Annotated in this window: 54 protein-coding genes (2 of these 54 only partly in view); 18 read left to right on the forward strand and 36 right to left on the reverse strand. The window is 64.6% G+C overall.

Going from position 1 to position 57,441, the window contains the following annotated elements; translation table 11 throughout:
• Positions 1–78, reverse strand: partial view of a CaiB/BaiF CoA transferase family protein gene (locus tag M622_RS33660; RefSeq protein WP_021250089.1) — the beginning only. Its footprint begins 1,146 nt before the window's first position; 78 of the gene's 1,224 nt are visible here — the first part of the coding sequence; the start codon lies at positions 76–78; its stop codon lies off the left edge, out of view.
• Between the two features lie 16 nt (positions 79–94).
• Entirely contained in the window at positions 95–1,282 is a 1,188-nt protein-coding gene (locus M622_RS33665; protein WP_021250090.1) for an acyl-CoA dehydrogenase, read from the reverse strand.
• 134 nt (positions 1,283–1,416) lie between these two features.
• Here M622_RS33665 and M622_RS33670 point away from each other — a divergent pair, with 134 nt between their 5' ends.
• A complete protein-coding gene (locus tag M622_RS33670) occupies positions 1,417–2,316 on the forward strand; it encodes a LysR family transcriptional regulator (protein ID WP_021250091.1) in 900 nt (299 codons plus the stop codon).
• Positions 2,317–2,322: 6 nt separating this feature from the next.
• On the opposite strand, the gene M622_RS33675 is transcribed toward M622_RS33670, so the two are convergent.
• The 21 genes from M622_RS33675 to ftsH all read right to left on the reverse strand — a co-directional run bounded on the left by M622_RS33675 (position 2,323) and on the right by ftsH (position 23,826).
• Positions 2,323–2,997, reverse strand: coding sequence for an EthD domain-containing protein (locus M622_RS33675; protein ID WP_031347185.1), 675 nt, complete (start codon positions 2,995–2,997; stop codon positions 2,323–2,325).
• Positions 2,994–3,992: an NAD(P)H-dependent flavin oxidoreductase gene (locus tag M622_RS33680; RefSeq protein ID WP_021250093.1), complete on the reverse strand. Its 999-nt coding sequence runs from the start codon at positions 3,990–3,992 to the stop codon at positions 2,994–2,996. Before M622_RS33680 ends, M622_RS33675 begins: the two co-directional genes overlap by 4 nt.
• A 96-nt stretch (positions 3,993–4,088) precedes the next feature.
• Positions 4,089–5,246, reverse strand: a complete 1,158-nt coding sequence (locus M622_RS33685; protein WP_021250094.1) for an acyl-CoA dehydrogenase family protein — start codon at positions 5,244–5,246, stop codon at positions 4,089–4,091.
• A 25-nt stretch (positions 5,247–5,271) separates the two neighbouring features.
• Complete coding sequence (locus M622_RS33690; RefSeq protein WP_021250095.1) at positions 5,272–6,408, reverse strand: acyl-CoA dehydrogenase family protein; 1,137 nt, start codon at positions 6,406–6,408, stop codon at positions 5,272–5,274.
• Positions 6,405–7,610 carry an acetyl-CoA C-acyltransferase gene (locus M622_RS33695; RefSeq protein ID WP_021250096.1) on the reverse strand — a complete coding sequence of 402 codons (1,206 nt, stop codon included), beginning with the start codon at positions 7,608–7,610 and terminating at the stop codon, positions 6,405–6,407. The genes M622_RS33690 and M622_RS33695 overlap by 4 nt, the downstream gene beginning before the upstream one ends.
• A 20-nt stretch (positions 7,611–7,630) precedes the next feature.
• Positions 7,631–8,092 (reverse strand): MaoC family dehydratase, encoded by a 462-nt coding sequence (locus tag M622_RS33700; RefSeq protein ID WP_021250097.1) that lies wholly within the window; start codon positions 8,090–8,092, stop codon positions 7,631–7,633.
• Positions 8,093–8,103: 11 nt separating this feature from the next.
• Positions 8,104–8,889, reverse strand: coding sequence for an SDR family oxidoreductase (locus tag M622_RS33705; protein ID WP_031347187.1), 786 nt, complete (start codon positions 8,887–8,889; stop codon positions 8,104–8,106).
• A 108-nt stretch (positions 8,890–8,997) separates the two neighbouring features.
• Entirely contained in the window at positions 8,998–9,447 is a 450-nt protein-coding gene (locus M622_RS33710) for a nuclear transport factor 2 family protein (protein ID WP_021250099.1), read from the reverse strand.
• A gap of 10 nt (positions 9,448–9,457) precedes the next feature.
• On the reverse strand, positions 9,458–10,339 hold the full coding sequence (locus tag M622_RS33715; protein ID WP_031347188.1) for an SDR family NAD(P)-dependent oxidoreductase: 882 nt from the start codon (positions 10,337–10,339) through the stop codon (positions 9,458–9,460).
• A 19-nt stretch (positions 10,340–10,358) separates the two neighbouring features.
• Positions 10,359–11,921: an amidase gene (locus M622_RS33720; protein WP_021250101.1), complete on the reverse strand. Its 1,563-nt coding sequence runs from the start codon at positions 11,919–11,921 to the stop codon at positions 10,359–10,361.
• A 1-nt stretch (position 11,922) separates the two neighbouring features.
• Entirely contained in the window at positions 11,923–12,798 is an 876-nt protein-coding gene (locus tag M622_RS33725) for an SDR family oxidoreductase (RefSeq protein WP_021250102.1), read from the reverse strand.
• Between the two features lie 142 nt (positions 12,799–12,940).
• Positions 12,941–14,092, reverse strand: coding sequence for an acetyl-CoA C-acetyltransferase (locus M622_RS33730; protein WP_021250103.1), 1,152 nt, complete (start codon positions 14,090–14,092; stop codon positions 12,941–12,943).
• A gap of 2 nt (positions 14,093–14,094) precedes the next feature.
• Positions 14,095–15,153 carry an acyl-CoA dehydrogenase family protein gene (locus M622_RS33735; protein WP_021250104.1) on the reverse strand — a complete coding sequence of 353 codons (1,059 nt, stop codon included), beginning with the start codon at positions 15,151–15,153 and terminating at the stop codon, positions 14,095–14,097.
• A 13-nt stretch (positions 15,154–15,166) separates the two neighbouring features.
• Positions 15,167–16,336 (reverse strand): acyl-CoA dehydrogenase family protein, encoded by a 1,170-nt coding sequence (locus M622_RS33740; RefSeq protein ID WP_021250105.1) that lies wholly within the window; start codon positions 16,334–16,336, stop codon positions 15,167–15,169.
• 8 nt (positions 16,337–16,344) lie between these two features.
• The gene (locus M622_RS33745; RefSeq protein WP_021250106.1) at positions 16,345–17,097 is read right to left on the reverse strand and encodes an enoyl-CoA hydratase family protein; all 753 of its coding nucleotides are present in this window, start codon (positions 17,095–17,097) and stop codon (positions 16,345–16,347) included.
• 96 nt (positions 17,098–17,193) lie between these two features.
• Positions 17,194–18,321, reverse strand: a complete 1,128-nt coding sequence (locus M622_RS33750) for an NAD(P)H-dependent flavin oxidoreductase (protein ID WP_021250107.1) — start codon at positions 18,319–18,321, stop codon at positions 17,194–17,196.
• Complete coding sequence (locus tag M622_RS33755; RefSeq protein ID WP_021250108.1) at positions 18,318–19,229, reverse strand: enoyl-CoA hydratase; 912 nt, start codon at positions 19,227–19,229, stop codon at positions 18,318–18,320. The genes M622_RS33750 and M622_RS33755 overlap by 4 nt, the downstream gene beginning before the upstream one ends.
• Before the next feature lie 19 nt (positions 19,230–19,248).
• Positions 19,249–20,049, reverse strand: a complete 801-nt coding sequence (locus tag M622_RS33760; protein WP_021250109.1) for a CoA-transferase subunit beta — start codon at positions 20,047–20,049, stop codon at positions 19,249–19,251.
• Between the two features lie 14 nt (positions 20,050–20,063).
• On the reverse strand, positions 20,064–20,939 hold the full coding sequence (locus tag M622_RS33765; RefSeq protein ID WP_021250110.1) for a CoA transferase subunit A: 876 nt from the start codon (positions 20,937–20,939) through the stop codon (positions 20,064–20,066).
• A 26-nt stretch (positions 20,940–20,965) separates the two neighbouring features.
• Positions 20,966–21,862, reverse strand: coding sequence for a VOC family protein (locus M622_RS33770; protein ID WP_021250111.1), 897 nt, complete (start codon positions 21,860–21,862; stop codon positions 20,966–20,968).
• A gap of 137 nt (positions 21,863–21,999) precedes the next feature.
• Entirely contained in the window at positions 22,000–23,826 is a 1,827-nt protein-coding gene (gene ftsH, locus M622_RS33775) for an ATP-dependent zinc metalloprotease FtsH (RefSeq protein WP_021250112.1), read from the reverse strand.
• A gap of 286 nt (positions 23,827–24,112) precedes the next feature.
• Between ftsH and M622_RS33780 the strand changes: the two genes are divergently transcribed.
• The 4 genes from M622_RS33780 (at position 24,113) to M622_RS33795 (ending at position 26,226) form a co-directional block, all read left to right on the forward strand.
• On the forward strand, positions 24,113–24,715 hold the full coding sequence (locus M622_RS33780; RefSeq protein WP_021250113.1) for a hemerythrin domain-containing protein: 603 nt from the start codon (positions 24,113–24,115) through the stop codon (positions 24,713–24,715).
• 63 nt (positions 24,716–24,778) lie between these two features.
• The gene (gene sdhC / locus M622_RS33785; RefSeq protein ID WP_021250114.1) at positions 24,779–25,165 is read left to right on the forward strand and encodes a succinate dehydrogenase, cytochrome b556 subunit; all 387 of its coding nucleotides are present in this window, start codon (positions 24,779–24,781) and stop codon (positions 25,163–25,165) included.
• Complete coding sequence (gene sdhD, locus M622_RS33790; protein WP_021250115.1) at positions 25,162–25,506, forward strand: succinate dehydrogenase, hydrophobic membrane anchor protein; 345 nt, start codon at positions 25,162–25,164, stop codon at positions 25,504–25,506. Before sdhC ends, sdhD begins: the two co-directional genes overlap by 4 nt.
• A gap of 24 nt (positions 25,507–25,530) precedes the next feature.
• Positions 25,531–26,226, forward strand: a complete 696-nt coding sequence (locus tag M622_RS33795; RefSeq protein WP_021250116.1) for a succinate dehydrogenase iron-sulfur subunit — start codon at positions 25,531–25,533, stop codon at positions 26,224–26,226.
• A gap of 26 nt (positions 26,227–26,252) precedes the next feature.
• Here the strand turns inward: M622_RS33795 and M622_RS33800 are convergent, their stop codons facing one another.
• From M622_RS33800 to M622_RS33815, 4 genes are all read right to left on the reverse strand, one after another.
• Positions 26,253–27,587 (reverse strand): NAD(P)/FAD-dependent oxidoreductase, encoded by a 1,335-nt coding sequence (locus M622_RS33800; RefSeq protein WP_021250117.1) that lies wholly within the window; start codon positions 27,585–27,587, stop codon positions 26,253–26,255.
• Positions 27,584–28,000 carry a hypothetical protein gene (locus tag M622_RS33805; protein WP_021250118.1) on the reverse strand — a complete coding sequence of 139 codons (417 nt, stop codon included), beginning with the start codon at positions 27,998–28,000 and terminating at the stop codon, positions 27,584–27,586. The genes M622_RS33800 and M622_RS33805 overlap by 4 nt, the downstream gene beginning before the upstream one ends.
• A 79-nt stretch (positions 28,001–28,079) precedes the next feature.
• Complete coding sequence (locus M622_RS33810) at positions 28,080–28,829, reverse strand: SDR family NAD(P)-dependent oxidoreductase (protein WP_021250119.1); 750 nt, start codon at positions 28,827–28,829, stop codon at positions 28,080–28,082.
• A 101-nt stretch (positions 28,830–28,930) separates the two neighbouring features.
• Positions 28,931–30,112 carry a helix-turn-helix transcriptional regulator gene (locus tag M622_RS33815; protein WP_021250120.1) on the reverse strand — a complete coding sequence of 394 codons (1,182 nt, stop codon included), beginning with the start codon at positions 30,110–30,112 and terminating at the stop codon, positions 28,931–28,933.
• A 315-nt stretch (positions 30,113–30,427) separates the two neighbouring features.
• Between M622_RS33815 and M622_RS33820 the strand changes: the two genes are divergently transcribed.
• Together M622_RS33820 and M622_RS33825 are read left to right on the forward strand one after the other, a co-directional pair.
• Positions 30,428–31,357, forward strand: a complete 930-nt coding sequence (locus M622_RS33820; protein ID WP_021250121.1) for an alpha/beta hydrolase — start codon at positions 30,428–30,430, stop codon at positions 31,355–31,357.
• A gap of 62 nt (positions 31,358–31,419) precedes the next feature.
• Entirely contained in the window at positions 31,420–32,895 is a 1,476-nt protein-coding gene (locus M622_RS33825; protein ID WP_021250122.1) for a flavin-containing monooxygenase, read from the forward strand.
• Between the two features lie 290 nt (positions 32,896–33,185).
• On the opposite strand, the gene M622_RS33830 is transcribed toward M622_RS33825, so the two are convergent.
• Positions 33,186–33,842 (reverse strand): TetR/AcrR family transcriptional regulator, encoded by a 657-nt coding sequence (locus tag M622_RS33830; RefSeq protein ID WP_021250123.1) that lies wholly within the window; start codon positions 33,840–33,842, stop codon positions 33,186–33,188.
• A gap of 105 nt (positions 33,843–33,947) precedes the next feature.
• Here M622_RS33830 and M622_RS33835 point away from each other — a divergent pair, with 105 nt between their 5' ends.
• Genes M622_RS33835 through M622_RS33855 form a run of 5 tightly spaced genes read left to right on the forward strand, consistent with a single transcriptional unit; the run spans position 33,948 to position 40,537 of the window.
• Positions 33,948–34,940, forward strand: coding sequence for an HlyD family secretion protein (locus M622_RS33835; protein ID WP_021250124.1), 993 nt, complete (start codon positions 33,948–33,950; stop codon positions 34,938–34,940).
• Between the two features lie 24 nt (positions 34,941–34,964).
• Positions 34,965–36,734 (forward strand): ATP-binding cassette domain-containing protein, encoded by a 1,770-nt coding sequence (locus tag M622_RS33840; protein WP_031347191.1) that lies wholly within the window; start codon positions 34,965–34,967, stop codon positions 36,732–36,734.
• Complete coding sequence (locus M622_RS33845; RefSeq protein ID WP_021250126.1) at positions 36,734–37,894, forward strand: ABC transporter permease; 1,161 nt, start codon at positions 36,734–36,736, stop codon at positions 37,892–37,894. The genes M622_RS33840 and M622_RS33845 overlap by 1 nt, the downstream gene beginning before the upstream one ends.
• Positions 37,891–39,021 carry an ABC transporter permease gene (locus M622_RS33850; RefSeq protein ID WP_021250127.1) on the forward strand — a complete coding sequence of 377 codons (1,131 nt, stop codon included), beginning with the start codon at positions 37,891–37,893 and terminating at the stop codon, positions 39,019–39,021. Before M622_RS33845 ends, M622_RS33850 begins: the two co-directional genes overlap by 4 nt.
• A gap of 10 nt (positions 39,022–39,031) precedes the next feature.
• Complete coding sequence (locus tag M622_RS33855) at positions 39,032–40,537, forward strand: efflux transporter outer membrane subunit (protein WP_023098897.1); 1,506 nt, start codon at positions 39,032–39,034, stop codon at positions 40,535–40,537.
• 162 nt (positions 40,538–40,699) lie between these two features.
• On the opposite strand, the gene M622_RS33860 is transcribed toward M622_RS33855, so the two are convergent.
• The 6 genes from M622_RS33860 to M622_RS33885 form a co-directional block, all read right to left on the reverse strand.
• Entirely contained in the window at positions 40,700–41,320 is a 621-nt protein-coding gene (locus M622_RS33860; RefSeq protein WP_021250129.1) for a tyrosine-type recombinase/integrase, read from the reverse strand.
• A gap of 446 nt (positions 41,321–41,766) precedes the next feature.
• Positions 41,767–42,972: an IS91 family transposase gene (locus M622_RS33865; RefSeq protein ID WP_021250130.1), complete on the reverse strand. Its 1,206-nt coding sequence runs from the start codon at positions 42,970–42,972 to the stop codon at positions 41,767–41,769.
• Between the two features lie 7 nt (positions 42,973–42,979).
• Complete coding sequence (locus M622_RS33870; protein WP_021250131.1) at positions 42,980–43,855, reverse strand: tyrosine-type recombinase/integrase; 876 nt, start codon at positions 43,853–43,855, stop codon at positions 42,980–42,982.
• A 285-nt stretch (positions 43,856–44,140) separates the two neighbouring features.
• Positions 44,141–46,018 carry a potassium transporter Kup gene (locus M622_RS33875; RefSeq protein ID WP_021250132.1) on the reverse strand — a complete coding sequence of 626 codons (1,878 nt, stop codon included), beginning with the start codon at positions 46,016–46,018 and terminating at the stop codon, positions 44,141–44,143.
• A gap of 36 nt (positions 46,019–46,054) precedes the next feature.
• The gene (locus tag M622_RS33880; protein ID WP_021250133.1) at positions 46,055–46,747 is read right to left on the reverse strand and encodes a response regulator; all 693 of its coding nucleotides are present in this window, start codon (positions 46,745–46,747) and stop codon (positions 46,055–46,057) included.
• Entirely contained in the window at positions 46,744–48,285 is a 1,542-nt protein-coding gene (locus M622_RS33885; RefSeq protein WP_021250134.1) for a DUF4118 domain-containing protein, read from the reverse strand. Before M622_RS33885 ends, M622_RS33880 begins: the two co-directional genes overlap by 4 nt.
• 97 nt (positions 48,286–48,382) lie before the next feature.
• Here M622_RS33885 and M622_RS33890 point away from each other — a divergent pair, with 97 nt between their 5' ends.
• From M622_RS33890 to M622_RS33910, 6 genes are all read left to right on the forward strand, one after another.
• Complete coding sequence (locus tag M622_RS33890) at positions 48,383–49,936, forward strand: transposase (RefSeq protein WP_021250135.1); 1,554 nt, start codon at positions 48,383–48,385, stop codon at positions 49,934–49,936.
• Between the two features lie 572 nt (positions 49,937–50,508).
• Positions 50,509–50,928, forward strand: a complete 420-nt coding sequence (locus M622_RS33895) for a hypothetical protein (RefSeq protein ID WP_021250136.1) — start codon at positions 50,509–50,511, stop codon at positions 50,926–50,928.
• A 127-nt stretch (positions 50,929–51,055) separates the two neighbouring features.
• The gene (locus M622_RS33900) at positions 51,056–52,132 is read left to right on the forward strand and encodes a calcium/sodium antiporter (protein WP_021250137.1); all 1,077 of its coding nucleotides are present in this window, start codon (positions 51,056–51,058) and stop codon (positions 52,130–52,132) included.
• On the forward strand, positions 52,129–52,734 hold the full coding sequence (locus M622_RS33905) for an exopolysaccharide biosynthesis protein (protein WP_021250138.1): 606 nt from the start codon (positions 52,129–52,131) through the stop codon (positions 52,732–52,734). The genes M622_RS33900 and M622_RS33905 overlap by 4 nt, the downstream gene beginning before the upstream one ends.
• Positions 52,735–52,876: 142 nt before the next feature.
• Positions 52,877–53,176, forward strand: coding sequence for a hypothetical protein (locus M622_RS0120425; protein ID WP_021250139.1), 300 nt, complete (start codon positions 52,877–52,879; stop codon positions 53,174–53,176).
• Between the two features lie 324 nt (positions 53,177–53,500).
• Complete coding sequence (locus tag M622_RS33910; RefSeq protein ID WP_021250141.1) at positions 53,501–56,176, forward strand: cation-translocating P-type ATPase; 2,676 nt, start codon at positions 53,501–53,503, stop codon at positions 56,174–56,176.
• Between the two features lie 696 nt (positions 56,177–56,872).
• Here the strand turns inward: M622_RS33910 and M622_RS40930 are convergent.
• Together M622_RS40930 and M622_RS40935 are read right to left on the reverse strand one after the other, a co-directional pair.
• A complete protein-coding gene (locus tag M622_RS40930; protein ID WP_245543086.1) occupies positions 56,873–57,088 on the reverse strand; it encodes a tyrosine-type recombinase/integrase in 216 nt (71 codons plus the stop codon).
• A 71-nt stretch (positions 57,089–57,159) separates the two neighbouring features.
• Positions 57,160–57,441: the 3' portion of a site-specific integrase gene (locus M622_RS40935; protein ID WP_031347198.1), read on the reverse strand. Its footprint extends 51 nt past the window's final position; the window shows 282 of its 333 coding nt (coding positions 52–333); the start codon falls outside the window, past its right edge; it ends in the stop codon at positions 57,160–57,162.

The raw sequence follows: 57,441 nt of genomic DNA on the forward strand, positions 1-57,441 counted from the left end.
GAGCATCTGCCCGGCCCAGGGGCCGGCGAGGATGCGGGAAAGGTCGAGGACACGAAGATGCGACAGGGCGCTGGGCATTACGGATCTCCCTGGATCAGTTACTGAACGCGGCGATGCCGGTGATGGCGCGGCCGAGGATCAGCGCATGGACGTCGTGCGTGCCCTCATAGGTGTTGACCACCTCGAGGTTCACCAGGTGGCGCGCCACCGGGTATTCGTCCGAGATGCCGTTGCCGCCGAGCATGTCGCGCGCCATGCGGGCGATGTCGAGCGCCTTGCCGCAGGAGTTGCGTTTGACGATGGAGGTGATCTCGACCGGGGCGATGCCCTCGTCCTTCATCCGGCCGACGCGCAGCACCGCCTGCAGGCCGAGGGTGATCTCGGTGAGCATGTCGGCGAGCTTCTTCTGCACAAGCTGGTTGGCAGCGAGCGGGCGATTGAATTGATTACGTTCCATCGTGTACTGGCGCGCGGTCTCGTAGCAGGACTCGGCAGCACCGAGCGCACCCCAGGCGATGCCGAAGCGCGCCGAGTTCAGGCAGGTGAACGGGCCCTTGAGTCCGCGCACGCTGGGGAAGGCGTTCTCTTCCGGCACGAACACCTCGTCCATCACGATCTCACCGGTGATCGAGGCGCGCAGGCCGACCTTGCCGTGGATGGTCGGGGCGGTGAGGCCCTTCCAGCCCTTCTCGAGGATGAAGCCACGGATATCGCCTTCATCGTCCTTGGCCCACACCACGAACACGTCGGCGATCGGGCTGTTGGTGATCCACATCTTGCTGCCCGACAGGCTGAAGCCACCTGCGACCTTGCGCGCACGGGTGATCATCGAGCCCGGATCGGAGCCGTGGTTGGGCTCGGTGAGGCCGAAGCAGCCGATCCACTCGCCGGTGGCGAGCTTGGGCAGATATTTCTGCTTCTGTTCTTCGCTCCCGAATTCATTGATCGGCACCATCACCAGCGAGCTCTGCACGCTCATCATCGAGCGGTAACCGGAGTCGACACGCTCGACCTCACGCGCGATCAGGCCGTAGCACACGTAGTTCAGACCGGAGCCACCGTATTGCTCGGGGATGGTGGCGCCCAGCAGGCCGAGCTCGCCCATTTCGCGAAAGATGCTCGCATCGGTCCTTTCATGGCGGAAAGCCTCCTGCACACGCGGCATCAGCTTGTCCTGACAGTAGGCGCGCGCGGCATCGCGCACCATGCGCTCGGTTTCGCTGAGCTGCAGGTCGAGCAGCAGCGGGTCTTCCCAGTTGAAGCTGGCTTTTGTTGAGGCCATGTCGAGTCTCCTGTCGCGTTCGGTCTCACAAGCGGCTGCCTGTGCTTGAAAGGCATCCTAAGAACTCCGAACCGGCAAAACAACCGACATTTATGCAGTAATCTGTGCGCTTCAGGAACTCCGAAGAATCCTCGATGCGCAAAAAGATCCCCAGCACCACCGCCCTGCTCGCCTTCGAGGCCGCCGCACGCCATGAAAGCTTCACGCGCGCGGCAGAGGAGCGCGCGCTCACCCAGAGCGCCATCTGCCGCCAGATCGCCGCGCTGGAAGATTTTCTCGGTGTGGCGCTGTTCCGCCGCACCCGACGCGGGGTACAACTCACCGAGGCGGGGCTGAGCTACAGCCGCCAGATTGCCGCACGGCTCGATGCCCTCGAACACGACACCCTGGCAGTGATGGCACACCACGGCGCGGGCAGCGTGCTCGAACTGGCGGTGGTGCCGACCTTCGCCACACGCTGGCTGCTGCCGCGCCTGGCCGGATTTCAGGCACAGAATCCCGAGGTCGTGGTGAACATGAGCACCCAGACCCGCCCCTTCCTGTTCGGTGAGACCGAGTACGACGCCGCGATCTACTTCGGCGACGCCGGCTGGCCCGGCACCGAGGCGCACTTCCTGATGCGGGAGTACCCGGTGCCGGTGTGCAGCCCCGAGCTGGCGGGCGTGCGCGCGCACATGAGCGCGCACGAGATCGCCGGCCTGCCCTTGCTGCAACAGACCACCCGCCCTTACGCCTGGCGGCAGTGGTTCGCCGCGGCCGACGTGCAGGCTGCGAACGACATGGGTGGAATGCGTCTGGAGTTGTTCTCGATGCTCGCCCAGGCGGCGATCGAGCGCATGGGCGTTGCGCTGATCCCACCCTTCCTGATTCAGCACGAGCTCACCACCGGCCGCCTGATCAGCCCCTGCCTGCGCAGCTTCCCGAGCACGCGGGCGTACTACCTGATCGTGCCCGAGGGCAAGGCCGAGCGCCCCGCGCTGACGCGCTTTCGGGCCTGGCTGGTGGAGGAAGCGCAGGCCACGGCAGCGCCCTGAGCGCGCTCAGGGCCGCCGGTGCGTCACCCGCGTCAGCATGCACACCGAGGTGGCGGCGTCGATGTGCGCGCCCAGTTCCGCCGGCAGCGCGGCCCACACCGATTGCCCGGCGAAGGCGGCCGCGACCGCATCGACGGACACATACCAGGCCTCCACGATCAGCTCGTATTCGTAACCGCTCGGCTGCGCCCCGTCGACGCGGTTGCTGACCAGACGCTGCGCCTGCGCCCAGGGGGAGGACGGCGATGGCGCGAGGACGACCTCATCCAGCGCACCTGGCGCGCGTGGCTTGAGGAACAGGTACACACAGACCTCGGTCTGCGCGCCGTCCTTGATCACGGCCTCGCGCGCGGTGAGGGCGAAGTTGCGCACATAGGTGGAGAACACGCGCGGCTCGTCGGGGCGCATGATGCGCAGCGTCTCCGCGTCGCTCCAGATGTCATCCGCCGACTGACGGTCACGCAGCGCGAGCAGGTTCACGCCGTCGTAATCCGCGCTCGCACCCGGCGGCAAGTCGGGGTGCTCGAGCACGCGCGAGCACTGCGCGACCGACTTCACCCGGTCGGCGACGTTCACACACTGGCGCCCCAGCGCCGAATGCTCGCGCCAGGCCTGTGGAAAGTCCTCGGCCGCCAGCGCCGGATTGCGGCGGGCGAGGTAGATCATCTTCCATTGGCTCATGGCGCTCCCCCACCGGCTTGAGCACGGGCGAAGGTGGCCGGCACCGCTGCGGCGGCCTCGTACTCCCCTTTCATGCGCTCAACCAGTTCGGCGACGCTGGGCACATCGCTGATGCTGCCTATGCCCTGACCGGCAGACCACACGTCCTTCCAGGCCTTGGGCTTGTCCTCGGGGGCAGCGAAGAGGTCGATCTTGCCGCCGTCCTGGCTGCCCGACAGGGCATCGGGGTCGATACCGGCCGCACGCACGCTGTTCTTCAGGTAGTTGGCCCAGATGCCGCTGAACACCGGCGTATACACAATATCTGCGGCAGTGTCGGCAACGATCATCGACTTGTGGCGCGGGTCAGCCACGGCTTCGCGGGTGGCGATGAAGCGCGTACCCATGTAGCCGAGATCGGCGCCCAGCACTTCGGCGGCGCGCAGGCTGCGCCCGTCCGACAAGGCGCCCGCCAGGATCAGCGTGCCGCTCCAGAACTGGCGCACTTCCGCGACCAGGGCGAAGGGTGACAGCGTGCCGCCATGGCCACCGGCGCCGGCACACACCAGGATCAGTCCATCGACTCCGGCGGCGGCGGCCTTGCGCGCATGCTCGACGCTGATGACGTCGTGGAACACCAGCCCGCCATAGGCATGCACGCGCTCGACCACCGCATCCGGACGCCCCACCGAGGTGATGACGAAGGGCACACGGTGCGCGACCACGCAGTCGAGATCGACATCGCGGCGCGGGTTGGATTTGTGCAGGATGAGGTTGGCACCGAAGGGGGCGGCCGGGCGCTCGGGATGCTGCGCGTCCCAGTCGGCGAGCTCACCCTCGATGCGCTCGAGCCAGGCCGCGAGCAGCTCGGGGGTGCGCGCGTTGAGCGTGGGGAAACTGCCGGCCACGCCCGCCTTGCACTGCGCCAGCACCAGCTCCGGGCCGCTGGCGAGAAACATCGGCGAGCCGATCAGAGGCAGGGCGAGCCGCCCTTTGAACAAAGCTGGAATGGGCATACCCTCATCTCCACAATCAGATTTCAAACCGTTTGAAAAACAGCGGCGGACCCACTGGGGTCCGCCGCTGCACCTGGGGCTTCAACTACGACCGGCTCAGCCGCGCGGCATGCCCAGCCCACGCTCGGAAATGATGTTGAGCTGGATTTCGTTGGTGCCAGCATAGATGGTATCGGAACGCGAGAAGAAGAATACTTGCTGCAGGCGCCGCACCGCGTCCTCGTCCGAGCGCACGTCGCCCGCCACGCCGATGACATCCATCGCCAGCTGGCCCAGGTCACGGTGCCAGTTCGACCACGCGTACTTGTAGATCAAGGCCTCGGGGCGCACCTTGGTCGAGCCGGTGTCGTCCTCCAGCATGCGCAGGCCGTTGTAGCGCAAGCCCTGCAGCCCGATCCAGGCGTCGGCGATGCGCTGCCGGATCGCCGGGTCCTGCGCTGCCCCATTGGCACGCGCCACCTCCAGCAGCAGCTGCAGCTCATGGCTGAAATGCATCTGCTGGCCCAGGGTGGACACCCCGCGCTCGAAGCCGAGCAGCGCCATCGCCACCTTCCAGCCCTCACCGGGCTGGCCGACGATGCAGTCGGCTTCCGTCACCGCGCCATCGAAGAACACCGAGTTGAACTCGGCCTCGCCGGTCAGCTGGCGGATGGGGTGGATCTCGATGCCGGGCTGATCGAGCGGCACGAGCAGGAAGCTCAGCCCCTCGCGCCCGACCGAGCCCGGCGTGCTGCGGGCGATGACGAAGATCCAGTCGGACTCGTGCGCGAGCGAGGTCCACACCTTCTGCCCCTGCAAGCGCCAGCGCCCGTCCTCGTCCTGCCAGCAGCGCGTGCTGATCGCGGCCAGGTCGGAGCCGGCGCCGGGCTCGGAGTAACCCTGGGCCCAGTATTCGCGACCTTCGCGGATGCCGGGCAGGAAGCGACGCTGCTGCTCGGGCGTGCCCAGCGCGATCAGCGTCGGCGCGGTCAGGGTCTCGCCGATGTGGCCCATGCGCCCCGGCCCACCGGCGCGCACGTATTCTTCATGGAAGGCGAGCTGCAGCGCCAGCGGCAGGTCGCGCCCGCCGTGTTCCTTGGGCCAGCCCAGGCCGACCCAGCCGCCGCTGGCCATTTCCTGCTCCCACTCCTTGCGCAGCGCGGGATAGGCCTCCTCGTCACCCGGCCCGCCGCGATGCTTCAGGCAGGCAAAGCGGCCGACGAGGTGGGTCGCCATCCAGGCGGCGACTTCCTTGCGAAATTCCTGTTCATTCATGCTCTTCCGTCCTCTCAGGCTGCGCTCAGGCAACATCGAGCAGCTGTGCTGCCAGGGTTTCACGCCAGGCGCTGCTCGCGCCCAGCCACTGGCTGGCCCACTGCGCACGCTTGAAGTGCAGCTGCGGATCGTATTCCCAGGTGAAGCCCACGCCGCCGTGGAGCTGGATGGCCTCCTGCGCGCAATAGCGGTAGGCCTCGGTGGCCAGCACGCGCGCGGCGCTCACTTCTGCGAACAGCGCCGCGTCGTCGAGCGCGGCAGCGTCCGACTCAGCGGCGGCTGCGACCCGCGCCATCACGCCACGCACGGTGGAGCGCGCGGTTTCCATGCGCACCATCATCTCGGCAACGCGATGCTTGACCGCCTGGAAGGTGGCCACCGGACGGCCGAACTGCACCCTCTCCTTGGTGTAATCGACTGCCAGCTGCAGACACTGCGCGGCGCCGCCGACCTGCTCGGCCGCCAGTTGCAAGGCCGCCAGCACGCGAGTGCGGACGAGCCCGGCGCATACTTTGTCAGCGTCGTCGACGCGTGCTTCTGCGTCCACCCGGACCTCATCAAAGCACCAACGCGCCTGCGGCCGGGTCAGGTCCCACACCTCGAGCGGCGTGCGCTCGACGCCGGTGGCGCCGGCCTGGACCTCGAACAGACCGATCGCAGCGTCGCCCTCCAGGCGCGCGGCCACATAGGCGACGTCAATCTGGCCGTCATCGAGCACCTGCGCGGCTTCGCCATGCAGGTGCCAGCCCTCGCCGTCGCGGCGCGCGTGCACCGTCAGCGTCGCCGGGTCGGCATCCAGGCCGGGGCCCAGAATCAGCGTCGCCGCCTGCGCGCCAAAGGCCAGCGCCGGCAGGCAGCGTTGTTGCGCGTGGGCGCTTCCGGCCTGCAGCAAGGCGGTCTGCGCCAGCACCACGGTGGAGAAGAAAGGCGTGCGCACCAGGCGCCGCCCCATCTCCTCCATCAGCAGGCCGAGCTCGACCGCCCCCAGCCCCAGGCCGTCGAGCTCTTCAGGCACCTGCACCGCCGCCCAGCCCAGTTCGACGATGTGGGCCCACAGCCCGGCATCGTCTTGCACATCCTTACGCGCGTTGCCCTGCTCGGCGAGAAAGTCGGCTGCCGTTTCCTGCAGCGCGCGCTGCTCGTCGGAAAGCGTCAGATTCATCCCAGCACCTCGAACAGGCCCGCGGCGCCCATGCCACCGCCGATGCACATCGACACCACCACGTAACGCACGCCGCGGCGACGACCTTCGATGAGCGCATGACCGACCATGCGCGCACCCGACATGCCGAAGGGGTGACCGATGGAGATGGCGCCGCCATTGACGTTGAGACGGTCATTGGGGATGCCCAGCGTGTCGCGGACGTGGAGCACCTGGCAGGCAAAGGCTTCGTTGATTTCCCACAGGCCGATGTCGCTGACCTTGAGGCCGTGCTGCTCGAGCAGCTTGGGGATGGCGTACACCGGGCCGATGCCCATTTCTTCCGGCGCACAACCGGCGACCGCGATGCCGCGATAAATGCCCAGCGGGGCGATGCCACGGCGCTTGGCTTCGTCATGGCTCATCAGCAGCGCGGCCGAGGCCCCGTCCGAGAACTGCGAGGCATTGCCGGCGGTGATGAACTCGCCCTGCTTCACCCACTGCCCGTCCTTCACCACCGGCTGCAGCTTGGTGAGATCTTCAAGCTGGGTCGAAGGGCGGTTGCACTCGTCGCGCTTGGCGATCACGTCCTCATGACCAGCGGGCTTGCCTTCCTTGTCGAACAGCAGCTTCTTTGCCGCCAGCGGCACGATCTCGTCGTCGAACAGGCCGGCGGCCTGGGCGGCGGCGGTGCGCTGCTGGCTCTGCAGCGAGTATGCGTCCTGGTCGGCACGCGAGATGCCGTAGCGGCTGGAGACGATCTCGGCGGTCTCCAGCATCGGGATGTAGGCCGCAGGCACGATCGCCTTCACCGCCTCGGACTGCGAGCGGTAGGCGTTCTTGTACTTGTTCTGCGTCAGCGACAGCGATTCCACGCCACCACCGATGGCGACCTTCATCTCGCCGGCCATGATGCTCTTGGCGGCGACGCCGATGGTCATCAGGCCGGAAGCGCACATGCGGTCCAGCGCCATGCCCGGCACCGTGTCGGGCAGACCGCCGGTGTAGGCGCACAGGCGGCCGATGTTGTAGGCCTGGGTGCCCTGCTGCACGGCGGCGCCCATGATCACATCCTCAACTTCACCCGGCTCGATGCCGGCGCGCTCGACGACCGCGCGCACGACGTGGCCACCCAGCACCGGCGCTTCGGTGTCGTTGAAGGAACCGCGGAAGGACTTGGTGAGCGCGGTACGCGCGGTGGAGACGATGACGGCTTCGATCATGAAGAGGCTCTCTTTAAAATTCAGTCGTTGAAGGTGTAGCGGCTGATGGTGTCGACCACGCAGCCCGGGCGCTCGCTGCCCTCGATCTCGATGGTGACGCGCACGGTGGACTGCACCGCGTCCTTGATGCGTTCGACCTTGAGGATTTCGCCACGGCCACGCACGCGCGCACCGGCCTTGACCGGCGCCGGGAAACGCACGCGGTCGCAGCCGACGTTGACGCCCATCTTCAGGTTGTCGGCGCGAATGAGCTGCGGCAGAAACAGATTGGCCAGCGCCAGGGTCAGATAGCCGTGCGCGATGCAGGCGCCGAAAGGGCCATCCTTGGCGCGCTCGGGGTCGACATGGATCCACTGGTGGTCGTCGGTGGCGTCGGCAAACTGGTCGATGCGCTGCTGGCGGATCTCGACCCAGTCGGTCACGCCCAGCTCACGGCCTTCGGCGGCGATGAGCTCGTCAGCACTGGAAAAAACCATGGTCATCGTGCGTCCTCTCAAGCGTGCTGCGAGCTGACCGACAGCACTTCGCCGGTCATGTAGGAGGAATAGTCGCTGGCGAGGAAGATCATCACGTTAGCGACTTCCCACACTTCGGCGGCGCGGCCAAAGGCCTCGCGGCTGGCGAGCTGCTCGAGCAACTCTGCGCTGGAGGCCTTCTTGAGGAACTCGTGCAGTGCGATCGAGGGCGACACGGCGTTGATGCGCACGCCGTTTTCGGCGGCTTCCAGGGCCGAGCAGCGCGTCAGCGCCATCACTCCGGCCTTGGCCGCGGCGTAGTGGGCCTGGCCCTTTTGCGCACGCCAGCCCAGCACCGAGGCGTTGTTGACGATGGCGCCGCGACCGCGCTTTTCCATGTGCGGCAGCATCGCGCGCGTCATGCGGAAGGTGCCGGTGAGGGTGATGTCCAGCACCCGGCTCCACTCTTCGTCGGTCATTTCGGTGACGCGCTTCTCACCGCCCAGGCCGGCGTTGTTGATCAGCACATCCACACCACCGAGCTTTTCTTCAGCCGCGGCAACCAGGGCCTGCACTTCTTCTTCGTTGGTGACGTTGCACACCTGGCCCCAGATGCTCTCCAGCCCGGTCTCAGCCTTGAGCTTGGCCACCGCCTCTTCCAGACGACGCGGGTGGATGTCGGAGATCATCAAGGCGCGGCAGCCCTCTTCCGCCGATTTGCGCGCCGCGGCAAAGCCGATGCCAGCGCCTGCAGCGGCGGTGATGAGGACGGATTTGCCGGCAAGCAACTGGTGGCCGGGCACATACGAAGGGGCTTCTCTCACGGCGTGAACCTCGAATGGGTGGATACCCAACCTTTATAGGAGGTCGCATCGGCTGCCACATCGTCAAAACGGACGGGACGAAGCACTTCGCGCAAGCGCTGAATCGTTTTAAGAGATCGTTTCGTCGCGCCCGCTGACCACCGCCAGAATGCGCGAGCGCGTGGCCACGATCTTCCATGCGCCGGCGATGCAGCGGTATTCGTCGTCGTAGATCACGCCGAGGCGACGGGTGAGGCCGGTTTCGGCATCGAGGTTGAAGTAGCACAGGGACCAGCGCCCGCGTGCCGTGTCGTCGGCGGTGAGCTCGATCTCGGGGTTGGCGCCGTGGTGGCTGTCGCGCACGCGCGGGTGGCAGGCCAGCGACTGGTAGAGCGCGACGAAGGAGTCGCGCTCGTCGAATTGGCCGACCGCCTCGAAGTCGATGCGGATGGGGCCGGTGGCGAAGCAATCGCGGATGGCCTCGACGTCCTTCAGATCGCAGGCGTTGAGGTAGCGATGCTTGAGCTGGCGAATCGCCTCCAGCGCCTCAAGGCGGGCGACGCGTTGTTCCAGAGTCATGCCGCCTCCTTCAGCTCACACGCGCGGGATGAAACGCACGCGGCTCGCCCAGCATGCGCCGCAAGCTCGGCGGCTCGCGCCCGCCTTCGTCGCGCACCCCATATTGCGCTGCCAACTCGGCCACGATCAGGGTCTGGCCCGAGCGGCTGGCCAGTTCGGGGTCGCGCCACAGGGCATGGATGACGCGGCCGACGAACTGCGGACTTTCGCTGTGCGCCATGAAGTCGCCATAGGCGTCGCTGCGCTGGCGGGCGGCCAGCGCGGTGCGCTCGGTGCGCTGCACGCCCAGCCACAAGGACAGTGCGGCCACGCCCGTGCCTTCGAAGTCGACCCCCATATCCCAGGCCATCTTGTCGCAGCCGGCTTTTTGCGCGCCGTAGGCCGGGCCGTGCATGTAGCAGCCGGCGCCGTAGGACGAGGTGAACACCACCAGCGCGGGAGCGGACTTGAGCAACAGCGGTGCGGCGCAATGCGTGGCGATGTAGTTCGAGCGCAGACCGACGCCAAAGATGTCAGCCTGGCTGTGCGGCTTGGTCCAGAACGGGCCGGGTGCGATCAGGCTATCGTCGATATGGATGGCGTTGTTGACCAGGATGTCGAGCCGCCCCTGCTCGCGCTCGACGCGCTCGAACAAGGCCTGCACCTGACGGTCGTCGGCATGGTCGCAGTGCACCGCGATGCCTTGTCCGCCGGCCGCGGTGACGGCGGCGGCGCTGGCGTGGATGGTGCCGTGCAGCACTTCGTCGCCAACCCGGCAGCTGCCCTCGGTGGTGCTGCGCCCGGTCACGTAGACGGTCATGCCGGCGGCGCCGAGCGCTTCGGCCACACCCTGGCCCACGCCGCGGCTGGCGCCGGTGACGACCGCCACCCCTGGAGATACGGGAGTGCTCATTGAAGCTCCTTCAGTTTTTTCAGGCCAGCGCCGGCGGACGACGATCGGCCCACGGTGCGGCCTGTTCCAGCTGCGCAGCCAGTGCGATCAAGCGCGCCTCGCCCCCGAACGGCGCGGCGAACTGCACGCCCACCGGCAGCCCCTCCGCACTCCAGTGCAGGGGGACGGACATCGCGGGATGGCCGCTCATGTTGAACATGGCGGTAAAAGGCGAGGCCAGCACCGCATTCCGGGCGAAGTCGTCATAAGGCTGGTCGAGCGAGATTTCACCGAGCTTGGGCGGCAGTCCTGCGGTAGTGGGCGACAGGATGAAGTCGTAGCGGCCAAACAGCTGGTCGAAAACACGCCCGCCCTGATCGAAGACGGCGCGCGCGCCGTAGAGCTGGGCGGCGGTGTAGGTCTTGGCCTTTTGCAGGTTGCGCCAGTTGACCGGTTCGATCTCGTCTTCACGTACCGCGCGCCCGAGCTGCTTTTCGCGCGCCTGCACGGAAACCAGCAGACCGGTACCGGTCATGATGCCCAGGCCGCCGAACATCTCCATGAAAGGCAGTTCGCTGAGCGTGATCGGCTCGACGTGGTGGCCCAGCCCGGTGCACAGGGTGGCGGCCTTGCGCACCGCCTCCAGGCATTCCGCATGCAGGCCGGTGCCGAACAGATTGGTTTCGAGCAGCCCGATCCTGAGCCCGCGCGGTGCTTGCGCCAGCGCCGCCAGCAGGTCGGCGGTGGGCGGTGAAACCCGGGAGCCCGCTTCCGGCCCCTGGCTGAGCTGGGTCAGCAGCGCCGTATCGCGCACGCTGCGGCTGATGACGTTGTTGACGGACAGCCCCATCCAGCCCTCGATCGCGCGCGGCCCCATCGGAATCAGGCCGCGGCTGGGCTTGAGCCCGAACAGGCCGCAGTGCGAGGCCGGAATGCGGATCGAGCCGCCGCCATCGCTGGCGTGCGCCACCGGCAGCACGCCGGCTGCAATCGCCGCCGAAGCCCCGCCGGACGAACCGCCCGAGCTGTGCGCCAGGTTCCAGGGGTTGCGCGTGGCGCCGAACAGGCGCGACTCGGTGGTCGCGGTCTGGCCGAATTCAGGGGACGTCAGTTTGGCAAAGATGTTCAGGCCCGCGGCCTGATAGCGCTGCACCAGGGTGGAGTCGTGGTCGGCGACCGCATCCTTGAAGAAGACGCAGCCGTTGGTGGTGATCGTGCCCTCAAGCGCGACCCCCAGATCCTTGAGCGCAAACGGCACACCGCTGAGCGGCGGTCGCGCCGTGCGCTCGGCCTGGCCCGCGCCGTCGAGCGTGCGGGCGTGTTCGCGTGCACGCTCGAAATGCGGCACCGCGACGGCGTTGATCACCGCATAGGCCTCGGCGCGCGCAAGCGCTGCCTCCAGCATCTCGCTCGGCTTCACATCTCCGCGCCGGATCAGGCGCGCAATCTCGGTCGCGTCCCAGCGCTCATATTCAGGCAGGGGCAGCGCAGAGGCTGCCGCTGCCGGCGACGTCAGGCTCACGCCCGCCGCCGCGGCGCCGCCGAGCACGGCACCGGTCTTGAGAAAGTCACGACGTCCCTGCTCCGCGGCTGATGTGCTCATCTCAGCTCCCCCAGACCTTTTGTGCGGGAACCGACTGCTTCATCAGTTCATCGACGGCCGCGCCGGCTTCGGCAGGCGTCAGGCGTGCGCCCTTGTCCTTCTGCGGCCCGGTGCGCCAGCCATCACACACCGAGATGCGACCGCCCTGGGCCTCGAACACCTGGCCACTGACGTGCGAGGACGCCTCACTACCCAGCCACACCACCAGCGGCGCGACGTTTTCGGCCGCCCAGGAGTCGAAGCCCGACTCCGGCGCCTTCACCACATCGGCCATCGCGGACTCGGTCATCGAGGTCCGTGCCGACGGCGCCAGCGCATTGGCGGTGACGCCATAACGCGCCATCTCGGCCGCCTGCACCAGGGTCAGGGTGGCGATGCCGCCCTTGGCGGCGGAATAGTTCGACTGTCCGATCGAGCCCTGCAGGCCGGCGCCGGAGCTGGTGTTGATGATGCGGGCGGCAATCTTGTTGCCGGCCTTGGCCTGGTCGCGCCAGCGCTTGCCGAGGATGTTGGCGAGGCAGAAGTGGCCTTTCAGGTGCACCCGCATGACCTGGTCCCAGTCGTCTTCGGACAGGCTGACGAACATGCGATCGCGCAGGATGCCGGCGTTATTGACCACCACGTGCACTTCGCCGTAAGCCGCGAGCGCGGCATCGACGATCTGCTGGGCGGTGTCGATGCGGGTGATGTCGTCGGCGTTGGCGATGGCCTTGCCACCCGCCGCCACGATCTCGGCCACCACCGCGTCAGCGGCGTCCTTGCGGATGTCATTGACGACGACGTTCGCGCCCTCGGCGGCAAACGCCAGCGCATAGGCACGACCCAGACCACCACCGGCACCGGTGATGATGACCGTGCGTTGTTGGCAAATTCCCATTGTCTTCTCCCTTGCTGTGAGTTCGATTGAAGGCCTGCAGCACGCGCCCCGCCTTCAGCCACGCTGCGACGCGCTGCCGTACTTGCGTACGGTGCGCGTCAGCGACGCGGAATCAGGACAAGGGGTGGCGCGTTGCGTCGCTTCAGAGGCGTTCGATGATGGTGACGTTGGCCTGACCGCCGCCTTCGCACATGGTCTGCAGTCCGTAGCGCCCACCCGTGCGCTCCAGCTCATGCAGCAGCGTGGTCATCAGGCGCGCACCGGTGGCACCGAGCGGATGACCCAGGGCGATGGCGCCGCCGAGCGGGTTCATGCGCGCGGGGTCGTAGTCGAGCTCCTTCTGCCAGGCCATGACGACCGAGGCGAAGGCTTCGTTGATCTCGACCACGTCGATGTCATTGATGCCCATGCCCGCCTTCTTGAGCGCGGCACGGGTGGCGGGAATGGGCGCGGTGAGGTGCCAGATCGGGTCGTCGGCGAGCACCGAGATGTGGTGCACGCGGGCACGCGGGGTCAGCTTGTAGCGCTTGAGCGCGGCCTCCGACACCACCAGCAGGGCGGCGGAAGCGTCGCAGGTCTGGCTCGACACCGCGGCGGTGATCGACGGGTAGGTGGGATCGACCGGCTCCAGGCTGGCCATCTTCTCCAGCGTGCTCACACGTGGGGTCTCGTCCTGTGTGACGCCTTCGAGGGCGACGATCTCACGCTCGAAATGACCTGCGGCGATCGCTGCGAGCGCACGGCGGTGGCTCTCGAGCGCAAACACTTCCATGTCGTGACGGCTCAGCTTCCAGTGGTCGGCGATGCGCTGCGCAGCATAGAACTGATTGACGGGCTGGTCGCCAAAGCGCGCCTTCCAGCCCTTGCTGCCGGAGAACGGATCGGGGAAGCCGAGAGGCTGGCCGGCGAGCATGGCCGACGAGATCGGGATCTGGGTCATGGTCTGCACGCCGCCGACGGCGACCACATCCTGGGTGCCGCTCATCACCGCCTGGGCGGCGAAGTGCAGCGCCTGCTGTGACGAGCCGCACTGACGGTCCACCGTCGTGCCCGGCACATTCATCGCCAGGCCGGCGGCGAGCCACGCGGTGCGGGCGATGTCACCCGCCTGCGAGCCGATGGTGTCGACACAACCAAAGATGACGTCGTCGTATTCTTCGCCCGGGATCACATTGCGCTCGACCAGGGCCTTGAGCACATGGGCGCCGAGATCGATCGCATGGACGTGGGACAGACCGCCCTTGCGCTTGCCGGTGGGGCTGCGCAGGGCATCGACAATATAGGCTTCTGCCATTTTCATTCCTCGAAAGTATGACCAGGGCCGAGGGCGGCACCGTCGGCCAGCATTGCGTCCGCAACTCGGGACTTGTGCAGACCGCGGTCGCCCCAGGACGCATCCAGCGCCCAGGCCCGCTTCATGAACATCTGCAGATCGACTTCCCAGGTGTAGCCCATCGCGCCATGCACCTGAATGCCCTTGCGCGCCGCCAGCCACGCCGCCTCGCCGCAGGCGAGCTTGGCGTGCGAGACGCGGGCGTCGACGCCCGCTTCCTGGTGCGCGAGCGCGTAGGCGGCGCGATACAGCACCGGCTTGGCGAACTCGATCTGGGTCGCAACGTCGGCAAGGTGATGCTTGACCGCTTGAAAGCTGCCGATCGGCTTGCCGAACTGCTTGCGCTGGGCCACGTAGTCGACCGACAGGTCGAGCATGCGCTGCGCCAGGCCGAGCAACTGACCCGCCACCGACAAGGCGCCGCGGTTCAGGGTCTGTGCCCACAGCGCACGACCCGCCTCGCCCTCGGCGAGCAAGGTAGCGGCAGACGGGGTCCAGCTCACGCTGCCAAGGCGGCGCGAAAGGTCAATGCTGGCGTTGCTGTCGACCTTGACCGCGCTGCGCGGTACGGCATGCACCTCGTCACCGTTGGCGAGCAGCAGCAGATCTGCGGGATTGGCGTCGGCCACCAGCGGATTGACCGGATGGTCGACCGCAATGCGGATGCTGCCCTCGGCAATGCGCCCCAGCCAGGCCTCACGCTCGGCCGTACCGGCAGGCAGCGCGTTGAGCAGACCGGTGGCAACATACGCTGCGTCGGCCAGCGAATCGGGAATGGCGTAGTAGCCCAGCTCTTGAGTCATCAGCGCCCAGGCAACGTCGTCCATGCCCAGGCCACCACAGTCTTCGGGCACCGACAGCGCGGTAAGACCCTGTTCGGCAAGACTCTTGCGTAGCTCGGGCGAGCGCCCGCTGTCGGTTTCCCAGATCTCGCGCAACATCTCGGGCACGGCTTCGACCATCAGGAAGCGGCTCACCGCCTCGCGGAAGGTGAGCTGGTCGTCGGTAAAAGTGAAGTCCATGGCCAGCCTCTTCTTACTTGGGCAGGCCGAGCATGCGCTCGGCGATGATGTTGCGCTGGATCTCGTTGGTGCCGGCGTAGATCGGACCGGCCTGCGCGAACAGGAAGCCGTCCAGCCAGCGCGCCGCGTCAACCGCGGCGGGCGCATCAGCGGTCAGCTCACCGCGCGCGCCGAGAATGCGCATGGCGGTTTCGTGCATCTTGAGGTCGAGTTCGGACCAGAAGATCTTGTTGGTGCTGGCCTCGGCGCCAATGCGTGCGCCTTTCGCCAGCCGGCCGACGGTGTGGTAGGCCGACAACGCATAGGCTTCGGTGCCGGTCCACGCTTCGATCACCGCGTCGCGGATGCTGGGGTCGCGATCCGCGATGGCGCGATTGGCCTTGTAGAGTTCGATCAGCTTGCGCGCGGTGTACTGGAAGCGTGCCGGCGAACGCAGCAACAGGCCGCGTTCGAAGCCCGCGGTGGCCATCGCCACATGCCAGCCCTGACCTTCGTCACCGATGCGGTTCTCGACCGGCACCTTGACGTCGTCAAAGAACACTTCGGCGAAGGCCTGCTTGCCGTTGAGGGCTTGAATCGGACGGATGGTCACGCCCGCCGCATCCAGCGGCACCGCCATGTAGGACAGGCCGTGATGGCGGCTGGAGCCGGGGTCGCTGCGGAACAGGCCGAACAGCCAGTCGGCAAAGATGGCGCGCGTCGACCAGGTCTTCTGGCCGTTGATCACATAGTGACTGCCGTCGGCGGAGAGGATGGCCTTGCTGGTGATGGCCGCCATGTCCGAGCCGGCGTTGGGCTCGGACCAGCCTTGCGCCCACATGTCTTCGCTGGCGGCCATGCGCGGCAGAAAGCGTGCCTTCTGCTCTTCGGTGCCGAACTCGATCAGGGTCGGGCCGAGCAGGAGCTGGCCGTTCTGATTGACCCGCATCGGCGCACCGGCGCCGTAGTACTCCTCTTCGAAACTCAGCCACTCGATGAGGTCGCAGCCGCGGCCACCCAGGGCCTCGGGCCAGATCACCATCGACAGGCGGGCGTCGAAGAGCTTGCGCTCCCACGCACGGTGCTGCTCGAAGCCTTCGCGCGTGTCGTAGCTGAGCAGGGGCTCGGCGGGCAGGTTTGCCGCAAGCCAGGCACGGACTTCCTCGCGGAAGGCCTTCTGCCGGGGGGTATAGGCGAGATCCATGGTCGTCCTTAGAACTTGACTTCGCGTTTCTCGACGAAGGCGCGGCGGGTTTCCGCCGAATCCGGGCTGGTGTAGGCCTGCAGGGTGAAGCCCTGCTCCCAGCGGTACTTGTCTTCCAGGTTGCCGTCCTCGATGCCGTTGAGCGCCTCCTTGGCGATACGGATCATGGACGGGCTCTTGGCGGCGATCTTGCGGGCGATCTCGAGCGCGGCTTCGCGCAGCTCGGCCTTGGGCACGATGCGCTCGATGAAACCGTAACGATCGGCCTCCTGCGCAGTGATCTTTTCACCGGTGAAGAACAGGTAGCGCACCTTCTGCACCGGGAACAGGCGCTGCAGGTGGGCACCGCCGCCCATCGCACCGCGATCGACTTCGGGCAGGGCGAAGGTGGCGCATTCGGAGGCGACGACGATGTCGGCCGCGCCAGTGATGCCGATGCCGCCACCGAGCACGAAGCCGTGCACCGCGACGATGACCGGCACCGCATTGCGATGCACGGCCTTGAAGGTGGCGTAGTTGCCACCGTTGACGGCGACGATGCGCTCGGGATGGGCGTCGAGCTCCTTGATGTCCACGCCGGCGCAGAAACCGCGGCCTTCGGCGCGGATCACGATCACACGCACCTCGGGGTCGTGACCCAGCTCCTCGATGCGGTGCGCCAATGCGTACCACTCGCTGCTGTCGAGTGCATTGACCGGCGGCTTGTTGATGACGAGTTCGGCAATGCCGCCCTCGATGCTTGTCTGGAATGCCTGGCTCACGTTGGTGGCCTCCCTATCTTGTCGTATGGTCTTGAGGTCTGCGCTTCAGGTCTGCGCTTCAGGTCTGTGCTTCCCGCGCTGCGCTGCACGGTCCGCTCAGGCGACGGCCTGAACATCCTTGGCTTGCGCCCTGTCTGCCGGCTCACCGAGACGGGCATAGAGGGTGGCAAGACACTGCTCCGCCTCGGCGGCGATGCCCTTGATGAGCTCTTCACAGCTCTCGAGCTTGCCGATCGCCGCCGCGACCTGGCCGCTGGGCAGGATGCCCTCGTCGGGGTAGCCTTCGACCATGGAGCGTTGCAGCAGCACCGGCTGATTGGCCGACATCACCGTCTGCGACACCGCGCCGGGGTCTTCCTTCAGCGCCTGGCGGAACACGCCCAGCATGTGACTGACGCTCATGCCGGTCTGCTGCTTCCACTTCCAGGCGCTCTTGAGCGCAATCAGCAGGCGACCCATGGGGCCGGCGGATTCGAGCTTGTCGATGAAGGGGTTCTCGATCATGCGATGACGCATGCCATCGACCGCCAGGGTGACGCGCACTTTCTGCGGGTCATCGACCTTGACGTATCGATCGAGGGTCGCAGGCGGCGTGGGTGAATCGGTGGTCATGAGAAAGCGCGTACCCATCGCGATCCCCGCCGCGCCAGCAGCGAGCGCCGCTGCCAGGCCGCGGCCGGTGGAATAGCCGCCCGCGGCGATCACCGGCACCTTCACTGCGGCCAGCACCTGCGGCAGCAGGATGGTGGTGGGCACGCCGCCGGTGTGACCGCCGCCCTCGCCACCCTGGATGGTGATCATGTCGGCGCCCAGCTCGATCGCCTTGAGCGCATGCTTGAGCGCACCCACGGTGGGAATGCACAGCACACCGGCTTCCTTGAAGCGGGCGATGGTCTTCTTGTCCGGACCCCGGCCGTAGCTGACGGCGCGCAGTTTGTACTGGATGGCCAGGTCGACGCACTGCGCCGCGTTCTCCTGGAACATGTGAAAGTTGAGACCGAAATTGCTGCCGCCGGTGGCGGCGATGACCTTCTTGATCTCGGCTTCGATCTTGTTCGCGTCAATCGTCGCCCCGGCGAGAAAGCCGAAACCGCCCGCCTTGGTGGTCGCGATCACCAGATTGGCGTCGGACACCCAGCCCATGGCGGTCTGGATGACGGGATAGCGGCAGCCGAGACGCTCGGTGAGCGGAGTGCGCAGGAGCGCGGAAAAATCCTGATTCATGCTTTGTCCCCACCTGCGGCCTGCTTGTTGGCGCTGGCCATTGCCTTGGCGTCATAGCCACCGAGCTTGTCACCCGACAGCAGTTCATTGTGGGCGTGGGCGAAATGATGCCATGCAAATACCGCATCCATCGCCGTGCGCTTGCCCTGCAGATCCTCGACATGGTTGATCGCCTGCTTGGTCAGGGCCAGGCCCATGCGCGGCTGTTTGGCCACGCGCGCGGCGAGGGCGAAGGTCTCGGTCTCGAGTTCGGCACGCGCCACCACCCGGTTGACCATGCCCATCTGGTAGGCACGCTCGGCGCTCATGCGATCGCCGGTCATGAGGAACTCCTTGGCGATGCGCGGGTTGAGCTCATAGGGGTGAGCAAAGTACTCCACCCCCGGGATGCCCATGCGCACCACCGGATCCTGGAAGAAGGCGTCATCGCTGGCGACGATCAGATCGCACACCCAGGCCAGCATCAGCCCGCCGGCGACGCACGCGCCCTGCACCATGGCGATGGTCGGCTTGGGCAGCTCGCGCCAGCGCCGGCACATGTTGAGGTACACCTCCTGCTCGCGCACGTAGAGGTATTCCCCGCCCGGCTTGTTGGTGTGGTCCCACCACAGGTGGGTGCGCTCGAAGGGCTTGTTGATGTCGCGCCCCGGCGTACCGATGTCATGGCCGGCGGAGAAGTGCTTGCCCTCGCCACGCAACACGATGACCTTCACCGCATCATCATCCACCGCACGCCGGAAAGCGGCATCCAGCGCATAGGTCATCTGCGAGTTCTGCGCGTTGTTGAAGCTGGCGCGACTCATGGTCACGGTGGCAATGCCGTCGGCCACGGCGTACTTAACCGGCTCATCGGTTTCGTACGCCGTGGTGTCGGGACGGCTGACGAAGTTCTGGTCGGGAGCGGTCATCGTGGGTTCCTTGCCGTGCTCAGGCTGCTGCGCGCATGCCCGGCGGGTTGCCCTTGAGCTGCGCGGCACGCAGGTCATGGGGATCAAGACGACGGATGAGGGTGAGCTGCGCGGCGGTCGGGTGCGGGGTTTCGCCCAGATTCGGCGCCTTCAGCAAGGGGAAGCCGGTCTTTTCCTGCACTTCATCGAAGCTCACGCCCGGATGCAGCGAACGCACGCGGATCGCGTGCTCGGGGCCTTCGAAGTCCATCACGCACAGGTCGGTGACGATGTGGCGGATGGCCATGAAGTCCTGGCGCATGCCGGGCTCCCAGCGCGCCGGGTTGTAGCCGACGCCGGACACCATATCCACTTCGCCTTCGACGAACACACGCTTGCTGTGGCTGGGCACGATGAAGGAGTTGATGTGGTTGATGCTGTTGCCGGGCAGGCCGCGCACGCCGAGGATGGCCGCCTTGGGCTTCTTGTAGTCGCCGATCACCGACAGGTTGGTCTGACCATAGCGGTCGATCTGGGTCGGGCCGATCATGGCGTGGCGCTGGCCACCCCAGACGCACTCGAACACGCGCTCGAAATTCATCGAACCCGAGTATTTCGGCACGAAGTCACCGCGCGGGCCGAGCGGAATCGGGTCTTCGACCAGGAAGCACTCGCTGTCGGTCATCAGCAGGCCGGGGCCGTGGGTCAGCTTGGCCAGGCTGGCACCCAGACGCGGGATCACGCCGATGCCGGAGGCGAGCACTTCGCCGTCGCCACGCCAGGCCTCGGAGGCCGCCACGATCATCAACTCGGCCAGGGAAAATTCAACTTTGTCGCTCATGCCGCTCACGCTCCTCAAAACACCGGCAGGGGCAGCTTGCCCATGCGCTCGACGCCACCGTTCTTGTCCTGGTAGGCGGCTTCACCTGCAGTGACGAACTCGTCCATATAGGCCTGCCAGCCGCCGTCCTCGGCAGCGCTGGCCACGTAGCGCTTCAGATGCGCCATGTCCCAACCGTATTCGGGGTCACAGGCGGTCGGGTGCGCACCGCAAGGCGCATGCACGACCCCTTTCACCAGGTAGCGCTCGAAGGTGTTGAAGCGCGCCTCGGCGGCGGTGAGCGCGAAGCGCTCTTCCACGCGCTCGGCCGAGACGTAGCAGGCATCGGCAGCACGCGCCACGAGGTGGTCGAAATACGGATCGCCGCCAGTGATCAAGGTGTTGCCGAGCTGATCGGCAGCGTTGACATGGACGAGCGCAACGTCGAGCTTGAGCGCCGGCATCGCCAGCAGCACTTCACCGTCGTCATAAGGCGAGGTGATGGTCTTGAGTTCGGGGTTGAGCTTGGTGACGTCGGTCGCCAGACCGCAGCGCGTGGGCAGGAAGGGCACGCGCATGCCAGCGGCGCGCAGGCCCCACTGCCACATGCCTTCATCGAGCTCGAGCAACTCGAGCGCACCGGATTCACGCACCTTGCGATACCAGGGCTCGAGCGGAATGGCGTCGAGCGTGGCGAAGCCGAAGATGAGTTTCTTCACCTTGCCGGCGGCGCACAGCATGCCCACCTCCGGGCCACCATAGGCGACCACGGTGAGGTCCTTGAGGTCGGAGCGCAGGATCTCGCGCACGATCGCCATCGGCTTGCGCCGCGGGCCCCAGCCACCAAAACCGATGGTCATGCCATCACGAAGTTGGGCGACGACATCGGTCGCCGTCATCAGCTTGTTCATGGATTGTTTCCTGTATTCGACCGCGCTCAGGCGGCCTGTTCCTTGACACCGAAATCGTGACCCCAGATGCTGACACGGGTGAATTCGAAGGCGCTGTGCGTCTCCCAATCACATTGCAGACCGCCAAAGCCGTACTCGAGATCGAAGCCGGAAGGGGTCTTCATGTAGAAGGAGGTCATGCGGTCGTTGAGGTGCTGCCCCAGCGTGGCCGACAAGGGCACCTTGTGTGCGATGCGACGGTCGTGGGCACGCCCGACTTCGGTCATCGAATCGACTTCGACCATCACATGCACGCAGCCGCTGGGCACCGGGTACTCGGCGATTGCCAGGCTGTGGTGGCGGGCGTTGTTGCAGTGGAAGAAGTGGATGCGCACCGGCGGCGCGGAGGGGTCGGGGCGGAAATTGAAGATGTCCGACAGCCCGAAGCCGAGCACGTCGCGGTAGAAGGCGGCGGTGGCGTCGAAGTTCGGCGCCGGCATCACGGTGTGACCGAGACCCATGTCACCGGTGAGGAAGCGCGGCACGCCCTGGGGCGAGACAAAGGGCTGACAATCCGACAGGTGGCCCCAGCACAGCTCGTGGCGATTGCCCGACGGATCGGTGAGCACCGCCACCGCCTGCATGCCACGCTGGGCCACGGTGGCGGCATCGGCCAGCTCATAGGCCACGCCCTTGTCGTCGAGCTCGGCGAGCGCGGCCTTGAAGGCCGGCTCATTGGCCAGCTCCCAGCCCGATGCCACGTAACGGCGCTCGGCGCCCTGAACCACCAGAATGCGGAAGGGGCGCTCGTCCATCTTGACGTAGAGCCCGTTGCCCGGTGCCGGTGCAGTCATCATACCGAGCACGTCTTCGGCATAGCGCTTCCACTCGGTGATGTCGTCGATCTGGGCAACGAAATAGGCCAGTCCGCGGATATCGATCATCGTGCTTGCTCCCCCCCTGAATTAGGTTTTCTGCGATGGGAGCATTGTGCGAAGACTGCGAGGGATGCTCATCGTCCGTTGAGACTACGAATTCCCCCTCGGGCGGCCTCTTGTCAGCGTCATCGACGGCGGCGCGATCACTGCACCAGAACGGGCTGCGGGCGCTGCAGGTCGCGCGCCAGTTCGCGCAACGCTCCCTCGTCCAGGGTCTCGACCTCGAGCAGGCGGGTGGCGGCCACGTCGAGAAGGGCGCGATTGGCGGCAAGGATTTCCAGCGCCTGCGCAAACACTTCATGCAGCACGGTGCGCACCGCGGCGTCCATGGCTTGCGCGGTGGCCTCACTGTAGTTGCGTTCCAGATAGCTCCCCGTGCGCCCGCCCAGGAAGTTGTTTCTCTCGGTCTCGTAGCTGACGCTGCCGAGCTCCGCGTCCATGCCGTAGCGCGCCACCATCGAGCGCGCGATGTCGGTGGCGCGCGCCAGATCGTCGGCCGCACCGGTCGACAGATGATCGAACACCAGCTTCTCGGCAGCACGCCCGCCCATCAGCACCGCAATCTTGGCGCGCAGCTCGTGTTCGGTCATGAGGAAGCGATCCTCGGTCGGACGCTGAATCGTATAACCCAGGGCGCCTACACCGCGCGGGATGATGGACACCTTGTGCACCTCATCCATGCCCGGCAAGGCCATGCTGACCAGCGCGTGGCCCATCTCGTGATAGGCCACGATCCTGCGCTCACGCGGGTTGATGAGGCGGTTGCGCTTTTCCAGGCCGGCGACGATGCGCTCGATCGCATGGGTGAAGTCCTCCATGCTCACCACCTTGGCGCGCCGCCGCGTCGCCAGCAGCGCCGCCTCATTGACCAGGTTGGCGAGGTCGGCGCCGGAAAAGCCAGTGGTCAGCGCGGCGATGTCCTCCACCCCCATGTCGGGAGCGAGGACGATCTTTTTCATGTGCACCTGAAGGATCTGCACCCTGCCGGCACGGTCGGGCCGGTCCACCAGCACCTGGCGATCGAAGCGCCCCGCGCGCAGCAAGGCAGGGTCGAGTATCTCGGGCCGGTTGGTGGCCGACAGCAAGACCACGCCCTGCCCCGGATCAAAGCCGTCGAGCTCGGACAGGAGCTGGTTCAGGGTCTGTTCGCGCTCATCGTTGCCGCCTTGCATCGTGCCCGCACCGCGGGCGCGTCCGAGGGCGTCGAGCTCGTCGATGAAGATGATGGCGGGCGCGGCCTTGCGCGCCTGCTCGAAGAGGTCGCGCACGCGCGCCGCGCCCACGCCGACGAACATCTCGACGAACTCCGAGCCCGAGATGGAAAAGAAGGGCACTCCCGCCTCACCCGCCACCGCACGCGCGAGCAAGGTCTTGCCGGTGCCGGGCGGGCCGACCAGCAAGATGCCCTTGGGCATGCGCGCACCCAGGCTGCTGTATTCCCTGGGGTTCTGCAGGAAGTCGACGACCTCCTGCAACTCCGCCTTGGCCTCGTCCACTCCCGCGACATCGGCAAAGCTGACCTTGGTGTCGCTCTCGACATAGACCCTGGCCTTGCTCTTGCCGATCGCGGTCAGGCCGCCCATGCCCTGCCCCATCCTGCGGATGAGGAACATCCAGATTCCGACAAAGATCAGCGCGGGCAGAATCCATGACAACAAGGTGGTGAACCAGGTGTTTTCGACCGCGCCCGAGTAAGTCACACCGGCCTCGCTCAGGCGCCCGGCCAGATCGGGTGCCACCGGTGTGGTGACGAAACCGGTCTTGCCGTCCTGCGGCGTCTTGAAGCTGCCACTGATCGTCGTGCTGCCGATCTTGACGTTCTCGATCGCGCCCTGCTTGAGATAGGTCTCGAACTGACTATAGGGGATCGCCTCGATCGCCTGCGCCTCCACCCACAGATCACGCAGGAAGACGATGCCCATCAGGGCAAAGAGCACGTACCAGAGATTGATCTGGGTTCCACGATTCATGCTGTTGCTCCGCTGAGGATGGTTGGACACGCGACCTGGGGGGCGCCGCAGAGTGTTTGCCACGAGCGCGTGCGCCCTGATGCAATGTAGCGTCGGCGCAAGCCCTCCGCCAACGACGGCCAGGCCCTGAGCATGACCCGTCGCATGACGAAAGCAAGCAGGGATCCCGCTCCCGGCGCACTCACACCAAAACCCTGACGTCGGCCTGGTTGTCAATACTTTTTTTCAGTCTATACGTTAACGGGACATGGCCAGGCAAATCACAGGACTGAGGGGAGCACAGACGATGGCGAACGCTATCGACAGGCTGAGTGCCGAACATGCCAATCTGGGACGACTGGTGCGCCTGCTCGACGGCCGTTCTGCGGTTGGCGCAGAGCTGACGTCAGTGACGGTCGCGCTGTTCGTGGACGTGATGTACTACCTGACCCATTTTCCAGACGTTTCGCACCACCCGGCCGAGGACGGCATTGTCGAGCGACTGCGCGGCAAGGGTGCGCTGCCGCCCGGTTTCGGTGACGAGATCGAAGCCCAGCATGCCACGCTGGAGCGCCAGGGGGTCGACCTGATGCGCGATCTGGAATCCGCGGCGCGGGAAGAATCCATGTCGTGGGAACTCGTCGAAGCCAACATCCGGCTGTATGCCGAACGTCTGCGCCACAACATGGCGGTCGAAGAGCTGATCCTGTTTCCGGCGGCGCTGCGCCACTTCGAGGCAGACGACTGGCTCGCGATCGATGCCATCACTGCACGCGTCCAGCACGATCCGCTGCTGTCGACTTCAACCGAGGACCGCTTCGCGCAACTGCGCCGTGTGATCGCCGCCGAGGCCGATTGCGGCTGCGAACAGGAGCCTGGACTGGGCGGCCTCGCCCACCCGGGAGCGTGATCGGGGCAGGCGATCATATCCCATCCGCGTACGGCAGACCCTGTGTCATCGATGGAGGCCAGCATGCCAGCACCACCCAGAGCCGCACCGAAATTCCTGAATCTTGCGCAGATCCGCTTCCCGATCGGCGCCATCGCCTCGATCGGGCACCGCATCTCCGGCGTGCTGCTGCTGATCAGCCTGCCCTTCCTGGTCCTCGCGCTCGAGCGCTCGCTGCGCAGCGAGGCAGACTATGCGGCGCTCGGCACATGGCTGAACTCGCCCTGGCGGGCCTTGCTGCTGGTGGTGATGGTGTGGGCGGCGACGCATCATCTGCTCGCAGGGGTGCGCCACATGTTGATGGACATCGGCATAGGCAGTCGCCTCGCACAGGCGCGCATGAGCGCCTGGAGCACGATTGTGGCGGCACTGCTCATCGCTCTGCTTGCTGCAATGAGGTGGCTGTCATGAGGCTTTTCCACGGCCAACGCGCCTGGGTGCTGCAGCGCCTGACGGCACTGGTGGTGCTGCTGTTGCTGGCGCTGACGGCAGCGACCCTGCTGATCGGGCCGGCGCCAAGTTATGAGCGCTGGCACGCACTGGCCACCAGTGCCCCCGGTGCCGTGCTGATCGTGATCTTTTTTGCGGCCCTGTGCGGTCACGCCTGGGTGGGCGTGCGTGACATCGTGCTCGACTACATCCAGCCCACCGCCCTGCGCTTGCCACTGCTGGCACTGATTGCCTTCATCCTGATTGCGATCACGCTCCGCGTGACGCTGACCATGGCCACCCATTTCACCGTCGGCGCCTGAGCATGCAGCGCGAGGAGAAGGAACATGCGACTGAGCATCTACCGCTATAACCCCGAATCCGATGCCGCACCGCGCATGCAGGACTACGATATCGCCCTCGGGGGGCACGACAAGAAGCTCCTCGACGTGCTGATGCGAATCAGGGAGACCGACGACAGTCTGTCCTTCCGGCGCTCGTGTCGCGAAGGCGTGTGCGGCTCGGACGCAATGAACATCAACGGCCGCAACGGCCTGGCCTGCATCACCGCCGTGTCCGACCTCAAGGAGCCGGTGGTGCTGCGTCCGCTGCCCGGCTTTCCGGTGATTCGCGACCTGATCGTGGACATGACCCAGTTCTTCACGCACTACAACTCGATCAAGCCCTACCTGATCAACGACCAGATTCCACCCGAGCGCGAGCGCCTGCAGTCGCCGGAACAGCGTGAGCGCCTGAACGGTCTCTACGAATGCATCCTGTGCGCCTGCTGCAGCGCATTCTGCCCGTCGTACTGGTGGAACCCGAGCAAGTTCGTGGGCCCGGCCGGCTTGCTGCAGGCCTATCGCTTCATCACCGACAGCCGCGACACCGCCACCCGCGAGCGCCTTGCCTACCTCGACGATGTGTATCGTCTGTACCGCTGCCGCACGATCATGAATTGCACCGAGGTATGCCCGAAAGGCCTCAGCCCTTCGCATGCGATCGAGCAAATCCGCGTGGCGCTGCTGCGCGAATCATCCTGAGCGCAGCAGCGCCACCCAGCCCCGGCTCAGAGCCGGATGCGCTCGAAGCGGTCGATGACGCGCGCAATCGGGATCAGCACCCGCCGGATCTTGAATTCGAAGCGCCCTGGCGACTGCAGCGCCACCGGCGCCTCCAGCGGCAGCACGATGTCCTGCGGGCGGTCGTCGGCCAGGGCGTGTGCCAGGTTCATGCCCATCATGGGACCGACCACATTGCCGCCGGCACCGAAGTTCATCAGCGCCATCACGCCATCGGCCACATGGTAGAGCCGCGGGCCGCCAGCCTGGTAGGCCGGCGCTGAATTGGCCGTCATGCCGGTCCAATAGGCATCGAGCTCGATCGGCACATCGCGTGTCGCCGGCCAGGTGCGGTGCAGGTGACGCAGCAGATAGCTGAAATAGCGCTTGCCATCGTCGGCGCCACCAACCCCGGGTATGGTCGCCGTCACCAGCCGATTGCGCCCGTCGAGCACCATCGGATACAAGCCCAGCGGGAACTGGGACATCGCCACCCGCGCCGGGTTGATGATCTCGAGCAAGGCCGGCGGCAGCGGCGTGGTCGCCACGCCACAGGCCAGCAGCGGATACGAAGTACGCGCCAGCTCGGGAAAGAAGGCGTTACCGAAATGGCCGTTGGTGCACACCACCACCTTTTGCGCGGTGACGCTGCCCTGCGCGCTGCGCAGCTTCCAGCGCCGCCCCACACGCTCACAGGCCTCGACCGGCGAATCGCCAAACACCTGGGCGCCATGACGCGCAGCGACCGCGACCATGCCATTGGTGAACATGTGCGGATTGACCCGGCCGCCGTCCTGCCAGTGCACACCAAAGGCATAGCGCTCGGTGCCCAGCAGTTCGCGCAGACGCCCGGCGCCTATGGTCTCGACCTGATAGCCCAGCGCGCGCCAGTGCGCGGCGTTCTGCGTCATTGACGCGTATTCGCGATAGGCCGCGGCCACCAGGCCGCAAGGGGCCGCATCGGCGTCAATGCCGTGGCGCGCACAGAGCTCGAAGATGATGTTGCGATGGCGCAGGTAATAATCGACGAAGCGCTGCCCGCCATCGGGCCAGGCTTTCATCTCTCCGAACTTGCCGAAATAGGGCTGCACCTGACCTGCGTTGCGTCCCGAGGCGCCGTCGGCGGGCTGGCGCGCCTCGACCAGGGCAACCCGCAGGCCGCGTTCGGCCAGATGCAAGGCCAGCGAGGCCCCCACCACCCCTGCGCCGATCACCGCGACCTCAGCCTCGATATCGGCTGTCAGCGCCGGCCAGCGCGGCGACGCGGCAGGCGCCGGCCACGCGCTGCGGGCGATGGAAACGGTACCGCTCTCGTAAGCGGCGTATGCAGCAGACGAGCTCATTGGTCCTTGATCCCCCACGGATACAGGCGCGCATTGCTCACCGCCTGATGCAGCCACAGCGCGGCGATCACCCACACCGCCAGTGGCACCGGCTGGTCGGCCATCAGCGTCAGCACGCCGTGCGTGAGCAGTGCAATCACGGCCACGCTCTTGTAGCACACCAGCAACAGCAGCAGCCCGACATGGCTGCGTGGCGCGCGCGCGCCAGCGATGCTGGCGAGCCCGACACCGAAGATGACGCTGCCGTAAAGAATCGCCGGGTAGGGCGCAGCACCCAGATCCATGCCCAGCAGACGCCAGAATGCGCTCGGCCAGATCATCATCACCGCGCCCAGCAGCAAGGCGCTCGGCACGCTGACGCGGAAGGCCTTGCGCACTTTCGCTTCGTCAAACACAGGTCCCGCATTGTTCATCGCAAATTGCTCCGGTGGTGGTCGCGCGCTGCGGCCGTTGTCAAATGTGATGCCTGTACGCGCACTGATGCGGTGATCATCACTCCACGACGTTGAAACCGGCCGTCATTCCGCCGTCAATGATGAATTCGGAGCCAGTGGTATAGGACGCCTCGTCCGAAGCCAGGAAGGCCACCATGCGCGCAACCTCGTCGACCGTACCAACGCGGGGAATCGGCAGGCTCTTGTGGGTATCGCCCAGTTCGCCATCAGGGCCTCGCACCATCGCGGTGTCGATGCCGCCCGGATGCACGGAGTTCACCCGGATGTTGTAGCGACCGAACTCCAGCGCCGCGCACTTGGTCATGCCACGCACCGCAAACTTGCTCGCGGTGTAAGCGCTCAAGCCCCCCATGCCCACGAAGCCGGACACCGACGAGGTGTTGACGATGGCGCCCCCGCCGACGCTCTTCAGCGCCGCCAGCACCGCCTTCATGCCCAGCCAGCAACCGACCTGATTGACGCTGATCACCGCCATGTACTCCTCGAGGCTCATGTCCTCGATCTGCCCCCAGCGCAGGATGCCGGCATTATTGACGAGCACGTCGAGGCGGCCGAAGTGCTCCAGCGTCTTGCTTACGGCAGCGTCCCACTGCGCGCCCTGGGTGACATCGAGATGGAGATAGAGCGCATCCGGGCCCAGCTCCTGCGCCAGCCGGGCGCCGTCCTCGTCGAGCACGTCGGCGATGACGACCTTCGCGCCTTCGGCGATGAACAGCCGTGCTTCGGCCTCACCCTGACCGCGCGCCGCACCGCTCACAAAAACCACCTTGTCTGCAAAACGCTTCATACACCTTCCCCTGATTATTTTTTGCGATGCTCAAGAAAACGGCGCCCGCTTGATGGCAAGCGGCCCCGTCGGACGAAAAAACACCCGCTGCGCGCCCAGCCTCAGGCCAGCGGCGCGACGCCACTGAGCAGCACGCGCAACAACTCGGTCTGGCGCGTGACGCCGGTCTTGGCAAAAACCGCCCGGATCTGGCAGCGCGCGGTATTGCGGGTCACATTGAGACGCTGTGCCGCCTCCTCCACCGTGCAGCCAGCCATCAGCTGGACGGCAAGGTTGGCCTCGGCGGTGGTGAGCCGGTACAGTTGCTTCAGCTCGTCGTGCGAAGCCAGCACGTGCGCCTCGGAATCTCGGAGGATGACCAGCGCCGCCGGGCGCGACGATGGCTCTGACCATTCGGTCAGGGGCGCAGCACGCACGGCGACACCCAGATTCGAGCGCCCCGAGGACCGGCTCACCGACATGCCGCTGACCACGCCCGGTTGCGACTGTCCGCCCGCGGATACGGCACGCTCGATCAGACTGCGCAGCTCGTGGTTTTCAGCCGGAAACGCCGCCGACAGCCCGCCATTGACGATGGACAAGCCGTCGCGCTGCTCCAGGATCGCGCTCGCCGCACGATTGGCCTTGAGGATGCGCTTCTCCTTGTCCAGAAACACCACTCCAACCGACAGACGGTCGAGCATGCCTGCGTAAAAATGGCTCTCCACCGCGGCGATATCCAGGCCTGCGCGCAACTGCACTGCGATCACCAGATGCGGCAGCAAAAGACTGCAGATCGCCAGCTCGCGCTCGCCGAAACGGGCCGCGCTGGGCGGGCGCGAAACGCGCAGGCGGCAGCTGGGCTCGGGCCCCATGCCGATATCGGCGCCGATGTAATAACGAATGTTCAGCGGCGCATGAAACTCGCGGTAATACGAGCCCTGCAGCCAGTCCTCGTCATCGACCAACTCCTCCAGCATCACCATGCGGTCGCGCGGCAGATTGAAGAAGGGGTCAATCGTGGTCAGGCTGGTCGAGAAAACTGCCGCCCGCTCGGGCTGGGCCTCGCCGGCAAACACCACCTGCAGGGGCTGCTCGGAATTGGGCACGCGCAGGATCAGGGCGACGTAGTTGGCGTCGAGCAGTTCGCGCATGCGCTCGAGCACACGCGTCCACGGAACCGTCTCCTGGGTGCCGGAATAGACCAGACCGATGAGCTTGTCGACCTCGACGAAACCGAGCCCCGAGCGTTCGAACAGGAGATCGCGCCCACAAGGCTCGGTGATCCGGGATCTCGTCCGCATTCCAGCCCCGGTAGCCGGGACCATCGTCGCTCTCTCCATACCCGTCGTCGCTCCCATCCGCACTCCCGTGAAACGCCGGCAAGCGCCTGATCACCTGGCTTTTCGTGGCCTCACGATCACACGGAAGCCTGGCGCCCTCATCACTAAAATGGACTACGTCACCACGATCCCGAGTGTGCCCACTTAAGCAGTTTGAATGATGAACACAAACACGAGCAGCGAATAATGAGCTCTGGGCAGGCGATGGCTCTGCATCGAGCCGCCGCTCCATCGTCCCGCCGCCCCATCGTCAACTCCGCGCCCCCAGGAGCCGCCGTGTACCTCGACCCTCAAGCCCAAGCCATCGCCGACCAGCTCGCGCACCTGCCGCGTCCGGACTTCTCCACGCTGAGCGTGGCCGACTACCGCGCCATGCTTGCCGCATTTCCGATGCCATCGGACGGTGACGACGGCCTGGCCTCGGTCACCGACGACAGCCTGCCCGGCCCCGGCGGCCCATTGGCGGTGCGCATCTTCCGCCCGGTCGGTGCCGCCCCCCTGCCGCTGACCGTGTTCTTCCACGGTGGCGGCTTCATCAGTTGTGGCATCGACACCCACACCAACCTCTGCAGCCGGCTGGCCGCCTTGTCGGGCTCGATCGTGGCCGCGGTGGACTACCGCCTGGCACCCGAGCATCGCTTTCCGGCCGCCGTGGACGACACCATCGCCGCGGTGCGCGCCCTGCATCAACGGGCAGCGGATTTCGGTGCCGACCCCGACCAGATCGCCGTGGCCGGCGACAGCGCGGGCGGCACCCTGGCCGCAGTGGCGGCGCATGCCCTGCGCGGCAGCGGCATCCCGATCCGTCATCAGCTCCTGCTTTACCCGGTTACCGATGCCGCCTGCGACTCCGCGTCGCAGCATGAACTCACCGACGCGCCGGTACTCAACCGCGAGGCCATGCAATGGTTCTGGCGCAACTACCTGCCCGATGCCGCCGCCGGCCTCGACCCCCGCGCCTCGCCGCTGCGCCAGCGCGATCTGGCGGACCTGCCACCGGCCACCATCATCACCGCCAGCGCCGACCCGCTGCGCGACGAAGGCGAGGCCTACGCGCAGGCGCTGATCAGCGCCGGCGTGTGCGTCACCCAGCAACGCTGGAACGGCCAGTTCCATGGTTTTGCCAGCCTGCTCGGCACGCTCGACGCCGCCTCCGAAGTGCTGGCCTTGTCCGCCCTGCAGCTCAGGGGGGCGTTCGACAACTGATTCGCCGGCCTCGCCGCAGGCCCCACACCTGTTCCAATCCGCCCCTGGAGTGACTCATCACCATGACTATCGCAAACACCGCGCCGCAATCGCTTCGCATCGTCGTCATCGGCGCCGGCATGGCCGGCATCCTGGCCGCCATCCGCCTGCGCGAGGCCGGCAAGCACCAGGTCGTCGTCTATGAGAAAGCCGACCGCGTCGGCGGCACCTGGCGCGAGAACACTTATCCAGGCCTGGCGTGTGACGTTCCCGCCCACGCCTACACCTACTCCTTCGCCCCCAATGCGGAATGGAGCAGCTACCTCGCACCCGGGCCGGAAATCCAGCGCTACTTCGAAGCCGTGGCGCAACAGTACGCCCTCGACAAGGTGATCCAGTTCGGCCAGGAGGTGGTGCGCTGCGAACTCAAGGACGGCCGCTGGGAGCTCGAAACCGCCAGCGGACTGATCGACCACGCCGATGTGGTGATCGCCGCCACCGGCGTCCTCCACCACCCCAGCATGCCCGACCTGCCCGGCCTGGACCGCTTTACCGGGCCCTCCTTTCACTCCGCACAGTGGGATCATTCGGTGGCGCTGGACGGCAAGCGCATCGGCATCATCGGCAGCGGCTCGACCGGCGTGCAGATCGTCTCCGCACTCGCCGGGCGCGCGAGCAAGCTCATCCACATCCAGCGCACACCGCAGTGGATCATGCCGGTTCCCAACACCCCCTACAGCGAAGAACAGAAAGCCGCCTTCCGCGCCGACCCTGCGCTCATCGACGACATCCGCTACGCCGAGGCCTACACCTCGGCAGTGAATCGCTTCACCGAGGCCATCATCGATCAGGACTCGCCGCAGATCCGCGAGATCGAGGACATCTGTCGGCAAAACCTCGAAGGCAGCGTGAAAGACCCCGTGCTGCGCGAGAAACTGCGCCCCAACTATCGCGCCGCCTGCAAGCGCCTGATCTACTCGTCGGACTACTACGAGAAGGTGCAGCGCCCCGACGTAGCCGTCGCCATCGGCCCGATCCAGCACATCGAGCCCGAAGGCGTGCGCATGGCGGACGGGACGCTGCAGGAGGTCGATGTGCTGGTGCTGGCAACGGGCTTTCACGCCGACCGCTTCGTGCGCCCGATGCGGGTGATCGGGCGCAATGGCACCGACCTGGATGCGCGCTGGTCGCCCGCACCCTCGGCCTATCTCGGCATCACCGTGCCCGGCCTGCCGAACTTCTTCATGCTCAACGGCCCCACCGGCCCGGTCGGCAATTTCTCTCTGATCGACATCGCCGAGCGTCAATGGAACTACATCGAGCACCTGCTCGCCGACATCGAAGCGGGCAAATGCCGCCAGGTCGATTTGAAGGAAGACGCGATGCAGGCGTATGACCACCGCCGCATCGCCGCCGCGCGCAAGACGATTTTCGGCTCAGGCTGCTCGAGCTGGTATCTGGATGCCACCGGCGTTCCGGTGAGCTGGCCATGGAGCTACGATGCCTTCGCCGAGCAGACGGCGGCACCGAAGAATGAGGACTACGAGTACATCGCTTGAAGAACTGCGGGGGGCAGCTGCCCCCTGCCAGTGGTGGCATCAGAATGCCGCCTTTGCAACTGAAGCTGCCACTCTCGAAAATCCGACGTCGGGCAGCAGCTCGGCCTCAGCTGCCGGTGGCTTTATGGCGCAGTCAGGCAACAATGTGCTGGTCACCTGCCGTTCGTCGAGCGTCAGGCGACGCCGAACGGCGGCTTCTCCATCCTGGCAACTGGAACTACCGACCCTGAGCGGTCAGTCTATGCTTTGGTGACGCAACGACCGGTCTGGAGTAGCGTCGCGGTGTAGCGTTAGCTACCTCGGCGGCTGGCTTGCTCCTTGGTGGCGAGTAATCCTGCCAAAGCAAAATGCTTGAGATGGCTTTTGAGTTCATCTGCGGGCCGCGTCATCAATGCGCGAAATGGAGTAGGCGTATCGCGGTCCACTACCAGCATCATCAGCATCGGTGCGATGACGCTCAGAACGCACCGCAACAACGCCGGGTCCTGTGCGCTGAATCCAGTAACTTCCGAAAGGATGTCGCTCATGAGCTTGAAGCGCGGCATCACCCCTTCTCGAACGAGGGCTGCTAGGTGGGTAGAAGGTGCAACCAACTCCCGGGCGAATACACGTCCATGCCAGCCCCCTTCGTCGTAAAGCCGGTCGACAATCATGTCGATGGCTGCGGATAGTTTGTTCTCCGCAGAATCCTGCCGAGCGTGAATTTCCTTGAGCTTCTGAAGGTTAATCAGCTGCTCATATCCTTCGAAGAGCACTGCTTGATACAACCCGTCGCGGCCGCCAAAGTGGTAATTGATGGCGGCAAGGTCTGTTCCGGCCGCTTCGCAGATCGCTTTGTTTGCGGCCCCTGCATAGCCAAGTCGTGCAAATAGCTGCCCGGCAACTTCCAGGAGGCGGGCTCGAGTTGCATCTCCATCGGCACGCGCTGCTCTCTTACGTCCAGCCATAGTTTTCAACCCAATCTTGATGCCCGAATGCTACCATAGTTGCAATTCAAATTGAATTTGAATATAGTGCGTCTATCGAGAACGTCAAGCGCAGGAGCATCGAATATGAACCGGAAAATTCTCGCCGGAGTTGCGATAGCAGTTGTTGGAGTCGTTGGTGTCAGCGCTTGGCTGTGGAGCGGAAACTCCTCGCAGAAGAACGACATCACGCTGCTTGGCAACGTCGACATCCGTCAGGTTTCACTGGCCTTCCAGGACAGCGAGCGCATTGTTGAAATGCGGGTTGAGGAAGGGGCGAAGGTCACAGCTGGCCAAGTTCTGGCGGTGCTCGACACTCGCACGCTCGAGCTTCAGGCGGCTCAGACCGAGGCTCAAATCGAGGTAAACAAGAAGGCTTTGCTGCGCTTACGCAACGGTTCGCGCCCGGAAGAAATAGGTCAGGCGCAGGCCCGGGTGGATGCTGCTACTACCGATGCAAAGTTGGCCGAGCTGGATTTCCAGCGGATGCAATCCATCGCAGAGGAAACTCATGGTCGAGGCGTTAGCCGCCAGGAATTGGACCGGGCCGCAGCGACATTAAAGGCGGCTCGTGCAAAAGTTGAAGACCAATCAATGGCCCTACGCCTCGCCAAATTAGGTCCGCGCTCTGAAGACATCGAGCAGGCGGCAGCCCAGCTCAAGGCATCGGAAGAGTCGTTGGCTTTACTCCGGCATCGCATTTCACTGGCTGAATTGAAAGCTCCGACCAATGCCGTCGTGCGTTCCAGATTAGCCGAGCCGGGCGACATGGCGTCGCCACAAAAACCGGTCTACGCCTTGGCCATCGTGCAACCCAAATGGATACGCGCTTACGTGAATGAGGCGCAGCTTGCCCGTGTCCGGCCAGGGATGTCGGCTGAGGTCAAAATAGACGGACTTCCTGACGCATCCATCGCCGGGGAGGTTGGATATATCTCCTCGGTAGCGGAATTCACGCCCAAACCCGTCCAAACGGAAGAGCTACGAACGAGCCTTGTCTATGAGGTCCGCGTACTGGTCAAGGACCCTGACGACCAGCTACGGCTGGGCATGCCAGCCACTGTCCGCTTGGTGCCCTAATCACCCCGAGGCACTCGGCAAATCATGACCACAACTGCTCTCACCGTTGATGCAAAGGATGTCGTCAAACGCTTCAAAGGAGCGGTTGGCGGGCCGGCATTGAACGGCATCACCCTCTCGATTCCCAAAGGGCAGCTCACCGCCCTCGTGGGGCCTGATGGCGCGGGCAAGACCACACTCATACGGTTAATCGCTGGTCTGATGAAGCCGGATTCAGGGAGCCTCTACACACTGGGCATTGATGTGGCCGCCAAGCCCCAGGAGGTACAAGACCTCATCAGCTACATGCCTCAACGCTTTGGCCTCTATGAAGACCTGAGCGTCATGGAGAACCTTAATCTCTATGCCGACCTGCACGGCGTACCAATGGATGAGCGTCGAGAACGCTTTGACCGCATGCTGTCCATGACAGACATGGCCGCATTCACCAATCGCCTGGCAGGAAATCTATCGGGCGGCATGAAGCAAAAGCTTGGGTTGGCCTGCACGCTGGTACGTTCCCCCCGGCTACTTCTTCTCGACGAACCGACCGTCGGCGTTGACCCGCTCTCCCGCCGTGAGTTGTGGCGCATCGTGCAGCAGCTAGTCGAGGAAGAAGGTCTTCCGGTGATTGTGAGCACGGCTTACATGGACGAAGCAGAGCGTTGTAAGCACGTCATCGTAATGACTGAAGGGCAAGTGCTAGCTCAGGGTACACCGGATGAACTGTGCCGGCCGGCCAAGGGCCGTTGCTTTGTTGCCTATCCGCGGGAAGGTGAGTTGGCTAGGACGCTACAGGCGAGACTTATCGACGATAAGAGGCATGTTCTCGATGCTGTGCCGGAAAGCGGCGCGGTGCGCTTTATCCAGGCTGGGGGCACGGAGCCTCGTGACCTTGAAGGAATACTTCTGGGAGCTCGATGCGAGGCCACTCCCTCCCGCCTCGAAGATGGAGTGATGACCCTCCTGCGCGAGCGTGCGACCCAGGACGGCCACGAGGATGCGGTTGAGACCAAGAATTCGTCTGTACAGCTCGACACGAAGGACCCAATCGAGTTAATCAAGGTCCGCGACCTGGTTCGCCAATTTGGCAGCTTTACAGCGGTTGCCAGTACCTCGTTCAGCGTTCGCCGAGGCGAAATCTTCGGTCTACTCGGGCCCAATGGCGCGGGGAAGACGACCACATTCCGCATGCTTTGCGGCCTGCTCCCGGCGACCAGTGGCTTCCTCGAGGTGGCGGGTTTCAACCTGAGAACCGCCCGAGCACCTGCTCGCGCTCGCATCGGCTATGTCTCCCAGAAGTTTGCCCTGTATGGAAATCTGTCCGTCACCGAAAACCTCACGTTCTTCGGAGGCGCCTATGGCTTGGGCAGACAGGAGCTGTATGCCCAGGTAGAGCGAGCGCTAGACGAATTTCAGCTGCGGGAAAAGAAAGACGAACGAAGCGGTGAGCTTCCCGGCGGTTTCAAACAGCGGCTGGCCATGGCCACGGCCCTGATACATCGCCCCGAGATTCTCTTTCTCGACGAGCCTACAAGTGGCATCGACCCACTCGCTCGTCGCGCTTTCTGGCGGCGCATCACGACGCTTGCTGCCGAAGGCACCACCATCATCGTGACGACGCACTTCATGGAGGAAGCTGAGTATTGCGACCGCATCGTCATCCAGGATGCCGGGCGCTTGCTGGCGATTGGAACACCTCACGAAGTTCGCAGCCAGGCTTCTGGTGCGGCGAACATGAATGAGGCGTTCCTGGAGATTATCAAGAAGGCGCGCGAAAGCAGGCAGACCGGCTTCAATGCGGTGGAGGCCTGATGATGCAAACCCAATCGACTTGGCTCCCACGAAACTTGAGTCATTTTTGGCGACGGCTCAGGGCGCTCACCATCAAGGAGTTTCGCCAGCTGATACGCGACAAGAGCAACCTGGCGATAGGTATCTTCCTGCCCATCGCACTGATACTGCTCTTCGGGTACGGACTCTCGCTCGATATTCGGAATGCGCCAGTCGCCATCGTCCTAGAAGATGGCGCGCCCATGGCGCGCGATGTTGTGGCGGGATTGCGTGGCTCGGACTACATCGCCCCTCGTTACGTCACGACGATGGCCGAGGCGGAAGCCCTGATGCGTGGCCGCCAGGTCGACGGCATTGTCCGCATCCCCTCCGACTTTTCTCGGCAACTGGCTCAGGGCCGAGGAACGGTACAGCTTGTCGTCCATGGAACGGATGCAGCGACGGCCGCCAGTCTTCGTGGTTATGTGTCCGCAGCCATTGATGGATGGAACAAGCGCCGCGCCGATAGCGCCGGCAGGGTCAGTGCTGCTCCAGGCGTGGAGCTTGTTGACCGTCTCTGGTTCAACTCGGCCAATTCGAGCACCTGGTATCTGGTTCCTGGGCTGATAGTCCTCATCATGACCCTGGTTGGCGGATTCCTAACCTCGATGGTCATCGCCCGGGAATGGGAGCGCGGAACGATGGAGGCCCTTTTCGTCACCCCGGTGCGTTCCCTCGAAATACTGCTCGCCAAAATCATCCCGTACTTCGCGGTGGGTATGGGAGGGCTGACGCTCTGCCTGGTCGCCGCCCGGGGGTTGTTCCATGTGCCGCTTCACGGTTCGCTCTGGGTGCTGATGGTCAGTTCAATGCTTTATCTGATGGTCGCACTGAGTCTGGGGTTGTTGATTTCAGCGGCCGCCCGCAATCAGTTTCTTGCAAGCCAGGTCGCCGTCATCATTACCTTCCTGCCGGCCCTGATGCTCTCCGGCTTCCTGTTTGACCTGCACAACGTACCGACCGGCATCCAGAAGGTCGCGTCCATCCTGCCTGCAACCTACTACGTTGAACTGGCGCGCATGAGCTTCCTGGCCGGCGACAACCTCAACCTAATAGTGCGCGACTGGACAATCCTTATCGTGCAGTTTGCCGTGCTCATCACGGGCGCGCGTCTACGCACCAAGAAGACATTGGACCGATGATGACTCTGCTCGAATCCATTACGGGTTCTCTTCGCCGAATCTCCTTCCTGTTCCGCAAGGAAGTCTTGGCGATTTTGAAGGACCCCGCCATCCGGGTAATTCTCATCGTCCCGATTGTTATCCAGTCGCTGGTCTTCGGTTACGCGGCCACCTACGACCTCAATCATGTGCGATACGCCGTTCTAAATGAGAGTCGTGGCGCAGCCTCGACAAATCTGCTGGCTCGTCTGGAGGGCTCAAAGGTCTTTGTACGGGCGGCGACGCTGCGCAATTCAAGCGATATTGCTCGTGCTATCGACAATGGCGAGGCGCTGCTGGTTCTCCACTTCGCGCCCGACTTCGACGCGAAACTAGCATCAACGGGTAGCGCACCTGTTCAGCTCATTCTCGATGGGCGTAACTCGACCACTGCCAATATGGCGGCTGGCCACCTGAGCACCCTGATTGGCCAATTCAACGCTTCACTACCCAACGCGGTACGTCCACCCGTCAACATTGAAATCCGAGCCTGGTTCAATCCCAACCTGGAATCTCGGTGGAACATCGTTCCCGCCCTGATTGCTTCCCTGAGCATGATTCAAACTTTGCTGTTGGCCGCATTGTCGGTGGCCCGTGAGCGTGAACAGGGCACGTTCGACCAACTGCTCGTGACGCCACTGCGACCCATGGAGATTTTGATTGGCAAGGCGTCGCCGGCCATCACTATCGGACTGGTGCAGGCAAGCCTGGTTTTCTGCGTGGCGCTGTTCTGGTTCCGGATTCCGTTCCAGGGGTCCTTGGTTGTGCTCTATGTGGGGCTTGTCGCCTTTACAACGGCCTGCGTTGGTATTGGTCTCTCCATCTCGGCGCTGTCCCTGAATATGCACCAGGCAATGGTTTACGCCTTCGTACTCATCATGCCGCTCATCCTGTTGTCCGGGCTCGTCACGCCCGTTGGCAACATGCCTACCGCACTACAGATTCTGACTTACGCCGACCCGTTGCGATTCGCCATCGACCTGGTTCGCCGGGTCTATCTGGAGGGTGCTGGTTGGCAGGACGTAGGAATGGATTTTGTCCCGATGCTGGTGATAGCCGCGATAACGCTTCCCGTTGCCGCATGGCTTTTCCGAAATCGGCTGACCTAAGGGGAATGCAATGAAGAACACCTTAACCTTGCGTGTGCATCGGTCGCTGTGGCTCCTGAGCACGAGCATTCTATTGTCGGCATGTGCAGCCGTTGGCCCTGACTATAAGGCACCTGAGCTTTTGTCTCCGGCCACTTGGTCTTTATGGTCGAGCTCGAGCAAAGAATTGCCCAGGAACGAGGGGATGCAGGGAGCCCCCGAGCATAAGTGGTGGGCTGCATTTCAGGATTCCGTGCTGGACCAGTTGGAAACCCGCGTGCTTGAGTCCAGCCCAGACTTGAAGACTGCAATGCTTCACTATGAACAGGCACGCTCTCAGAGGAGTGTCACTGCTAGCCAGCAAGTCCCCGAAGTCAAACTCCAGGGTGGCGCAATTCGCCAGCGGCAGAGCGAATACGCGGCGGGGGACCGGGTGCTGGACGTAATGGCGCCGAATAATCGGGATGCGGTTGCCAAATCACTATCCGAGCCTTACACCTCCTACCAAGGCGGATTCGATGCGTCTTGGGAAATTGACCTGTGGGGACGTGTGCGCCGAGCGGTTGAGGCTGCTGATGCAGACATCGCCAATTCGTTGGCATTACTTGACCAGACCAGACTCGTCATCTCCAGCGACTTGGCGATGGCCTATATCGACCTGCGCACAACGCAACGCCTGTTGAAATTGACGCGGGACGACATCACGGCCCTGCGCGAGCGGACATCTATGATGGAGTCCAGGAGCAAGCATGGACTCGCCAACGATTTGGACCTTGAGCGCCAGCGGCTGCAACTGGCTGACCTTGAGGAACAGATGCCCCCGCTACTTGAACAGGAGGCACAGTCCAAGAACCGTATTTGCCTGCTTCTCGGGCTGCGCCCCGGTGATTTGGCCAAAGAGCTGGCCGCCGAGAGTGCTCCTGCCGCGGCAATGGTGTTGCCTCAATACAAGCTCGGCGTGCCATCTGAGTTGGCCGGTCGACGCCCTGACATTCGTGCGGCCGAAGCGCGCTTACATCAGGCAACTGCGGCGATAGGCGAAGCCCAGGCCCAGCTTTATCCTAGTGTTCGCCTTGGTCTTCGCTTCGGTTTGGATTCCTACGAAGCTGGCAAGTTTGGTGATTGGGGTAGCCGCTTCTGGTCTATCGGTCCGAGTTTGGATTTGCCGATTTTCGATGGTGGCCGCCGTCGTGCCACCGTGACGCTTCGAGAACTGCGCCAGCAGGAAGCTGCTATCGAATTTCAACGGACGGTATTGAGGGCTTGGCAGGAAGTTGACGATGCATTGACGTCCTATGCAGCAGAACAGGAACGGCAACAGCGCCTTCTTGTTAAGGCTCAAAGCAGTGCTGATGTCTATCAGTTGGCACAAGCTCGGGAGCGTGCCGGGTTGGTCGATTACCTCAATGTTATCGACGCTCAGCGTACCGACATTCAAGCAAGGCGTGACGTTGTTGCAAGCCAGGGGCGCACGCAGCTTCGCTTCATTGCAATATACCGAGCACTGGGTGGTGGAGTGGCTGAAACTGCTGACTGATGCTCCGCTTGGGTGGAGGCAGAAACTAAGAAAGCAGCCGTTCAAATGACAGCTTTAGGGCGAAGCCTACTGGCCGCTTGTGGCCGATAGTACCCTCTCGGCATCATCACCGTAAGCAGCCGCCCGCCGGCAAAAGGTGCATGGCGGGCAGCCGCGCCGGGTTCAGATCTCGATCTGCTCGGAGATCTCCAAGGCATCATCGACCTCGATGCCCAAGTACCGCACTGTCGACTCAAGTTTGGAGTGGCCGAGCAGGAGCTGAACGGCTCGCAGGTTCTTCGTGCGCTTGTAGATCAATGTCGCCTTCGTCCTCCGCATCGAGTGCGTACCGTAGGCGGAAGGATCCAAGCCAGCGGCTACCACCCAGCGCTCGACGATCCTCGCGTACTGCCGGGTAGAGACATGCGGAGAGTCGTGCAGGCGGCTCGGAAAGAGGAAATCTTCCGACCTCAAGGCGGCCTTCGCGATCCAGGCAGCCACAGCCGTGCGCGTCGGCTCTGTCAGTTCGAACTGCACAGGCCGCTGCGTTTTCCGCTGCACGACCATGGCGCGCGAGAGCACCTGGCTTCCATGCGTCACGTCGCGCACCCGCAGACTTACGAGGTCACATCCTCGGAGCTTGCTGTCGATCGCGAGGTTGAACATGGCGAGGTCGCGCACTTCGTGCGCGTTCTGCAGATGAATACGGATGGCCCAGATGTCCTTGGGTTTGAGCGGTGCCTTCTGGCCCACCAGCTTCCCCTTGTTCCAGGCTTCCCGATACGGATGTTCTCGGGTTTCCATGACAGACTCCTTGCTGTTGATCGGAGTCTGATTCTTGAGCTCGTGGCGTGCGGCCGCTACCGGGGAAGATGCCCACAGCGTAATATTGTTCAGCGTTGTTCGACGCCTGCCCCTTCCGCGCGACGTTGAACGCCCCAGCTGCGCCGGGCGGGCAGGCGTTGGACAAAGCCCGGGGGAGGAAACCGCGAACCGCGTCGAGGCGTTTCAGGACGGGTGAGGCGCTATGGGCAATTGAGTGCCGCGAGCGCCGGCAGGGACGCAGTAATCATGCCGAACCACCGGCGCTGAGGCGTCGCGCCGGCGCCTCTCCGAGGGCTTGGAGCCGCATCTTGTACGCGTGCTGAGCGGGCTGGCAGGCTGATTCCTGTCGAGGGCGCAGCCGGTACCAGGCCGCGCTGCGTGATCAGACGCAGGCCGGCGCTTTGGCTCGGGCAAGTCGTGCGGATTCATGAGGTTGCCCCACTTAAGGGCGGTGCCCGGATCGTCGCGCCCCGCGCAAAGGTCTCGACGACGCGCATCACCGACCCGCAGCAGCGGCACACGAAACCACTGGCGGGCGTTGTCGGTGGCGTCACCTCAGGATCGACGGCGATCACGGGCGGTTCGGTGGAAGGAGGCGCGGCGAGCAGCTCGCGCACACGCGCGAGGTTTTTCCTTCGCCCGGCGTTGGCGAGCAATCCGTAGTGCCGGATGCGGTGGAAGCCGCACGGCAGCACATGCAGCAGGAAGCGGCGCATGAATTCCTCGGCAGTGAGCGTCATCGTCTTGTGACGGGTGCGCCCGTTGGCGCGGTAGTCCTTCCAGCGGAAGGAGACGGCTCCGGCGTCGAGCGACACCAGGCGACGGTTCGAGATCGCCACCCGATGGGTGTAGCGCGACAGATAGGCGAGCACCGCCTCGGGGCCGGCGAAGGGTCGCTTGGCATACACGACCCACTCGCAGGTGCGCAGCGGTGCGAGCCAGCGCAGGAACGCGGCCGTCTGTGCCAGCGGGGCGAACTCGCCGAAGAAGCGTAGCGCCCCAGCGTGATGCGCCTTGGTCAGCTCTTCCAGGAAACGCCGCCGGAACAGGCGCGAGAGTACGCGAACCGGCAGGAAGAAGCCGCGCCGGCAGGCGATCCAGCGCTGCCCGTCGGCCGACAGGCCACCCCCGGGGACGATGCCGTGCACGTGCGGGTGGTGCGTCATCGCCGAGCCCCACGTGTGCAGCACGAGCGTGGCGCCGATCGTCGCGCCGAGGTGCTTCGGATCGGCGGCGATGGTGAGCAGCGTCTCGGCGGCGACCTCGAACAGCAGCCGATAGACCAACGCTTTGTTGGTGTAGGCCAGTGCGCTGATCGGCGCCGGCAGCGTGAAGACCACGTGGTAATACTCAACCGGCAGCAGGTCCGCCTGCCGGGCCTCGAGCCAACGCTGGGCAGCCCGCGCCTGACACTTCGGGCAGTGCCGGTTGCGGCACGAGTTGTAGCTGATGTCGATCTGCTCGCAGGCCTCACAGCGCAGCACATGCCCGCCCAGCGCCGCAGTGCGGCACTGTTCGATGGCCGACATGACCTTCAACTGCCCGAGGCTCAGGTGACCGTGCTGGGCGAGACGCCACGCCGGCCCGAAGGCGCGGAAGATGTCCGCGACCTCCAGTGCGGAGCGGACCACGATGCGCCTACGCCGGCTGCAGCATCTCCAGCGGACTGACGACCTCGCGCAGCAGGTCGGTGGCGACCTGCGTGTAGATCACCGTGGTGTCGAGTTTCTTGTGGCCGAGCAGCGCCTGGATGATGCGGATGTCGACCTTCTGCTCGAGCAGGTGGGTCGCGAAGCAGTGGCGAAGCGTGTGCATCGACACCCGCTTGTCGATGCCGGCCGCCAGGGCGGCGGCCTGAACAGCGCGATTGAGCTGACGCGGGCTCAGTGACTCGATCGGGTTGAGGCCCGGGAACAACCAGCCGCCATCGAGCATCTTGCCCTGCGCCCGGGCGACCCGCCACCACACGCGCAACCGCTCCAGCAGCAGGGGCGAGAGCATCGCGTAGCGATCCTTGCGGCCTTTGCCTTGCTCGACCCGCAGGGTCATGCGCCCGCTGTCGACGTCGCTGACCTTGAGCGAGACCACTTCGCTCGCTCGCAGTCCGGTCGCGTAGGCGAGCGACAGCGCCGTCTGGTGCTTGAGATTGTTGCAGGCGGCGATCAGGCGCGCGACCTCCTCGCGGCTGAGCACCACCGGCAAGCGCTGCGGCAGCCGGACCGGCTGCATTCGTGCCATCAACTCGCCGCGTTGAAGCGTGATATCGAAGAAGAACTTCAGCCCGCTGATGGCGGCGTTGAGCGACATCGGCGAGGTGCCGGTATCGACCAGGTGCAACTGGTAGTTGCGCAGGTCCTCCACCGTGGCGCTATCGGGCGCGCGCCCCAGATAGCGCGTGAACCGGCACACCGCACGGATGTACGCACTCTGCGTCTTGGGGGTGAGCTTGCGCATCCGCATGTCGTCGAGCATGCGCTGGCGCAAGGGGCTGACGGGACGAGTCGGGGTGTCCATGGCTTGCTCCTGTCGAAAATGAGGCCGATTGCCTCATCTCCCACCATGGCAAGCCCGCTGCCGATGGAAACCACGAACTTCGATGCTCGTCACGAGCGGTTCAGCACACCCCTACCGCGCGAGCGGTTTAGTCCGACGGCCAGTTGCAGCCATATGGAACGCTCGGCAACAGGCAAGATGGCCGTCGGCACAGCCCCAGACAGCTGACGTTTGCAAGACACATGGAGTGCTAGGTTGCTGCCTCACGGAAGCTGCTGGTGACGCGGGCAATGAGTTGCCGCCCGGCTACAGCAAGACCTGCGTTCCCAGTTCGACCACCTGATTCGCCGGCAGGCGGAAATAGGTCGCGGCGCCCTCCGCCTGCCGGGTCATCCACGAAAACAGCGCGCAGCGCCAGCGAGGCAGCGACCCGGGCCCATCGACGATCACCGAGCGCGCCACGAAGTAGGTTGTCAACATCGGATCGAACGTGAGGCGGAACTTGGTTACTCCCTCGAGCGCCTTCGGCAGATCCGGCTCCTCGCGGAAGCCGAAGTGCACGTCGAGTTGGTAGGTGTCGGGCGCGAGCCGCGTCAGATGCAATCGATCGGCTTCAGCGACGTAGGGAATCTCCTCGTTCACAACATGCAGGAACACGGTCTGCTCGTGCATGACCTTGTAATGCTTTAGGTTGTGGAACAGCGCGCTGGGAACGACGCTGGTATCGGAAGTCAGGTAGACGGCAGTCCCTGCCACTCGCGGCACGTCCGGATGGGGGCCGTGGAGGAAGCCGTCCATCGGCACGTCAATCTTCCGCCGCTGTTCGGCAACCAGCTGGCTACCTTCCTTCCAACTAGTGAGGGCGATGAAGATGAGCGCGCCGAGCAGCATCGGGAACCAGCCTCCGGCGGCGATCTTGGTCAGATTCGAGCCGAAGAAGGCGCACTCCAGCAGCGCGAATAGTCCCAGGCCGGCCACAATCGGAAGCCGGAAGCGAGCGGGGGCGGCGAGCGTGACGAAGGTCGTGAGCACGGTGGTGATGATCATCGTGCCGGAGACCGCGATGCCGTATGCGGCCGCCAGCGCGGCCGACGACCGGAACTCCAGCACCAGCAGGACCACCGACAGCAGCATCAGCCAGTTGACGCTGGGGATGTAGATCTGGCCGCGTTCGCGGTCGGAGGTGTGCAGAATGCGCACGCGCGGCAGGTAACCGAGGCGCGAGGCCTGCAGGGTCATCGAGTACGCGCCGGAGATCGTTGCCTGCGAGGCGATCACCGTCGCCGCTGTCGCGAGGCCGACGAGCGGGAAGACGAACCAGTCCGGCGCGAGCAGGTAGAATGGATTTTCGGCCGCGGTCGGGTCACGCAGCACCAGCGCCCCCTGACCGAAGTAGTTGATCAGCAGCGCCGGGCAGACCAGCCCGTACCAGGCAACGCGGACCGCTCTCGCGCCGAAGTGGCCCATGTCGGCATACAGCGCCTCACCCCCGGTGAGAGCCAGGAAGACCGCCGACAGCAGCAGGAAGGCCGCATGGGGACGGTCCATCGCGAAGCTCACCGCATGGCGGGGATCAATCGCCGCGAGCACCTGCGGGGTCTGCAGGATCGATTGCAGGCCCAACACGGCCAGCGTTGCGAACCAGATCAGCGTGACGGGTCCGAAGAGCGTGCCGACGCGGGCCGTGCCGTGTTTCTGGATCAGGAACAGGCTGACCAGAATACCAACCGTGATCGGCACGACCAGTCGTTCGAACTGCGGCGCCGCGACTGCAAGGCCTTCGACTGCCGAGAGGACCGAGATCGCCGGGGTGATGATCGCATCGCCGTAAAACAATGCTGCGGCGAATACGCCGGCACCGATCACCAGCGCCGCGAGCCGCGGCGCATTCGACGCGGTGCGATGCGCGAGCGCGGTCAGCGCGAGCACGCCGCCCTCGCCGTCGTTGTGGTATCTCAGAACGATCCAGACGTACTTGAGCGAAATGATCAGCATCATCGCCCAGAAGAAGGCGGAAAGCGCCGCCAGCACGTTGGCCTCGCTAACGGGAAGCGCGTGCGAGCCGTTAAAAGCCTCCTTGAACGCATACAGCGGGCTGGTACCGATATCGCCATAGACGATGCCGAGCGCCGCGAGCGCGAGCCCGCCCAGGCTGCTGTGCGAACGATCCTGTGCTGCAGACATGCTGATTCCTCGAAAGTGGGCGAGCGGGAGCGGCAGTCAGGCATTAAAGCGATAGCCGACACCGATTTCGGTGCGCAGATGCGCCGGTTGCGTTGGGTCCGCCTCCAGCTTTTGCCGCAGATGACCAACGTAGATGCGCAGATAGTGGGTGCTGTCCACGTAGGCCGGCCCCCATACCTCGCGCAGCAAATGCCGGTGGGTCAGGACTTTGCCGGGGTTGGCGAGCAGGACGACGAGCAGGCGATACTCGCGGGCGGTGAGGTGCACCGGCTCCCCGGCCCGCGTTACCGTGCGGCGGGCGAGATCGACCTCGACATCGCCGAAACGCACGTGCGCCTCGCGCGCGTCGTTGCCGCCGTCGGCTCGTCGCAGCAGTGCCCGCACGCGGGCGAGCAATTCGCCGACCGAGAAGGGTTTGGTGAGATAGTCGTCGGCGCCCGCATCGAGCGCCACGATCTTGTCCGCCTCGTCGGAGCGCGCCGAAAGGATCAGCACCGGCACCCGCGACCAATCGCGCAGGGCGTGCACGAACTCCGCGCCGTCGCCGTCGGGCAGACCTAGATCGAGGATTACCAGGTCGGGCTTGCGCGAGGCGGCGTCGGTGAGCGCCTGCTCGACGGTCCCGGCCTCGAACACCTGATAGGCGGCTCGCTCCCGCGTCTGCCGGATGAAGCGGCGAATTTGCAGCTCGTCCTCGACGACGAGGATGCCGGTGCGATGCTCGGTCACGATCCGACTCCGGCCGGGTCGGCAAGCTCCGGCTCGATGCGCGGGGGCTCGCCGCCCGACGGCAGCGTAAAGCGGACGCAGGCGCCGCCGTCGGCCGGGTTGGAAGCGCCGATCTGCCCGCCGTGCGCTTCGACGATCGCCCGGCAGATCGCCAGCCCCAGCCCGACGCCGGCGATTGGTGACTCCGCGGCGCCCCGCTCGAACAGCTCGAAGAGACGCGGCAGGCTCCCCGGCGGAAAGCCGGGACCGCGGTCGCACACCTCGATGACCAGCCCGTCGGCATTCCCTACGACGTTCACCGCGATCGGCGCGCCGGCCGGTGAATACTTCGCCGCATTCTCGATCAGGTTGCAGAAGACACGCTCCATCAGCACGGCGTCGACGGCGACGAGCGGCAGCTCCGGCGGTAGCGTCACCTTCACCGGATGCTCGCGCAGCGCGTCATCGAGCATCCGGATGCTGGCGCCGACCACCTCGTCGATCGCTTGCCATTCCTTGCGCAGGCGCACTTGCCCGGCCTGCAGCCGCGCCATGTCGAGAAGGTTATCCACCATCTTGTTCAGGCGGCCCGCCTGGTCTCGAATCGCTCGAGCGGCATCGCGCTCTTCGTCAGTGAGATGGGAGCCGGCGAGCGTCAGTGAATCGGCCTGCCCGAACAGCACTGTGAGTGGCGTCCGGATGTCGTGGGAAATCGACGACAGGATCGAGCTTCGCAATCGCTCCGCCTCGGTTTCGAGCCGGCTCGCCTCCGCGATCTCTACAAAGTGCAGGCGTTCGAGGGCGATGGCGGCCAGCGACGCGACGCCATCGAGCATCGGAAGCAGCAGATCGGGCTGGCTGCAGGCACCCGCGCGGACAAACAGGACGCCGTGCCGGTGCGTCGCGCCAGCGAGCGGAAACATCATGTCCCGTCCGTTCGGGCTGGCGATGCAGCAGGAGCCATCCCCCGCGTCGCTCTGGAACACCGCCCGGACTGCGATCGACTCATCCAGTCCGAGCGGCGCTCCGGGGTGTGGAAACTCATGCAGCGCCTGCGCCGTATCGGTCAGGAAGAGCCGGGCGTCGCCGTCGGCCTGTTCGCGCACGAAGGCGCCCACCCGCTCCACGACCTGGTCGATGCTGATTGCCCCGGCCAGGGCCTTGGCGAGCGCATAAAGAGCGTGCGAGCGTCGTTCGCGCGCCAGGGCTTCGCTCGCGCTCGCCTGCAGCCTCGTGGTGAGGTGACTGATGATCAACGACACGGCCAGCATCACGGCGAACGTTACGAGATACTGCACGTCGCTGACGAGGAACGAGACGTGGGGTGGGACGAAAAAGAAGTTGAACGCCGCAACGGTGACGAAACTGGCGAGGATGGCCGGCGACCGTCCAAGCCTCGCCGCGATGAACACGATTGTCACCAACAGCAGCATCGCAATGTTGGTCGGCTCCAGCACGTCGCGCAGCGGCAGACAGATCGACACTGCAAGGCCGCAGGCGGCAAGCGCGAGCAGATGGCTTGTAGTCGGCGGCAGACGCTTGCGCTCGTCGCTTTGCATGTTTGGTCTTTGAACCTAAAAACCTCAGTTGATAGCGTGCAACGGGGCTGAATCGCTGGCAGGCTATGGGTTTGGCGTTGATTGAAGGAGTCACCCGATGGGTGAGTCGAAATTGAAGCGTGTGCGCAGTGAAGAAATGCTTTTGTCGTGCGCCGGCGTACAGACGGCGGGTGGTCGCGTGCAGGTTCGTTGGGAAGCAGACAGTGCGGCCACGCCGATGGGGCAACTGGCGTACTTCATCGAGTTTCTGACGCTGACCGGCCTGTGGTCGGGTTGGCAGGATCGTTGTCCGCTGTCGTATTTGAGCCCGAACGCGCCGAGCAAGGCGGATGTGCTGGACACATGGTTGCTGTCGATCTTGTCGGGGCATCGGCGCTATTCGCACGTCACGACGATCCGCTGTGACGGGGTCAATCCTGGGCTGCTGGGGATGAACAAAGTCATCAGCGAGGATGGGCTGCGCCGGGCACTGTCGGCGATGCCCGAGGACGAAGGTATCAGTTGGCTCGACGGCCATCTGCGCGAGAGCACCGCCCCCTTGCTCGATGTACCATGGATTCTGGACATCGACACGACGATCAAGCCGCTGTACGGCAAGCAAGAAGGCGCGGTGGTGTCCTACAACCCGAAGAAGCCGGGCCGCCCCTCCCACAGTTACCACACCTATCTGATGGCCGGGCTGCGCCTGGTGATGGGGGTCGAGGTCAAGGCGGGCAACGAGCACTCGGGCAGTCACACGCTGCCCGGCTTGCTCAAGATCCTCGATGAGTTGCCCGTGCGCCACAAACCGAAGATGGTGCGTGGCGATTGCGGCTTCGGTTCGGACGGCATCATGCGCGAGCTCGAAGCGCGCGCGCAGCCTTATCTGTTCAAGCTGCGCCTGTCGAAGAACGTCAAGCGCCACATCGAGCGCCTGTTCCGGGTGTCGGGCTGGACTGATGCGGGTCAGGGCTGGGAGGGAATCAACAGCACGCTGGCACTCACCGGCTGGGAGGACAAACGCCGTGTAGTCGTGCTGCGCCGCCCCTTGCACGGTGAGATGGTGCTGGCTCAGGAAGACGACAGCGGTCAGCAACTGCTGGGCTTCATCGAGGCTGACCGCAAGGGCGGCAAGCGCATCACCGGCTACGAGTACGCCGTGCTGGTCACCAACCTCGATCACGAGATCCGCTCGCTCGGCCAGCTCTACCGCGACCGAGCTGACGCGGAGAATGCCTTCGATGAGCTCAAGAATCAGTGGGGATGGGGCGGCTTCACCACCCATGACCTGCATCGCTGCCAACTGTCGGCGCGCGCGGTGGCGTTGATCTACAACTGGTGGAGTCTGTTCGTGCCTCTGGCCAACCCCGAAGCGCGCCTCGAGGCCATCACCAGCCGACCCTGGTTGATGTCCTCGGTCGGCCGGCGCACCGAGCATGCAGGACAGGCCACGATCACGCTCACCGGCCAGCATGCCTACTTCGACAAGGCTCGACAGGTGCTCCTGCGCATCTCCGGCCAACTCCAAGCCTGGGCAACAGAGGCTGCGGAGCAGTTGAACTCCTGCTCGGTCTGGGTGCGATGCTGCGATCATCTCAAGCGCACCCTCGCGACCATCGGGCCACCGCACCCCCTCTGGCTGCCACCAAATCATGCAAACGGGGTGGGGTAATTGAGGTTTTTAGGTTGAATCCTCGTTCGCACGTGACGAGGCAGTCGTCACGACGTCTCGGGGGTCGGAGTTGGTTGCCGAGTTGATTGTGCTGCGGCGCCAATAAAAACGGTGTAAACGAGCAAGATTCGTTTGCGGCGACGATCGCCCCCGGAGAGCGCCGTGATCTCGCGTAGGGCGTCTTGCGTGAATGCGAGGTAAGCCTGGGTTGTTGCCCATCAGGACAGAACCACTGTTGGCATATTCGCCGCCATGAGCAGTCATTCTGCATGCTTTCGTGCGATTGTCTCTTGCGGGTCAGGTCGAGACAGCTGCAGTCGGCTTGGCGCGCTCCAGCGCAGGTGTGGCGGGAGGTCTCAGTCCGGTCAGGAGCTGTCGGGCACCCTCACGGCAGATTGCGATTCCGGTGGCCGCTCTAGCCTAGGCGCCAGTCGTTCCCAGTTCGGGTCGCTGATTTGCGCGCTGAGATCGAATTAACATCGAAAAAATGGAGGCAAATCCTCCTCATAAACGATTAAATCGAGCATTGAACAATGCAAGAATGATCGCTGTTACTGAAATACAGCGAGGAGATGATCGTGTTCTACGCACTTGGTTGGTTTTCGGTGTTCGGCCTGCTCGCACTCTGGTCACTATCAGTCTGGGCTCTGCATTCAGTTGCCGTTTGGTCGGTTTCGAATGCCAGCGCGTTGACTGGTGTCGCATCAGATGTGGAGGGTCTTGGTCTACCGCAATGGCTGCAGCCCTGGGTGCCTCCGGAGATCACACAGGCGATGACCTCGCTGCTGGCAGATTTGGCGCCGGTCGTCGAAAGTCTGTTGCAGACCATGCCGGCGCTGGCTGGCGGCCTGACCATGGTGGCCTGGGTAATCTGGGGGCTTGGCAGTGCACTGCTGCTCCTGCTTGGAGCGGGGCTGCATCTGGGCATTGCAATGTGGCGCCGCCACAGCGGTGATTCCGGGCCGCAACCTGCGAGTTGGTTGGCTTCATGACGGGAAACACCACTTCGCGCGAGGGTGTTCGACACCGTGCTCCAGTGGTACATCGTCAATTTCTTGGCTGTCCGCGCAATGTGGATAATGGGCGTTGGGCAACTTTTGAGCTCTGCAGGCACTGATCATGACCCTTCTCTTGTTCCTCGGTGGCCTGACCCTGCTGGTCATCGGCGCTGAAATCCTGGTACGCGGTGCGTCCAGGCTGGCGATGTCCTTCGGTATCAGCCCGCTTGTCGTCGGTCTCACCATCGTTGCCTTTGGCACTAGCGCGCCCGAGGTTGCGGTGAGCGTTGGCGCCGTACTCGACGGTAAGACCGACATTGCCATCGGCAACGTGGTGGGCAGCAACATCTTCAATGTGCTTTTCATATTGGGCGTCAGTGCCTTGATCACGCCGCTGGTGGTCAACATCCAGTTGATCCGGCAGGAGGTGCCGATCATGCTGGGCGCAAGCCTGTTGCTGCTGGCGCTCACGCTGGATGGAAGGCTTTCGTTTCTCGACGGAGGCTTCCTGGTCGCCCTGCTGTTTGCCTACACCGTCTTCCTGGTCGTGCAATCGCGGCGCGAGACCCAAGCGGCTAAGGACGAGTTTGCCGAAGAGATCAAGCCAGCCCAGACCGGAGCTTGGGACAGCCACTGGGCGGCGCAGATAGGATTGATCGCTGCGGGTCTGGTAGCGCTGGTCTTCGGCTCGGATTACCTGGTCCAGGCCTCGGTGAGCTTTGCCAAGGCCATGGGTGTGAGCGACCTCGTCATCGGCCTGACGATCGTCGCCGCGGGCACCAGCATGCCTGAGGTGGCTACCAGCATCACGGCCGCGATCAAGGGCGAACGCGATATCGCGGTGGGGAACGTCGTCGGCAGCAACACCTTCAACATCCTGGGCTGCCTGGGCTTGTCGGGGCTGGTGTCGGGCGACCTGGGCCTGGCGATGGCGCCATCGCTGCTGGCCTTCGATATCTGGGTGATGCTGGCGGTGGCCCTTGCCTGCCTGCCGGTGTTCATGACCGGCCGCGAGATCGCGCGCTGGGAAGGCGGCGTCTTTCTGGGTTACTACATCGCCTACGTGGCCTACCTGCTTCTGGCGGCGCAGCAGCATGATGTGCTGCCGGTCTTCTCGAGCGTGATGATGAGCTTTGTCGTACCGCTGACCGTGGTGACCCTGGTGGTGGTGGTGATCCGCCGCCCGTCCGCAACATGACGGCGCCCATCGTGCAGCGGTTACGTGAAACAGCCGCAGCCTTATCCGAAGAGCGGGTGTCGATGCAAACCCTGGCGCACGCCCACGGGACCGCAGCACACGGCACTTTGCTGCTGTTGATGGCCGGGCCTTGCCTCCTGCCGGTGCCGGGAGTGGGCACAGTGCTCGGCTTCGGGATGGCGGCTCTCGCGGCAGCGATGTGGAAGGGCCACACCTCGGTATGCCTGCCCCGGCGGGTCGCCGAACTCGAACTCTCCCGCCACTGGGCGCAGCGCGTGCTGGGCATCCTGGCGTCTGCCTATGCCATGGCCGGTCGCTTCGCCAAGGCCCGACTGAGCCATCTCGCATCCACAGGCAGACGGTCATGGACTGCCGCAGCGATCGGGCTGATGGCCTTCATCGTCATACTGCCGATTCCCCTCGGCAACCTGCTGCCGGCGCTGGCGATGATGCTTATCGGGTTGGGGTTGGTGTTTCGCGATGGCGTCGTAGCGGTACTTGGGATGATCACGGCGGTGCTGGCGTTTTTCGTCACGGCCGGCCTGGTGCTGATGGCATGGGTTTATGGCAGCGAGTGGATTCTGCGATGGGCTTCAAGTTGAAAGGGCTTTCTCGATGATTTATGCAATCCTCAAAATGCTGCACGTGCTGTCCATGGATCGAGGAATCAGACCTTGGTAGCTGCAACCACGCTCCATGCACAAGCAGAATTGAGCCGGCGCAGCTTCTGAAAGACAGGCCGAGATGGCACTGAAACGTTCCTTTCCGACCTACTTCAGTGCCCGCTGGAACGGACATCGGCCTGCGCGCAGCCTCTTCTGGTGGGACCTGACGATCGTCGGAACCCTGGTCAATGGCGTCATGGGCCTGATTTCGCTGATCTTGCTCGCAAAAGGCGTCGATGGCTCTGTCTGGTTGGCGCTTCACCTCCTGCTGATTCCCTACAACCTCTTCCTCGTCTTCAGTGTGCACCGGAATACCGGATCCAACCTGATCCACAGGGGCGGATCGATTGCCTGGTTCGGATGCACCTTGCTGGGTTGAAGAATGCTCGAACGGCAATCGCGCGCAGCGCTCCTCAACGAAGCGAATGAAGCTACCGCTAAGGATCCTCGCGGACGATCGGCTCGCCTCCGTTGACTTTGCGATGGCCCCACTTACACTCGTGTTTATCAAGGGGAGTAGCTTCACACGTCCCGGCATCGTCATCACGGAAGCTTGATCGTATGACCGCTTCCCGGTGCCGGGGGTAACGAGCGTATCCGTTACAAGCGAGACCTTGCCCGTGGGCAAGGTCCGTGCAGCGACAGCGTGCAAGGGTCTGTGTCCTTCGGGAACAGACCCTTTCTTGTTTTTGTGGAGTCGAACTTGGACACGAACTCGCGCCCCTCCGTGGTGCCCTGGCACGCGATACCCGACAAGGCCGTCAGTCGCAAGCTTGAGGTCGCCCCCGATACCGGCTTGCTGCAGGCGGAGGTTGCTGTCCGACTGCAGCGCCATGGTCGGAATCGCCTCGCGGAGAAGCCTCCGCGCCCCGCATGGCTCAAGTTTCTCGACCAGTTCAGGAGTGTGCTGATCGGGATCCTGATCGGCGCAGCGCTGCTCGCCGGACTGATTGGCGACATCAAGGATGCGGCGGTCATTGCCGTGGTCGTTCTGCTCAACGCGACGCTGGGATTCTTCCAGGAGCGCCGTGCGGAGAACGCCCTGGCCGCGTTGCGCGGCATGCTGGCACCGAGCGCGCGGGTAAGACGTGATCGCGAAACCCGTGTCGTTCCCGCCGAGGAACTCGTGCCGGGCGATATCCTGCTGCTCGAAGCGGGCGATCGCGTGCCGGCCGATGCCAGGGTGCTACAGGCGCATGGGGCCGAAGTGGCCGAGGCTGCGTTGACCGGCGAGTCCCATGCGGTCGGCAAGACCGCCGAGGCCGTGGATGCCGATGCATCCCTTGCCGAGCGTGTCGGCATGGTGTTCATGAACACCGTGATCACCCGGGGTCGCATCGAAGCCGTGGTGACCGCGACCGGCATGCACACCGAAATGGGGCGCCTGGCCGGGCTGCTCGCACAGACAGCCGAGTCCTCGACACCCTTGCAGATCCAGCTCGACGCGCTCGGCAAGCGTCTCGCGTTCATTGCCGCCGTGGTTGTCGGCCTGATGTTCGTGGCCGGGCTGATGCGTGGTGATGACCTGGTCACGACGGCGATGACCGCCATCGCCCTTGCCGTCGCCGCGATCCCCGAGGGTCTGCCTGCGGTGGTCACGGTGACGCTGGCGCTCGGCATGCACCGCATGGCCAGGCGCCACGTGATCGTCAAGAAGCTTGCTGCGGTCGAGACACTCGGGTGCACCACGGTGATCTGCTCGGACAAGACCGGCACGCTGACGCTGAACCAGATGACCGCTCGCGTGCTGCACGCTGCAGGTCGCCGCTACGCCATCGAAGGCGAAGGCTATGTTGCCGCCGGCCGCATTCTGGACGAAGAAGGCCGCGTTGCCGGCACCGAGCTTCATGACCTCCTGCTCCCGGCCGCCTTGTGCGCCGACGCGCGCCTGCAGGACGGCCAGCTCATCGGCGACCCGACTGAAGGGGCGCTGCTTGCGCTCGCGGTCAAGGCGGGGGTGGATCCTGCATCGAAGAACCAGCACACCCCGCGTATTGCCGAGTTGCCATTCGATTCGGCGCACAAGTTCATGGCGACCTTCCACCATGATGGCGACGCGGTGCAGGTCTGGGTGAAGGGTGCGCCGGACGTGCTCATCAGTCGTGCCGCGCGCATGCAGGGCAGGGATGGTGAGGTCGCGCTGGACACGGACGCCCGAGAAACGCTGCTCCGTGCCAACCGGGAACTCGCCGAGGGCGCGATGCGGGTGCTCGCGCTCGCTGGGCGCCGGATTCCGGCGTCTGCGTTCGATCCCTCCGGCGACCTGATGGGCTGGATGAATGACCTGAGCCTGTGCGGACTGGTCGGCATCATCGACCCGCCCCGCCCCGAGGCGCGGGAATCGATTGCGCAGTGCCATGCTGCAGGGATCCGGGTGAAGATGATCACCGGCGACCATCCGGTGACGGCCGCCGCCATCGCGCGCGAGCTCGGGCTGGTCGGCGAGGTGCATGAGGGACGCGAACTCGATGGCCTGAGCGACGAGGCCACCACCGCGCTGGTCGAACGCAGCGCGGTGTTCGCCCGCGTGGCGCCGGAACACAAGATGCGTATCGTGGAGTCGCTGCAAGGGCGCGGTCATGTCGTGGCGATGACCGGCGATGGTGTTAACGACGCCCCTGCGCTCAAGCGCGCCGACATCGGCGTGGCGATGGGTATCACCGGTACGGAAGTCACCAAGGAGGCTGCCACCCTGGTGCTTACCGACGACAACTTTGCCTCCATCGTTGGTGCGGTGCGCGAGGGACGCACCATCTACGAGAACATCGTCAAGTTCGTCCGCTTCCAGCTATCGACCAACATCGGTGCCATCCTGACCGTGCTGGGAGCGCCCTTCATGGGCCTGGCGACACCCTTCACGGCAGTGCAGATCCTCTGGGTGAACATCATCATGGACGGCCCGCCGGCGATGACCCTCGGCGTGGAGCCGGCCCGCCCAGGGATCATGGACCAGCCGCCACGCGCCGGCGATGCCGCCATCCTGTCGCCGCAACGCATGTGGCGCATCGCGCTATATGGCCTGACCATGGCGGTGGGAACCTTGGGCGTCTATGCCTGGGCCATGGCCTCGGGCGATACCGCCCGCGCGATGACGCTGGCCTTCACCACCTTCGTGCTCTTCCAGTTCTTCAACATCTTCAATGCGCGCACCGAACATGGCAGCGCCTTCAATCGCCAGTTCTTCAGCAACGGGAAGCTGTGGCTCGCCCTGCTGGGCGTTGTTCTGCTGCAGATCGTCGTGGTGCACTGGGCGCCAGCGCAGGCGGTGTTCGACACCGTCGACCTGAGCGCGAACGACTGGCTGATCGCAACTGCCGTCGCATCCTCGACGCTCTTGCTCGAAGAGGCACGGAAGCTGTTGTTCAGGCTTGTGAGGTGACAGCAGACCTACATGGGGCCGGTTCGTTACGCTGGCGGAGACCGGTCCCCATCAACCGAAGTGCCAGTGAACTCGTTTTCTAGATCGACGTTCCGCCCAAGGTGGGCGTCATGACCCGCAATGCCTCGGAAGGCGGCCGCCGCTGCCTTGTCGCATCGGTTGATACCCCAAGCCGCTTGGAAGCCCTCGCCCGAGCCCCGTGCGATAACTCCCACTCTCATCCCATCAACACCGGAGTTCGACGGGCTGGTGGATAGCGGCCTCCGGACAGATTCTGGGCTTGTATTGGGAGTGCTGAGGAAGGCAATGCGCTTCTGGAGTTCAGCTGGGCGCATGACAGCTCGACTCCGATACCTGCCACCGGACGATCGATGTGGCCAATGACAACAACGGGTCGGTAGTTCCAGTTGGCAGAATGGAGAAGCCGCCGTTCGCCGTAGCCTGACGCTCGAACGGCAGGTGACCAGCACATTGCGGCCTGACTGCGCCATCAAGCCTCCGGCAGCTGAGGCCGATGACTTGCCTGAGGTTCGAAGAAGGACAGCCGACCGGTCCAGGATCGGTTGCCTGCCGTTCGCGTTGGCCAGAATTTCTCAGCCTCTATGTCTCTTGATGGCCGATAGTACCCTCTCAGCATCTCCACCGTAAGCAGCCGCCCGCTGCCTCAAGGACGCTTGGCGGGCGACTGCTCCAGCGTCAGATCTCGATCTGCTCAGAGATCTCCAACGCGTCATCCACCTCGATGCCCAAGTACCGCACTGTCGACTCGAGCTTAGAATGCCCCAGCAGGAGTTGAACGGCCCGCAGGTTCTTCGTGCGTTTGTAGATCAAGGTCGCTTTCGTCCTCCGCATTGAGTGCGTACCGTATGCGGACGGATCGAGGCCGGCGGCTACTGCCCAGTGCTCGACGATCCTCGCGTACTACCGGGTGGAGACATGCAGGGAGTCATGCAGGCGGCTCGGAAATGGGAAGTCTCCCGCGCTCAGCCGGCCTTCGCGATCCAGGCAGCCATGGCTGTGCGCGTCGGCTCGGTCAGTTCAAACTGCACAAGCCGCTGCGTCTTCCTTTGCACGACCATCGCGCGTGAAAGCACTTGGCTTTTGTGCGTCACGTCGCGCACCCGCAGGCTGAAGAGGTCGCAGCCTCGAAGCTTGCTGTCGATCGCGAGGTTGAACATGGCGAGGTCGCGCACCGCGTGCGCCTTCTGTAGATGAATGCGGACCGCCCAGATGTCCTTCGGTTTGAGCGGTGCCTTCTGGCCAAC

It is taken from the genome of Thauera terpenica 58Eu (assembly GCF_000443165.1).
In the GTDB taxonomy this organism is placed as follows: domain Bacteria; phylum Pseudomonadota; class Gammaproteobacteria; order Burkholderiales; family Rhodocyclaceae; genus Thauera; species Thauera terpenica.

Coding starts and splice junctions, on each gene's coding strand:
- M622_RS33665 (WP_021250090.1), bottom strand. CDS start 1,282: ATGGCCTCAACAAAAGCCAGCTTCAACTGGGAAGACCCGCTGCTGCTC.
- M622_RS33670 (WP_021250091.1), top strand. CDS start 1,417: ATGCGCAAAAAGATCCCCAGCACCACCGCCCTGCTCGCCTTCGAGGCC.
- M622_RS33675 (WP_031347185.1), bottom strand. CDS start 2,997: ATGAGCCAATGGAAGATGATCTACCTCGCCCGCCGCAATCCGGCGCTG.
- M622_RS33680 (WP_021250093.1), bottom strand. CDS start 3,992: ATGCCCATTCCAGCTTTGTTCAAAGGGCGGCTCGCCCTGCCTCTGATC.
- M622_RS33685 (WP_021250094.1), bottom strand. CDS start 5,246: ATGAATGAACAGGAATTTCGCAAGGAAGTCGCCGCCTGGATGGCGACC.
- M622_RS33690 (WP_021250095.1), bottom strand. CDS start 6,408: ATGAATCTGACGCTTTCCGACGAGCAGCGCGCGCTGCAGGAAACGGCA.
- M622_RS33695 (WP_021250096.1), bottom strand. CDS start 7,610: ATGATCGAAGCCGTCATCGTCTCCACCGCGCGTACCGCGCTCACCAAG.
- M622_RS33700 (WP_021250097.1), bottom strand. CDS start 8,092: ATGACCATGGTTTTTTCCAGTGCTGACGAGCTCATCGCCGCCGAAGGC.
- M622_RS33710 (WP_021250099.1), bottom strand. CDS start 9,447: ATGACTCTGGAACAACGCGTCGCCCGCCTTGAGGCGCTGGAGGCGATT.
- M622_RS33715 (WP_031347188.1), bottom strand. CDS start 10,339: ATGAGCACTCCCGTATCTCCAGGGGTGGCGGTCGTCACCGGCGCCAGC.
- M622_RS33720 (WP_021250101.1), bottom strand. CDS start 11,921: ATGAGCACATCAGCCGCGGAGCAGGGACGTCGTGACTTTCTCAAGACC.
- M622_RS33725 (WP_021250102.1), bottom strand. CDS start 12,798: ATGGGAATTTGCCAACAACGCACGGTCATCATCACCGGTGCCGGTGGT.
- M622_RS33730 (WP_021250103.1), bottom strand. CDS start 14,092: ATGGCAGAAGCCTATATTGTCGATGCCCTGCGCAGCCCCACCGGCAAG.
- M622_RS33735 (WP_021250104.1), bottom strand. CDS start 15,153: ATGGACTTCACTTTTACCGACGACCAGCTCACCTTCCGCGAGGCGGTG.
- M622_RS33740 (WP_021250105.1), bottom strand. CDS start 16,336: ATGGATCTCGCCTATACCCCCCGGCAGAAGGCCTTCCGCGAGGAAGTC.
- M622_RS33750 (WP_021250107.1), bottom strand. CDS start 18,321: ATGAATCAGGATTTTTCCGCGCTCCTGCGCACTCCGCTCACCGAGCGT.
- M622_RS33755 (WP_021250108.1), bottom strand. CDS start 19,229: ATGACCGCTCCCGACCAGAACTTCGTCAGCCGTCCCGACACCACGGCG.
- M622_RS33760 (WP_021250109.1), bottom strand. CDS start 20,049: ATGAGCGACAAAGTTGAATTTTCCCTGGCCGAGTTGATGATCGTGGCG.
- M622_RS33765 (WP_021250110.1), bottom strand. CDS start 20,939: ATGAACAAGCTGATGACGGCGACCGATGTCGTCGCCCAACTTCGTGAT.
- M622_RS33770 (WP_021250111.1), bottom strand. CDS start 21,862: ATGATCGATATCCGCGGACTGGCCTATTTCGTTGCCCAGATCGACGAC.
- ftsH (WP_021250112.1), bottom strand. CDS start 23,826: ATGAATCGTGGAACCCAGATCAATCTCTGGTACGTGCTCTTTGCCCTG.
- M622_RS33780 (WP_021250113.1), top strand. CDS start 24,113: ATGGCGAACGCTATCGACAGGCTGAGTGCCGAACATGCCAATCTGGGA.
- sdhC (WP_021250114.1), top strand. CDS start 24,779: ATGCCAGCACCACCCAGAGCCGCACCGAAATTCCTGAATCTTGCGCAG.
- sdhD (WP_021250115.1), top strand. CDS start 25,162: ATGAGGCTTTTCCACGGCCAACGCGCCTGGGTGCTGCAGCGCCTGACG.
- M622_RS33795 (WP_021250116.1), top strand. CDS start 25,531: ATGCGACTGAGCATCTACCGCTATAACCCCGAATCCGATGCCGCACCG.
- M622_RS33800 (WP_021250117.1), bottom strand. CDS start 27,587: ATGAGCTCGTCTGCTGCATACGCCGCTTACGAGAGCGGTACCGTTTCC.
- M622_RS33805 (WP_021250118.1), bottom strand. CDS start 28,000: ATGAACAATGCGGGACCTGTGTTTGACGAAGCGAAAGTGCGCAAGGCC.
- M622_RS33810 (WP_021250119.1), bottom strand. CDS start 28,829: ATGAAGCGTTTTGCAGACAAGGTGGTTTTTGTGAGCGGTGCGGCGCGC.
- M622_RS33815 (WP_021250120.1), bottom strand. CDS start 30,112: ATGCGGACGAGATCCCGGATCACCGAGCCTTGTGGGCGCGATCTCCTG.
- M622_RS33825 (WP_021250122.1), top strand. CDS start 31,420: ATGACTATCGCAAACACCGCGCCGCAATCGCTTCGCATCGTCGTCATC.
- M622_RS33830 (WP_021250123.1), bottom strand. CDS start 33,842: ATGGCTGGACGTAAGAGAGCAGCGCGTGCCGATGGAGATGCAACTCGA.
- M622_RS33835 (WP_021250124.1), top strand. CDS start 33,948: ATGAACCGGAAAATTCTCGCCGGAGTTGCGATAGCAGTTGTTGGAGTC.
- M622_RS33840 (WP_031347191.1), top strand. CDS start 34,965: ATGACCACAACTGCTCTCACCGTTGATGCAAAGGATGTCGTCAAACGC.
- M622_RS33845 (WP_021250126.1), top strand. CDS start 36,734: ATGATGCAAACCCAATCGACTTGGCTCCCACGAAACTTGAGTCATTTT.
- M622_RS33850 (WP_021250127.1), top strand. CDS start 37,891: ATGATGACTCTGCTCGAATCCATTACGGGTTCTCTTCGCCGAATCTCC.
- M622_RS33855 (WP_023098897.1), top strand. CDS start 39,032: ATGAAGAACACCTTAACCTTGCGTGTGCATCGGTCGCTGTGGCTCCTG.
- M622_RS33860 (WP_021250129.1), bottom strand. CDS start 41,320: ATGGAAACCCGAGAACATCCGTATCGGGAAGCCTGGAACAAGGGGAAG.
- M622_RS33870 (WP_021250131.1), bottom strand. CDS start 43,855: ATGGACACCCCGACTCGTCCCGTCAGCCCCTTGCGCCAGCGCATGCTC.
- M622_RS33875 (WP_021250132.1), bottom strand. CDS start 46,018: ATGTCTGCAGCACAGGATCGTTCGCACAGCAGCCTGGGCGGGCTCGCG.
- M622_RS33885 (WP_021250134.1), bottom strand. CDS start 48,285: ATGCAAAGCGACGAGCGCAAGCGTCTGCCGCCGACTACAAGCCATCTG.
- M622_RS33890 (WP_021250135.1), top strand. CDS start 48,383: ATGGGTGAGTCGAAATTGAAGCGTGTGCGCAGTGAAGAAATGCTTTTG.
- M622_RS33895 (WP_021250136.1), top strand. CDS start 50,509: ATGATCGTGTTCTACGCACTTGGTTGGTTTTCGGTGTTCGGCCTGCTC.
- M622_RS33900 (WP_021250137.1), top strand. CDS start 51,056: ATGACCCTTCTCTTGTTCCTCGGTGGCCTGACCCTGCTGGTCATCGGC.
- M622_RS33905 (WP_021250138.1), top strand. CDS start 52,129: ATGACGGCGCCCATCGTGCAGCGGTTACGTGAAACAGCCGCAGCCTTA.
- M622_RS0120425 (WP_021250139.1), top strand. CDS start 52,877: ATGGCACTGAAACGTTCCTTTCCGACCTACTTCAGTGCCCGCTGGAAC.